Here is a 57023-nt window from a genome sequence, read left to right as displayed (position 1 = left end):
TTCCGGTCGAGGCCGAGCGTCTCCAGCTGGTGGTGCGTGACCCGGCCCGGGACCCGGCGGTGCAGGTGCTGAACGATTCGCTCTGGGCGGCGCCGCTGGGCGACCAGATCCGCGCCGCTTTGGCGGATGGACTCGGCCGCCGGCTGGGGGCCGTGGACCCGCGGCGGCTGTCAGAGGCGCAGGCACGGTCCGTGCGGCGTATCGAAGTGCGGATCGACCGTTTCGACCTGGTCTGGGGGCGTTTTGTGGCGCTGGACGCGGACTGGACGGATCGCGCGCCCGGGGCGGACCGGTCCCGTGTGTGCCGGGCTTCGGTGCGTCTGCCTGCTGCTGCAAGTGTGGCGGCGTTGGTCGAGGCCCAGCGCCAGGCGCTGGATCGCCTGGCCGCGCTGATCGCCGCCGGCACCTCGGGCGCCCCGGCTGATTTACAAGGCGGTTCAACCCTGTCAAAATCAGGTTGTACCTAGTCATTTTCGGGTTAACCATAATGGCAAAAAAAGGTACAACTTTCTAGCATGTCGCCAGATGCAGGCAGGGCTCCCCAGCCGGCGCGACCAACGTGGAATAACCCCGAACATGGCTACTGTTACCTTGGGTGTAAAGGTCGATGAGGCGCTGCGCGAGCGCCTGAGGACCTTAGCGGAATCATTGGGCTGCACGCCGCACTGGCTGCACAAGCAGGCTTTGCTCAGCTATATCGAGGCCATCGAGCGTGGCCAGGTGCCCGCCGAGATCGACCGGCGCACGGATGCCGATTCCGCGGACGCCTCGGTGGAATCCGAACTCTTGGCGCCGTTTCACGAATTCGCCCAGGAGGTCCTGCCGCAGTCCGTGCTGCGTGCCGCGATCACCGCAGCCTACCGCCGTCCGGAAACAGAATGCGTGGCCATGCTGGTGGATCAGGCGGAATCGACGCAGCCCGATCAGGTCGATGCCCTGGCGCGCCGTCTGGTGCAGACCCTGCGCGACAAGCGCACCGGTGGCGGGGTCGAGGGCCTGATCCAGGAATTTTCGCTTTCCAGCCAGGAAGGCGTGGCCTTGATGTGCCTGGCCGAGGCGTTGCTGCGCATTCCCGACCAGGCCACGCGCGATGCCCTGATCCGCGACAAGATCAGCCATGGCGACTGGCGCGCGCATGTGGGCGAATCCCGCTCGCTGTTCGTCAACGCGGCCACCTGGGGCCTGCTGGTCACCGGCAAGCTGGTCAGCGTCAACAGCGAACAGAATCTGTCCCAGGCGCTGACGCGCCTGATCGCCAAGGGCGGCGAGCCGCTGATCCGGCGCGGCGTGAACATGGCCATGCGCCTGATGGGCGAGCAGTTCGTCACCGGCCAGACGATTTCTTCGGCCCTGGCCAACAGCCGCAAGTTCGAGGACATCGGCTTCCGCTATTCCTATGACATGCTGGGCGAGGCCGCCACCACGGCGCAGGACGCGGATCGCTACTATCAGTCCTACGAGCAGGCCATCCACGCCATCGGCAAGGCCTCCCAGGGGCGCGGCATCTACGAAGGCCCCGGCATTTCCATCAAGCTCTCGGCGCTGCACCCGCGCTATTCGCGCGCCCAGCGCGACCGTGTCATGGACGAGCTGCTGCCGCGCATGGTCGAACTGGCCGCGCTGGCGCGCCGCTACGACATCGGCCTGAACATCGACGCCGAGGAAGCCGACCGCCTGGAGCTGTCCCTGGACCTGCTGGAAGCCCTGTGCTTCGATGAACGTCTGCGCGGCTGGAACGGGATCGGCTTCGTCATTCAGGCCTACCAGAAGCGCGCACCCTTTGTGATCGATTTCGTGATCGATCTGGCGCGCCGCAGCAAGCATCGCCTGATGGTCCGCCTGGTCAAGGGCGCCTACTGGGATTCCGAGATCAAGCGCGCCCAGGTCGACGGCCTGGAAGGCTATCCGGTCTACACGCGCAAGATTCACACCGACGTGTCCTACCTGGCCTGCGCGCGCAAGCTGCTGTCCGCCCCGGAAGCCGTCTTTCCCCAGTTTGCCACCCACAACGCCCAGACGCTGGCTTCCATCTACCACATGGCGGGCGAGAACTACTATCCCGGGCAATATGAATTCCAGTGCCTGCACGGCATGGGCGAACCGCTGTACGAAGAAGTCGTCGGTCCGGTGTCCAAGGGCCGCCTGAACCGGCCCTGCCGTGTCTACGCCCCCGTGGGCACGCACGAAACCCTGCTGGCCTATCTGGTGCGCCGTCTGCTGGAAAACGGTGCCAACACGTCCTTCGTCAATCAGATCGGCGACCGCGACCTGCCGATCGAGACCTTGATCGCAGACCCGGTCCGCAAGGCCCGCGCCCTCCAGCCCCTGGGCGCGCCGCACGACCGCATCCCGCTGCCGCGGGACCTGTACCGGGCGCACGAAGACCGCGCCAATTCGGCCGGCCTGGACCTCAGCAATGAGCATCGCCTGGGCTCGCTGGCGGCTGCGCTGCTGGGCGGCGCGACTCAAACCTGGCGCGCTGCGCCGGCCGGTCTCGAATGGCAGGATGAGCGCGCATACGCCGTCCTCAATCCGGCGGACCGCCGCGACGTGGTCGGCCAGGTGATCGAGGCTGATGCGACCGACGTCCAGGCCGCCCTGGGGCGGGCCGAATACGCCGCACCGATCTGGCAAGCGACGCCGGCCGCCGAACGGGCGCAGTGCCTGCGGCACGCCGCGCAGTTGATGGAAGACGAAATGCAGTCGGCCATCGGCCTGATCGTGCGCGAGGCGGGCAAGTCCTTCCCCAACGCCATCGCCGAAGTCCGCGAAGCCGTCGATTTCCTGCGCTACTACGCCGTGCGCATCGAGGAATCCTTCTCCAACGACAGCCACCGACCGCTGGGCCCGGTGCTGTGCATCAGCCCCTGGAACTTCCCCCTGGCCATCTTCACCGGTCAGGTGGCCGCCGCGCTGGCCGCCGGCAACGTCGTGCTGGCCAAGCCGGCCGAACAGACCAATCTGATCGCCGCCTACGGCGTGTCGGTGCTGCATCGCGCCGGCGTGCCGGCCGATGCGGTCCAGTTGCTGCCGGGCCGGGGCGAGACGGTGGGCTCGGCCCTGGTCGCCAGCCCGGCGGTGCGCGGCGTCATGTTCACCGGCTCGACCGAGGTCGCCCGCTTGATCGCCGCCACCCTGGCGGACCGCCTGGACGGCAACGGCCACCCCGTGCCGCTGATCGCCGAGACGGGCGGGCAGAACGCCCTGATCGTGGATTCCTCCGCGCTGACCGAACAGGTCGTCTTCGACGTGCTGAACTCGGCCTTCGACTCGGCGGGCCAGCGTTGTTCCGCGCTGCGCGTGCTGTGCGTCCAGGAGGACTGCGCCGACCGCACCCTGACGATGCTGCGCGGCGCCATGAATGAATTGCGCGTCGGACGTCCCGAACTGCTCTCCACGGACATCGGTCCGGTGATCGACGCCGAGGCCCGGGCCGTGATCGAGCGCCACGTCCAGGCGATGCGGGCCGCCGGCCACACCGTCGATCGGCACCCGATGGACGAGGAACAGACGCGCCAGGGCACCTTCGTGGCGCCGACCTTGATCGAAATCTCCGACATCGCCGAACTGGAACGCGAGGTCTTCGGCCCCGTCCTGCACGTGCTGCGCTACCGCCGCGAAGACCTCGATGCGGTGATCGATGCCATCAACGGCCGGGGCTACGGCCTGACCTTCGGCGTCCATACCCGCCTGGACGAGACCGTGCGTCACGTCACCGAGCGTATCCAGGCGGGCAATATCTACGTCAATCGCAACATTGTCGGCGCCACCGTGGGCGTGCAGCCCTTCGGCGGCGAGGGCCTGTCGGGCACCGGCCCGAAGGCCGGCGGCCCCTTGTACCTGCAGCGCCTGCTGTCGGCTGCGCCCGGTTACCTGCCGGTTGAAGGCATCGTGGGCAAGGGCGCCCGGCCGCTGACGCTGCCCGGCCCCACCGGCGAGACCAATCAGTACCACCTGAAACCGCGCGGCACGGTGCTGTGCCATGCCGCCAGCGCAGCCGGCGCGCAGGCGCAACTGGACGCCTGCCAGCGCACGGGCAACGAGATGCTGTGGGTGGATCATCCGGAAGTGCGCGCGTTCCACGCCGCGCATCCCTCGAGTGCCGCCGTGCGCTGGGTGGCCGCGGACGCCGCCGTCCCGGCCGACTTCCAGGCAGTGCTTTACGAGGGCGACAGCGACGGCCTGCAGGCCTTGACCCGCGCGATCGTCGGCCGTCCCGGCCCGATCGTCCCGGTGCTGGCCCGCCGCGCCGATGAACTGTCCGCCGGCCGCGCCTATCCGCTGGAAATGCTGGTCCGCGAGGTCTCGGTATGCGTGAATACCGCTGCTGCCGGGGGCAACGCCAGCTTGATGATGGTAGGGTAAAAAAAACATAAGGGTGCTTGCCGGCACCCTTATGTCACCTGCTGAGCACGGATCAATCCTGCCGATCGGTCACTTCCACCAGGTGGTAGCCGAACTGGGTGCGGACCGGTCCCTGGACCACGCCCACCGGCGCGCTGAATACGACTTCGTCGAATTCGCGTACCATCTGGCCGCGGCCGAAAGTGCCCAGATTGCCGCCGTCGCGGCTGGACGGGCAACTGGAGTGTTCACGGGCGACCTGGGCGAAGTCGGCGCCGCCTTCGATGTCGGCCTTCAGCTTCAGGCACTGTTCTTCGCTGTCGACCAGGATGTGGCGGGCGGAGGCTTGGGTCATGAGATTTTCCTGTGTATGAAAGAAAGGGTGATGCTTGAGAAGACGGTACTTGAAAAGCAATCCCTATAGCTTAACCCGAAGCTTGACTCGAACGTCCGGCCGTCCGGCGCCGGCCGGTGGATTGCGGCGGACGCACAGCAAGAGGACTGCGTTGTGACGAACCCCTCCGTAACGGCATACCGCCTCGATCGCCGCGACGTGTGGCTGGGCTTCAGGCAGTTGCTGCCCATTTCCCTGTTCGTCGTGATTTTTGGCCTGGCGTTCGGACTGGCCGCCGTGCAGTCCACGATGGACGGCGCCTCGGTCGTGCTCATGAGCGCCCTGGCCTTTACCGGTGCGGCGCAGTTCGCCGTGCTGGACCTCTGGGGCGCCAAGGTGCCCCTGATTCCGCTGGTCGTCACGGTTTTCGCCGTCAACGCCCGCCATCTGCTGATGGGGGCCACGCTCTATCCGTGGCTGCGTCATCTGCCGCCCGGGCAACGCTACGGCGTGATGCTCGTCGCCTCTGATGCCAACTGGGCCATGTCCATGCAAGCCTTTGAGCGGGGCGAGTCGGGCCTGGGCCTGCTGCTGGGCGGCGGTCTTGCCCTCTGGTCCTCCTGGGTCCTGGGCTCCTGGCTGGGCCTTTATTTCGGCAGCGCCATCCACGATCCCGTGAGTTGGGGCCTGGACATGGTGATGGGCTGCTTTCTGCTGGCGATGGTGGTGAGCGGGCAGAAGAATGCGCGGATGTTCGTCATCTGGGTCGTCGCGGCCGGCGCTTCATTGCTGGCGTACTGGTACCTGCCGGAAAACAGCCATGTCGTCGTGGGCGCCCTGGCGGGCGGGGGCCTGGGCGCGTGCTGGACAGAGGACAAGTCATGAGCATCGAAACCTCCGCGCTCGGCACCTTGCTCATCATCCTGATCATGGCGGTGGTGACGCTGGCCACTCGCTGGGGCGGGATTTTCGTCATGTCCTTCGTGCCCATCGGGCGCGGAGTGCGCCGCTTCATCAGCGCCATGTCCGGCTCGGTGCTGGTGGCCTTGCTGGCGCCGCTGGCGGTCAACGGCGATCATGGCGCGCGGCTGGCGCTGCTGAGCACGGCGGTCATCATGCTGCTGCTGAGAAAACCGCTGCCGGCGATCGCCGCCGGCATCGCGGCGGCGGCGCTGTACCGGCATTTTTTCTAGATCAGTGCCCCAGATAGGCCGCCTGGATTTCCGGCGAAGACAGCAGCTCGCGTGAGGAGCCTTCGTGCGAGAGCTTGCCGACTTCCAGCACATAGCCGCGGTCGGCCAGTTTCAGCGCCATGCGGGCGTTCTGTTCCACGATCAGAATGGTGACGCCCGTGTCACGCACGTCGCGCAGCACCTGGAAGATGTTGCGCACGATGATCGGCGCCAGGCCCAGGCTGGGTTCGTCCAGCAGCAGCAGGCGCGGCTTGGTCACCAGGGCGCGGCCGATCGCCAGCATCTGCTGTTCGCCGCCCGACAGCGTGCCGGCCAACTGGGCGCGGCGCTCGTACAGGCGCGGGAAAATCTTGTAGACGTGTTCGCAGCTTTCCGTGATTTCCGCCGGAGGGCGGGTGAAGCCGCCCATGCGCAGGTTTTCCGCCACGGACAGCGTGCCGAAGACGCGCCGGCCTTCGGGGGATTGACCGATGCCCAGGCGCACGATGCGGTCAGCGCCCATGCGGGTGGTGTCCTGGCCGGCAAAGGTGATCTTGCCGGAATGCGGAGTCAGCAAGCCGCTGAGCGTGCGCATCAGCGTGGTCTTGCCCGCGCCGTTGGCCCCCAGGATGGCGACGACTTCCTTTTCCTGGACTTGCAGCGAGATGCCCTTCAGGGCCTGGATGTGCCCGTAGTTGACGCGCAGGTCTTCGATTTCAAGCAGAGAAGTCATGACTGGGCCTGTTCTTCGTGGATGGCGTTCATCAGGGGATCGTCCTCGTCGTCATCGTCCTGGCCCAGGTAGGCCTCGATCACCAGCGGGTTGGTGCGGATGTCTTCGGGCTTGCCTTCGGCGATCTTCTTGCCGAAATTGATGACGACGATGTTGTCGGTGACGTTCATCACCACGCTCATGTCGTGTTCGACCAGGATGACGGTGATGCCCTGGTCCCGGATGGCGCGAATGGTGTCATTCAGACCGGCGGATTCCTGTTCATTCAGGCCGGCGGCCGGTTCGTCCAGGATGATGAGTTCGGGCTGCGCCACCAGGGTGCGCGCCATTTCGACGCGGCGCTGGGCGCCGTAGGGCAGGGACGTGGCGATTTCCTGAGCGACGTCGGCCAGGTCGAGCTGTTCCAGCACGGCCATGGCCCGTTCGACCAGAACGTGTTCCTCGCGGCGCTGGGCCGGCGTGCGCAGCAGGCCTTGCCACCAGGACTGCTTCATCTGCAGATGCTGGCCGGCGATGACGTTTTCCAGCACCGTCATGTCGGTGAACAGGCGGATGGTCTGAAAGGTGCGGCGGATGCCGGCCTGGGCGACCTGGTGGGGCGGCAGTCCGGTCATGTCGCGGCCGTGCCAGCGGATCTGGCCGTCCGTGGGCCGGTAGACGCCGGTGATCATATTGAAGACCGTCGTCTTGCCGGCGCCGTTGGGGCCGATCAGGCCGACGATCTCGCCGCGCCGGACCTGGAAGCTGAGGTCGTCGACCGCCCGCAGGCCGCCAAAGCTGATGCCGATCCGGTCCAGTTCGAGCAGGACGTCGGACGACGGGGTAGGGGACAGGGGCGAATTCATAGGGCTCCCTTGCGTGCGGGCCAGATGCCCTGCGGACGCAGAATCATGACCAGGATCATGGCGATGCCAAAGACCAGATAGCGGTATTGAGCGAATTCCGTGAAGATCTGCGGGACCACGAACATCATGGCCGTGCCCAGCAGCACCCCGGGCACCGAGGCCTGGCCGCCCACCAGCACGATGGCGAACAGCACCACCGAGTCCGTGAACTGGAAGGAACCGGGGCTGACGGCCGAGAGCTGCATGGCGAACAGGGTGCCCGCCAGGCCTGCGATGCCGGCCGACAGGGCAAAGGCGGCGACCTTGTAGTTGCGGGCGTTGACCCCCAGCGTGGTGGCGGCCAGCTCATCGTATTTGATGTAGCGGAAAGTGCGTCCCAGCGATGAGCGGTCGAGATTGCGCATCAGCCACAGCACGATGGCCAGGACCACCCAGTTCAGGTAGAACAGATCGCTTTGCGTGCCGAACATATGGCCGAAGAGCGAGGGGCCGCTGACGCCGAATAGGCCGTCGGCCCCGCCGGTCAGGCCGAACAGATTGTTCTTCATGGCCAGCACGAAGATCGCGTTGAAGCCGATGGTGACCACCAGCAGGTAGTCGCCGCGCAGCTTGACGATGGGGGCCGACAGGATCGCCCCCAGCGCCGCCGACAGCACGATGGCCACGGGGATGGTCCAGAGGATCGGCCAGTTGAAGGACAGGGACAGGATGGCGCTGGTGTAGGCGCCGATGCCGAAGAACACGGCGTGTCCCATGTCGTACATGCCGGCGCGCCCCAGCACGATGTCCTGCGACAGCGCGACGATGGCATAGATGGCGAAGATGCCGCCGATCGTGATCCAGGCGGGTGACATGATGGACGGGATGGCCAGGCCGATGATCCACAGGACGGGCCCCAGCACGCGCAGGAAGCGGGTGCTTGCGCTGGCGGGCGGGGCGACGCCGGCGGGGGTGGCAACGGACATTTCAGCGGAAACTTGCTTGGATTGAGTCATGGCTTAGACCTTTTCGGCAACGCGTTCGCCCAGCAGGCCCGAGGGGCGCACCAGCAGAATGCCGATCAGCAGCGCGAAGGTGATGGCGTCCTGCCAGGAACTGGAGATGTAGCCCGCCGCAAAGGCGTTGAACAGGCCCAGCACCAGGCCGCCCAGCATCGCGCCGGGGATGTTGCCGATCCCGCCGATGATGGCGGCGATGAAGGCATTCAGGCCGTAGGACCAGCCCATGGTGAAGAAGGTCTGGCGATAGTACAGGCCGATGAACAGGCCGCCGATGGCGCCCAGCACCGGACCGATGACGAAGACCATGGCGATGATGCGGTTGACGTTGATGCCCATCAGGCGGGCGGCGTCCTGGTCGATGGCCGTGGCGCGGATGGCGGTGCCCAGGCGCGTGTGGTTCACGAAGAAATACAGGCAGGCCATCAGCAGGAAGGCGCAGAGGATGATCAGCAACTGGACGAAGCTGAGGTACGCGCCGCCGATCTGCCAGGTGATGTTGGGCAGCAGGTTGTTGGGAAAGACCTGCACGTTGGGGGACCAGATCAGCATGATGCCGTTCTCGATCAGCATCGAGGCGCCCAGGGCCGAGACCACGGCCGACAGGCGGTGCGCCTTGCGCAGGGGCTTATAGGCGAACTGGTCCAGCAGCGTGCCCGCGACCGCCACGATGACCATGGCAATCAGGAACGCCATGACCAGCAGCACCGGGGTGGACAGGCCGCCGAAGACGCCCGAGGTCAGGGTGGTCAGGCCGATGAAGGCCCCCAGGATGCACAAGTCGCCGTGGGCGAAGTTGATCATCTTCAGCACCCCGTAGACCATCGTGTAGCCCAGGGCGATCAGGGCATAGATGCCCCCGACCGTAACCCCGTTGATGAATTGCTGGAGGATAAAGTCCATCGATCGGTTTCCGGAGAAAGCCGCGGTGCGGCAGATGCATCGCCCGTGACCGGGCGCGGTGGAAAGAGCGGCGCCCGGCCCCGAAGGGGAGCGGGCGCCGTCAGACGACGGATTTAGTTCGTCGGGTAGAGCGTCTTGTAGCCGCCGTTGGCCTGGACTTCGAAGGCCGACATCGGGCTGCCGATGCGTTCGCCCTTGTCATCCCAGGTGAAGGGGCCGGTCAAGCCGTTGAAGGGCTGCTTCATGTCGTGCAGCCAGGGAATGAGCTTGGCGGTGTCCGTGCTCTTGGTGGCTTCGATGGCGGCGAAGACCGCGCGCAGGCCGTCCGCGTTGGTGAAGGTGTAGATGCTGGGGGGCGGTGCGCCGAAGGCCTTGGTGTAGTCGGTCAGGAATTGCTTGGCTTCCGGATAGGGAAGGTTTTCCGGCGCCGGCACGTTGACGATCACAGCGCCCGCGGCGGCATTGCCGGCGATCTTGGCGAAGTTCTCGTTCTGGTTGGCGTCGCCGCCCACGAATACGGTTTCCATGCCCAGTTGCTTCATCTGGGCGCGGATCAGGCCGCCGTCGGTGTAGTAGCCGGAGAAGAACAGGACGTCGGGGTTCTTGGCCTTCAGTTTGGTCAGCACGGCGCTGTAGTCCTGGGTGCCGGCGTTGATGAAGTCCTCGCCCACGAGGTTGCCGCCCGCTTTCTTGATCGCTTCGGTCGTGGCCTTGGCCAGGCCGGTGGCGTAGCTGGAGTGGTCGCTCAGCACGGCGATGCGCTGGTACTGCTTGACCTTGACGAAGTAGTTGGCGACGAATTCGGCTTCGTCGCTGTTGGGCGGCGCGTTGCGGAAGAAGGTCTTCCAGCCGCGCTGGGTCAGTTCGTCGCTGGTGCCGTCGGAGGTCTGGATGACGTTGGCAGCGGAATAGATCGGGGCGGCGGCCAGGGCGGCGCCGCTGGTGTAGGTGCCGATCACCGCGGTCACGCCGTCGTTCACCAGCTTGCGGCCGCAAATGGCGGCTTGCGAAGCTTTGCCTTCGTCGTCGCACACGATGACCTGGATCTGGCGGCCCAGCAGGCCGCCGGCGGCGTTCTGCTGCTTGACCAGCAGTTGCACGCCGTTTTCGATGCCCTGGCCCTCGGCGGCGTATTCGCCGGTGATGGGGGCCTGCACACCGATCTTGATCGGACCGTCGGCGGCCATTGCCGTCCCGGCGCCGGTCGCCATCAGGATCGCTGCGGTGAGGGTGGAAAGTTTGGTCAGGCTGCTCATGTCTGGATTCTCCTTTGTGACGGATCCAATCGCGTGGTGGTTCGGTAGAGCGCGTGCGATGCAATCGGCCTCTTTCCGGGGGATTCCCTTGTCTCGGAGGAAAGAGGGCCGGGGCCTCTCGGGCCATGCCGCCGTAAGGACGGCAGGACCGTGCGAGGAGTTTGGTTAACCCTGTCGATCAGGTAGAACCTTTGCATGCCGCAAAAGGAACAACCCAAAAGATGGGCGAAGTATAACTACCTGAAATCTGCGAGTGCAACCAGGGAAATCGCTTAGATGAATCTCCTTGGAATCCTTCCGGAATCCTTGATTCATGCAGTTTCATTCGGTCATTCTGGACCGGGTTAATAATATATTTATAATATTTTTATAAAAACTGGGATAAACCCTGCTCAATGCCGGCCGGTGCTGCCGAAGCCGCCTTCACCGCGCTCGGTGACCGTGTCGAAGGTCTCGACCACGTGCAGGCCGACCTGCACGACCGGCTGGAACAGCAGTTGCGCGATGCGCTCGCCGGGCTGGATGTCGTAGGGGACGTCGCTGTCGTTGGTCAGCAGGACCTTGATTTCACCGTGGTAGTCGGCATCGATGACGCCGATGCCCTGGGCGACGCGGATGCCGTGTTTCAACGACAGGCCCGAGCGCGAGGCCACGATGGCCACCAGGCCGGGGTCCATCATGTTCAAGGCCAGGCCGGTCGGCACGGGCAGGCGCGCGCCGGGAGCCAGGGTCTGGGGCGCTTCCAGGCAGGCGCGCAGATCCAGCGCGGCGGAGCCGCCGGTGGCGTAGTCGGGCAGGGGCAGCGTGTCGGTGCCCAGCAGGGGGTTGACGATGCGGGCCTGGATGAGGCGTCGTTGCATGGCGAGGTTTTCCGTTCAGGGGTTCAGCCGGGCAGGCGTCCGGCAATCCAGGTGATCAACTGGCGCGCGGCCTGCAGCTTGGGCTGCCGGGCCAGGGGGTGGGCCCCTGCGTCATCGAAGATCACCAGTTCGGTGTCTTCGGCGTCCATGGCGTCCTGGGCCAGATTGCCGACGATGGCGGGGATGCCCTTGCGCGCGCGCTTGGCCTGGGCGTGTTCGGCCAGGTGGTCGGTCTCGGCGGCGAAACCCACGCACCAGGGGCCGTCGGGGAGCGCGGCGACTTCGGCCAGGATGTCGGGGTTCTGGACGAAGTCCAATTGCGGCGGCCGGCCGCCGGGCTGTTTTTTGAGTTTGAGGGCCGAGGGGTTGGCGATGCCCCAGTCGGCCACGGCCGCCACGGCGATGAACAGGTCGGCCTCGCCGGCGCGCGCCATCACGGCGGCATGCATGTCGGCGGCGCTGCGCACGGCGATGCGCTCGACGCCGTCCGGGCAGGGCAGCGCGACGGGGCCGGACACCAGGGTGACGTCGGCGCCGGCCTCGGCCGCTGCCCGGGCCAGGGCATAGCCCATGCGGCCGGACGAGCGGTTCGTCAGCACGCGCACCGGGTCGATGGTTTCGCTGGTGGGACCGGCGGTGAGCAGCACGCGGCGGCCCGCCAGCGATTTGGGCTGGAAGAAAGCGATCAGGGAGCGCAGGATCTGATCGGGTTCCATCATGCGGCCCGAACCGGTCTCGCCGCAGGCCTGCGGACCCGCGTCCGGGCCGATCAGCGTCACGCCGTCGGCGCGCAACTGCGCGGCGTTGCGCTGAGTGGCCGGGTGTGTCCACATTTCGTGGTTCATGGCGGGGGCGACCAGCAGCGGCACGGCGCCGCGCGCCACGCACAGCGTGGTCAGCAGGTCGTCGGCCAGGCCGTGGGCGGTGCGGGCCAGGAAATCGGTGCTGGCCGGCGCCACCAGCACCGCGTCGGCGCCGCGCGTCAGATTGATGTGCGCCATGCGGTTGTCCATGCGCTCGTCCCAGGCGTCCACCCAGACGGGGCGGCCGGACAGGGCCTGCATGGTGGCCGGCGTGATGAAGCGGGTGGCGGCCTCGGTCATCACCACATCGATCGTGGCGCCCTGGTCTTGCATGCGGCGCAGCAGTTCGGCCGATTTGTAGCAGGCGATGCCGCCTGTCAGCCCCAGGATGATGCGTTTGCCCGACAGGTCCATGGGGGCCTCCTTCAGGATGAGCGCGCGCGGCGGGCGCGCAGGATTTCGTCCAGGATCAAGAGCACGGCCCCGCAGGTGATGGCCACGTCGGCCAGGTTGAAGGCCGGGAAATACCAGTCACGCCAGTAGAACAGCAGGAAGTCCACGACGTGGCCGTGCTGCAGGCGGTCGATGGCGTTGCCCAGGGCGCCGCCCAGAATGCTGGCCAGGGCTGCGCACAGCAGGCGATCCGTGGTGTGGGTGTAGAGCCAGCGCAGGATCAGGACGGCCGCCGCCGCGGCGATGCCGGTGAACAGCCAGCGCTGGGCGCCGCCGCCATCGGCCAGGAAACTGAAGGCCGCGCCGGTGTTGTACAGCAGGGTCAGGTCAAAGACGGGCAGCACGGGGATGCGCTGCGCATAGCCCAGCGCGCCCGACACCCAGATCTTGGTCACCTGGTCCAGCAGCACCAGGATCAGCGCCCAGGCCAGCCAGGTCGCCATCGGCCGCACGCGGGACGCGTGCGGCACGGCCTGCGTGTCCGCCGGGCCTGCGTCCGGCCGGCGGGTCTTCTGGTCCGGCACCGGATCAGGCATGGGCGCGGGCTTCGCCATCGCCGTACAGGTTGTCCACGCAGCGGCCGCACAGTTCCGGATGCGCCGGGTCCCGGCCGACGTCGGCGCGGTGGTGCCAGCAGCGGCCGCACTTGTCGTGCGCCGTGGCCTGCACCGTGGTGTGCAGATCGCCGTCGCCCGCCACGGCCTGGGCCGCCGAGGTGATGAAGACGAACTTCAGGTCGTCACCCAGCGACTGCAGCAGGGCCAGGTCTTCGGGCTGGGCCGCCACGGTCACTTCGGCCTGCAGCGAGGCGCCGATCTTGCCTTCGGCACGCACGGTCTCGATGTCCTTGTTGACCTGGTCGCGGATCTCGCGGATGCGCGTCCATTTGGCCAGCAAGGCCTCGTCACCCTCGGGCAGGGTGGTGAAAGTTTCCAGGAAGATGCTGTCGCTGCTGCCGATCAGCTTCCAGGCCTCTTCGGCCGTGAACGACAGGAACGGGGCCATCCAGCGCAGCAGCGCATGGGTGATCTGGTGCAGCGCGGTCTGGGCGCTGCGGCGCGCCAGGCTCTTGGGGGCCGTGGTGTAGAGGCGGTCCTTGAGCACGTCCAGGTAGAAGCCGCCCAGATCCTCGGAGCAGAACAACTGCAGCTTGGCGGCTACGGGGTGGAATTCATAGACCTGATAGTGGCCGAGGATGTCCTGTTGCAACTGGGCCGCGCGCGCCAGGGCGTAGCGGTCGATCTCCAGCAGATCCTCGTAGGCCACGGCGTCCGTCGCCGCGTCGAAATCGCTGGTGTTGGCCAGCAGGAAGCGCAGCGTGTTGCGGATGCGGCGGTAGCCGTCCACCACGCGCGCCAGGATCTTGTCGTCGATGCCCAGGTCGCCCGAATAGTCGGTCGAGGCCACCCACAAGCGGATGATCTCGGCGCCCATCTTGCCGCTGACTTCTTGCGGCGCCACGGTATTGCCGAGCGACTTGCTCATCTTCTTGCCCTGGCCGTCCACGGTGAAGCCGTGGGTCAGCAGCCCGCGATAGGGCGCGCGGCCGAAGATGGCCGAGGCCAGCAGCAGCGAGCTGTGGAACCAGCCGCGATGCTGGTCGTGGCCTTCGAGGTACAGATCGGCCTCGGGGCCGTTGTCGTGGTGCATGGCCGGATGCGAGCCGCGCATCACGTGCCAGAAGGTCGAGCCGGAGTCGAACCAGACCTCCAGGATGTCGGTGCTCTTGGTGTAGTGCCTGGCGTCTTCGGCGCCCAGGATGTCCTCGGCCGTGACGCGGCTCCAGGCTTCAACGCCGCCTTGTTCGACCATGTCGGCCGCCTGGTCGAGGATTTCCATCGTGCGCGGGTGCAGTTCGCCCGTATCCACGTGCAGGAAGAACGGGATGGGCACGCCCCAGCTGCGCTGGCGCGAGATGCACCAGTCGGGCCGTCCCGCGATCATGTCGCGCAGGCGGATCTTGCCGTTTTCGGGGTAGAAGTGGGTCTGCTCGATGGCTTCGAGCGCGATCTGGCGCAGCGTCTTGGCGGGTTTCTGGGCCGGGTCGGTGAACACGCCTTCGCCCTCGTCCATGCGGACGAACCACTGCGCGGCGGCGCGGTAGATCACCGGCGTCTTGTGGCGCCAGCAGTGCGGGTAGCTGTGGCTGAGGGTGGTGGTGTCCACCAGACGGTCGGCGTCCTTCAGGGCGTCGAGAATGGCGGGCACCGCCTTCCAGATGTGCTGGCCGCCGAACAAGGGCAGATCGTCCGCGTAGACGCCCTGGCCTTGCACGGGGTTGAGGATGTCTTCGTACGCCAGGCCGTTGGCCAGGCAGGAATTGAAGTCGTCCAGACCGTAGGCGGGCGACGAGTGCACGATCCCCGTGCCGTCCTCGGCCGTGGCGTAGTCAGCCAGATACACGGGCGAGATGCGGTCATAGCCCGGGTGCACGTGCGCCAGCGGATGCTTGAAGGGCATGTGATCCAGCTTTTCACCCAGGGCCGTGGCGATGACGCGGCCTTGCAGTTTCCAGCGTTCGAGGCACTTCTCGACCAGCGCCGAGGCGACGATGAGCAGGCCGCGCTCGGTGTCGACCAGGCTGTATTCGAGGGCCGGGTTGACGTTGAGCGCCTGATTGGCGGGAATGGTCCAGGCCGTGGTCGTCCAGATGACGATGAAGGCCTGCTTGTCGAGCGCATCCAGGCCGAAGGCGGCCGCCAGCCTGGCAGGCTCGGCGGCAGGGAACATCACGTCCAGCGTCTGGCTTTTCTTGTCGGCGTATTCGATTTCGAATTCGGCCAGCGATGAAGCGCAGTCGAAGCACCAGTACACGGGCTTGAGGCCGCGATAGACGAAGCCGCGTTGCATCACCTTTTTCAAGGCGCGCAGCTCCAGCGCTTCGTTGGCGTGGTTCATGGTCTTGTAAGGGTGATCCCAGTCGCCCAGCACGCCCAGGCGCTTGAAGTCCACCATTTGCTGCGCGATCTGCTCGGTGGCGAAGGCGCGGCTCCTGGCCTGCATCTCGTCGCGCGGCAGGTTGCGGCCGTGCAGCTTCTCGATGGCGTTTTCGATCGGCAGGCCGTGGCAGTCCCAGCCCGGCACGTACAGCGCGTCGAAGCCTTCGAGCTGGCGGCTCTTGACGATCATGTCCTTGAGGATCTTGTTGACCGCGTGACCGATGTGGATCTTGCCGTTGGCATAAGGCGGGCCGTCATGCAGGATGAACAGCGGCGCGCCTTCGCGGGCGTCGCGCAGCCGCTTGTAGATGCCTTTTTCCTCCCATTCCTTGATCCAGCCCGGCTCGCGCTTGGGCAGGTCGCCGCGCATGGGGAAGGGGGATTCGGGCAGGTTCAGGGTGTCTCTATAGTCCATGGGAGGCAAAATAGTCACGAGCGCCTTGCGCATCCTGGCGGATGGCGGCGGTCAGGGTGGTCAGGTCGGGAAAGGATTCCTCGTCGCGCAGGAATTCGAGGAATTCGACGCACACCAGTTTACCGTAGGCGTCCACCCGCCGATCGAGGATGTGCGTCTCCAGCAACAGCGCGCCGTCGCGGGTGACCGTGGGGCGCACGCCCAGACTGGCGACGCCCGGCAGCGGCTGCGCGTCCAGCCCGTGCACGCGCACCACATAGATGCCGGAGCGGGCCGCACAGGGGTCGGGCACGCGCAGGTTCAGGGTCGGAAACCCCAGGTCGCGGCCCAGCTTGCGGCCGTGGATGACGTGCCCGCCGATGCAGTAGGGCGCGCCCAGCAGTTCGCTGCTGCGTGCCAGATTGCCCACCGCCAGGACGGTGCGCAGCGCGGAACTGGAAATGCGCTGGCCCTGGTCATCGGCGACGTCGGCCAGGGTCTGCACCTGGTAGCCGTGTTCGCGCCCCATGCGGCGCAGCAGGTCGATGTCGCCGCTGCGCTTGTGGCCGTAGCGGAAGTCTTCGCCGACCAGCAGCCAGCGGGTGTTCAGGCCCCGGACCAGCAAGCGGCGGATGAAGTCCCCGGCGTCCATGTCGGCCAGGTGCTGGTCGAAGCGCTGGATCACGATCTGCCGCATGCCGTGTTCGGCCAGCCGGGCGGCCTTGTCGCGCAGGCTGCTGATCTGCGTGGGCACCAGTTCCGGGCGCTGCCCCTTGTGGGCGAAGAAGGCGCGAGGGTGGGGCGCGAAGGTCATCACGGTGGGCACGAGCCCGAGCGCGTCGGCCTGTTCCCGGACCTGGGCGAGAATGGCCTGATGGCCCCGGTGCACGCCATCGAAATTGCCGATGGTCACGGCGCTGGGGGCCGTGGAATCGTGCCGGGGCAGGTGGCGGTAGAGGCGAAGTTCGGTATTCACAGGCGAGAGTTTACAATTTTACGTTTATGCCCAAAGCGTTCGCTGGGCGGACGATGTGCTTTTAATACGTTGGAGACCCTGCGCATGCCGCATTCCCCCGACCGGCCGATCCGGGTGGCCATCCTGATTTCGGGCCGTGGCTCGAACATGCAGGCGTTGGCCGAGACTGTGGCCGCCGAAGGCCTGCCCGTCGAGATTTGCACCGTGCTGTCCAATCGCGCCGATGCGGCGGGGCTGGACTGGGCGCGCGCGCGCGGCCTGCCCGCCGAGGCCTTGGCGCACCGCGATTTCGCCAGCCGCGAGGCTTTTGACGCCGCCTTGCAGGCGCGGTTGGATGCGCTGGCGCCCGACTACATTCTGCTGGCCGGCTTCATGCGGGTGCTGGGCGCCGATTTCGTGCGCCATTTCGACGGCCGCATCGTCAATATCCACCCTTCGCTGCTGCCGGCCTTTCCCGGCCTGCATACCCACCAACAGGCCCTGGCCCAGGGCGTGCAATGGCACGGCTGCACCGTCCATTTCGTCACGCCGGTGCTGGATCATGGACCGATCATCGCCCAGGGCGCCATTCCGGTGCAGGCCGACGACACGCCCGACACCCTGGCGGCGCGGCTGCTGCCGGTCGAGCATCAGGTCTACACCCAGACCTTGCGCTGGTTGGCGCAGCGCCGCGTGCGGCTGGGAGCCGACGGCCGGGTCGCGGTTGCGGACATCCCGCACCGCGCCTGGGCCGGCACGACGCTTTTCCACAAGGATCATCATGAGCAGGAATGACACACGGGACGGGTCCCGTTCCCAACCGCGCGGACGCGCGGCCGACAGTGCCGACCGGGGCCGCCGTGCCGAACCGGCGGACCGCCCCCGCGCCGGGCGCGGCGACTCGCCCGCGCGCGGACCGCAGAGCCGGCGGGACGAGCAGGCGCCCCGAGGCCGGGAGGGCCGGGACGGCGGACGCGGCGGCAGGCAGGCCGGCCAGCCCGCGCGGCCCTACGTCATGGCGGCGGCGCGCATCGAGCAGGTGCGCCAGGTGCTGGGCGAAGTCCTGCAATGGAAGTACCCGGCCGACGCCGTGTTGTCGCACTGGTTCCGCGCCCATACCAATGCCGGGCTGCGCGACCGGGGCGAAATCGCCGAAGCCGTGTTCGACGTGCTGCGCCATCTGCGGCGCTATCGCCAGTTTGCCGAGATCGGCGCGGGCTCGGGCACACGGCGCCTGGCGGTGCTGGGCCTGGCGTCGGTCTGGCCGCGCGAGACCCTGGACACCGGGCTGGACGAGCCCGAGCGCGCCTGGCTGGATCACGTCCTGTCCCTGTCCGCCGCCGGTTTGCCCCGGGCGGTGCGCCACAGCGTGCCGGATTGGCTGGACGAGCGCCTGGCGGACCTGCCGGACGCCGAATCCCTGTTGCAGGCCTTGAATGCGCCCGCGCCCCTGGATCTGCGGGTCAATCCGCTCAAGGCCGAGCGCGAGGCCATGCTGGCCGCCTGGGCGGCCGGCCCCGAGGCCCGCTGGGCGGCGCAGCCGACGCCGTATTCCCCCTGGGGCATCCGCATCCAGGGACGCCCGCCGGTCAACCGCTGGAAGGCCTTTGAGCGCGGCGAGATCGAAGTCCAGGACGAGGGCAGCCAGTTGCTGGCGGCACTGGTCGGGCCCAAGCGCGGCGAGATGGTCATCGACTACTGCGCCGGGGCGGGGGGCAAGACCCTGCTGCTGGGCGCGCTGATGCGTTCCACGGGCCGGCTGTACGCTTTTGACGTGTCGGCCGCCCGCCTGGCCCGGGCCAAGCCGCGATTTGCCCGCAGCGGCCTGTCCAACATCGTGCCGGTGGCCATTGCCGAGCGCAACGACCAGCGCGTCAAGCGCTTGCGCGGCAAGGCGCATCGTGTGCTGGTGGACGCGCCTTGCAGCGGCCTGGGCACGCTGCGCCGCAATCCCGACCTGAAATGGCGCCAACACCCCGAGTCGCTGGAGCAGTTGCGCGAGACCCAGGCGGCGATCCTGCGCGACGCCGCCGCCTGCGTGATGCCGGGCGGGCGGCTGGTGTACGCCAGTTGCAGCGTCCTGCCCGAGGAAAACGAGCGGCAGGTCGAAGCCTTTCTGGCCGGGCATCCGGAATTTTCCCTGCTGGACGCCAGCACCGTGCTGGCCGACCGGAACATTGAATTGGCCCTGGAGGGACCGTTCCTGAAGCTGCGGCCCGACGTGCACGGCACCGACGGCTTCTTCGCCGCCGTGATGCAGCGCGCCAAGGCCGAGCGGCCGGCGACGGACAAGGCTGCGGAACAGGCGGATCAGGACGCCGATACCCCGGCCGAGACCGGCGATCCCGCCTGAGCGTCGCCCGGCGGTGCGTCCGTGTCGGGGTTGTCCCCCTGACGCGGGCAAACCGCGTGGGCTACACTGAGAATATCTTCAGTATTGCGCGGGCCCGGCCCGGACACGATGAATACCTGGCTTTCCTTTTTGCAGGGCGGCATGCTGGATCTGGGCCCCTGGGCCCTGGTCGGCGTGACCCTGGCGCTGACCCACATCACCATCGCGGCGGTGACCCTGTACCTGCACCGCAGTCAGGCCCACCGGGGGGTGGACCTGCATCCCGTCGTGGCGCATTTCTTCCGCTTCTGGTTGTGGCTGACCACCGGCATGGTGACCCGCGAATGGGTCGCCATCCATCGCAAGCACCACGCCAAATGCGAGCGGGACGGCGATCCGCATTCGCCCGCCGTGTTCGGCCTGGCCCAGGTTTTCTTCCGGGGCGCTGAGCTTTACCGTGACGAGGCGCGCAACGCCGAAACCCTGGCGCGCTACGGCCATGGCGCGCCCGACGACTGGATCGAACGCAAGCTGTACAGCCGCAATCTGCTGGGCATCAGCCTGATGCTGATCGTGGATCTGGCCCTGTTCGGCGTCATCGGCCTGACCGTCTGGGCGGTGCAGATGGCCTGGATTCCGTTCTGGGCCGCCGGGGTGGTCAACGGCCTGGGCCACGCCTGGGGCTACCGCAATTTTGCCTGCCCGGACGACAGCACCAATGTCGTGCCCTGGGGCCTGCTGATCGGCGGGGAAGAACTGCACAACAATCATCACGCCTATGGAACCTCGGCGAAATTTTCGTCACGCTGGTACGAATTCGATCTGGGTTGGGCCTATATCCGCGTCCTGCAGACCCTGGGCCTGGCCAAGGTGCGTCGGGTCGCGCCCCGCCTGCGCCTGCGCGCGCCGGCCGCTGCCGACACGCTGGGGCCGGATCAGCTCCAGGGCATCATCGCCCACCGCTACGAAGTCCTGGCCCGCTATTCCGGGGTGATCAAGACCGCCGTGGGGCACGAACTCAAGGCCTTGAAACTGCGCCAGCGGCGCGGTGAACGCCTGTTGCTGCGGCGCTGCCGCAAATGGCTGGTGCGCGATGCCGCCGCACTGGCGCCCCAGGAACAGGCCCAGGTGGATCACGCGCTGTCGCTGGCGCCCGCGCTCTCGACGCTGGTGCAGATGCGCCGCGAACTGACGGCCTTGTGGGAATCCTCCAGCGCCAGCAGCGAACAATTGCTGGCTGACCTGCGCGCCTGGTGCCGGCGCGCTCAGGCCAGCGGCATCGAAGGACTCGAGGAATTCGCTTTGCGCCTGGGACGTTACGCAGCATGATGGATGGGATGTTGGAAGGCCTGAACCCGGAACAGCGGGCGGCCGTCACTTTGCCGGCTGAACACGCACTGGTACTGGCCGGTGCGGGCAGCGGCAAGACCCGCGTCCTGACCACCCGCATGGCCTGGTTGATCCAGACCGGGCAGGTCGGCCCCCACGGCCTGCTGGCCGTCACTTTCACCAACAAGGCCGCGCGCGAAATGCTGACGCGGCTGTCGGCGCTGCTGCCCATCAATACCCGGGGCATGTGGGTCGGAACGTTTCACGGTCTGTGCAACCGCCTGTTGCGCGCGCATTACCGCGAGGCCGGGCTGCCGCAGGCCTTTCAGATCCTGGACAGCGCCGACCAGCTCTCGGCCATCAAGCGCATGCTGAAGGCCGCCGGCATCGACGATGAACGCTTTCCGCCGCGCGACGTGCAGCGCATGATCGGCAGCGCCAAGGAAGACGGCCTGCGGCCCCATGACCTGGACGCGCGCGATCCGCACGCCCGGCGGCTGGCGGATCTGTACCAGCGCTACCAGGACCAATGCGAACGCGAGGGCGTGGTCGATTTCGGCGAACTGCTGCTGCGCGCCTACGAGCTGCTGCAGCGTGAGGCGCCGATCCGCGAACACTATCAGCGCCGTTTCCAGCAGATCCTGGTCGACGAATTCCAGGACACCAACGTCCTGCAATACCGCTGGCTGATGCTGTTGGCGGGCACGCATACGCCGGTGTTTGCGGTGGGGGACGATGACCAGTCCATCTACGCCTTTCGCGGCGCCAACGTGGGCAATATGGCCGACTTTGAACAGCGCCATGCCCACGGGCGTGTCATCCGTCTGGAACAGAACTACCGCTCGCACGGCCATATTCTGGACTCGGCCAACGCCCTGATCACGCACAACACCCGCCGCCTGGGCAAGAATCTGTGGACCGACGCGGGCGAGGGCGAGCCTCTGCGCGTGGTCGAGCAGGCCTCCGACGCGCTGGAGGCGCAGTGGCTGGTGGACGAGATCCGCGCCCAGATCCGCGAAGGCCGTCCGGCCCACGAAATCGCCATCCTGTACCGCAGCAACGCCCAGTCGCGCCCGATCGAGCACGCCCTGTTTTCCGCCCGGGTGCCGTACCGGGTCTATGGCGGCCAGCGCTTCTTCGAGCGCCAGGAGGTCAAGCACGTCCTGGCCTATCTGCGCCTGATCGACAATCCCAACGACGACACCTCCTGGATGCGGGTGGTGAACTTTCCCACGCGCGGGATCGGCGCGCGCACGTTGGAACAGCAGGCCGACATGGCGGCGCAACAGGGCACCAGTCTGGCCGGGGCGGTCGCCTTCGTGCCCGGCAAGGCGGGCGCCAGCCTGGCCCGTTTCGCCACCCTGATCCGCGAACTGGCCGAGGAGGCCCGCACGCTGGACCTGCCTGAACTGATCGGCCACGTGGTGCACCACAGCGGCCTCGAGGCCCATTACCGGGCCGACCGCGAAGGCCAGGACCGCCTGGAAAACCTGCAGGAACTGGTCAACGCGGCGGCCGCCTTCGTGGCCGAGGAAGGCTTCCAGGGATTGGCCGCCGGCCGCATCCCCGAGGGTGCAGCCATCGCACCTTCGCCGGCCTCGGATCCCGATCTGACGTTTGGCGACGGCGTGGAGCCGCCACCCGTCGTCATGTCGCCCTTGGGCGCCTTCCTGAGTCACGCCTCGCTGGAGGCCGGCGACAACCAGGCGCAGGCCGGCGAGGACGCCGTGCAGCTCATGACCGTGCATGCGGCCAAGGGCCTGGAGTTCGACGCCGTGTTCATCACCGGGCTGGAAGAAGGCCTGTTCCCCCACGAGAACAGCCTGCTGGACCCGGGCGGCCTGGAAGAAGAACGCCGCCTGATGTACGTGGCCATCACGCGGGCGCGCGAGCGCCTGACGCTGACCCTGGCGCAAAGCCGCATGCTGCATGGCCAGACGCGCTACGGCCTGCGTTCGCGCTTCCTGGACGAGATTCCGGAAGAGCATCTGAAATGGATCACGCCGCGCCAGCGTCCCGCCGTTGATCCAGCGCCCTGGAGCGGCGCCTTCCGGCGCGGCCTGGGCGGTTTGCGCGATGAGAGCAGCAGTTTCGCGCCGCGTTCGCCCCGCACCCAGGCGGCCGGCGTCACCGTGGGCGAACAGTCCTTCCGGATCGGCACCGGGGTGCGCCATGGGCGCTTCGGCGAAGGCACCGTGGTGGCCTTGAGCGGCAGCGGCGCCGAGGCCCAGGCGCGGATCGAGTTCCGCGATGCCGGCACCAAGACCCTGGCCTTGGGCGTGGCGAAGCTGGAAGTCCTGGACTAAATACTAGGGAAATCCCCAGGGCGAGGACTATACTGATCCCAGAGATTCGACTGCGGATTCGTCATGGGGGCTTTCAAGTTCGAGCAGCGTCCGGCCATGTATTTTGCGGATTTCGTGCTGTATCCGCTGGTGATCGTGGGCGGGATGGCTGTGCTGATCGAATACGCGCACGGCTCGGTCGGGGCCTTGCTTGCGGCGGCAGTCCTGGGGTTTCTGTCCTGGAGCCTGGTCGAATATGCGCTGCACCGCTTCGTGCTTCATGGCTTGCCGCCGTTCAAGCACTGGCACGAAACGCACCACGAGCGCCCCTTCGCCCTGATCGGTTCGTCCACGCCTGTCAGCATGACGGCGTTTGCTGCATTGGTGTTCTGGCCCCTGTCGGCCGTCACCGGACCCTGGATCGCCTTGGCAGCCACCCTGGGCATGACGCTCGGCTATCTGCTGTACGTGACCGTTCATCACGCCACCCACCACTGGCGGGCGCGGCCGGGTTCCTGGATGCAGGCCCGCAAGCGCGACCACGCCCGGCATCATCGGCCGGGCGCCGAAGGCTGGTACGGTGTGACGACGCCGTTCTGGGATCGTGTGTTCGGGACGGATGGGTCTGCCGGCGAATCCTCGGGCAAACCGTAATCGCATCATCAGGGCGCAATCAGCGCCCCCGTCCCCAGCGCCGATGCAGCCGCTGCGCCGTCGCGTCCAGCAGAAAGCCCAAAGCGCCGATCAGCACGATCACGGCCATCAGTTCGGAATAGGCCAGGCGGTCGCGGGTGTCCAGGATGAAATAACCCAGGCCGGAACTCACGCCCAGCATTTCGCAGGGCACCAGGATGATCCAGACGATGCCGATGGCCAGGCGCAGCCCGGTCAGCATGTGGCCCAGCGAGCCGGGGATCACGATCTTCCAGAGGATTTCCCGGCGCGTGGCGCTCAGGCTGCGCGCCAGCATCAGCCAGCGCGGGTCCAGTTGCCGCACGCCCGCGCTGGTGTTCAGGATGATGGGCCAGACGGCGGCGAAGCTGAGCAGAAAGTAGATGGGCGCGTCGCCGATGCCGAACAGCATCACGGCGACCGGCATCCAGGACAGGGGCGAGACCATGCGCAGAAACTGAAAGGCGCCGCTGGTGGCGAGTTCCAGCTTTTGCGAAGCGCCGATGGCCAGCCCCAGGGGGATGCCGAAGACCAGCGCCCAGAACAGGCCCACGGCCACGCGCTGCAGACTGACCAGGGTGTGCACCGTCAACTGATTGTCCAGGACCAGGTGGGCCAGGCTGGGCAGGGCCTTCAGCGGCGAGAACAGGCCGGCCATGGCGGTGTCCTCGCCCATCAGGCCGATGCCGGCGGCCCAGAGCAGCAGCAGGACCAGCAGGCCGCCCAGGCTCAGGGCCAGGCGGCTGGGGGCGGTCAAGGGAGACGTGCGCATTTTCATGGTCGGGGGTTCTCGTGCGGCGGGTCCGGCAGGGCCTGGGCGGGGTCTGGGCGCTCAGGCGACCGAGAAGGTTTCCGTGCGCGTGTAGCCCTCGATGCCAAAGGCAGACGGGCCGCCCTGGGCTTCGATGGCCTTGCGGACATAGCGCTCGTCCACCAGATCGCGGGCGACCTCGGCGGGGTCCAGGTCCTTCAGGAAAGCGTTCTCGCCCAGCACATAGGTGGTCTTCAGCAGCTCCACCAGCTTTTCCGTGTAGCTGGGGAAGGGGTAGGGCTGGAAGTCGATGCGCTGCTCTTTCCAGTCGGCGTGGCGGATGGCGCCGCTGCGGGCGTATTCCGCATCGCGCTCGGGCGAGGCCAGCAGCACGCGCGCCAGGGTCGAGTGGTCGTGCGGAGTGTAGTCGGCGGGGTTGCCGCGCTCCAGGATCTGCACGGTTTCTTCGCGGTGGCCGCGCGTCCAGGCCTGGGCCTCGACGATGGCGTCCACGACCTTCTGGGACCATTCGGGGCGCTCCTGCAGGTCGCGCTCGTGCATCGTGACCACGCAGCAGGCGTGATTGCGCCAGACGTCGCCCGTGAAGCGCCAGACCTTGCCCACGCCCAGCTCTTCGGCCTTGGCGTTGAACGGTTCGGCCACGATGTAGCCGGAAATCCGTTTCGTCCCCAGGGCGGGTAGCATGTCGCCGGGCGACATGACCACCAGCTTGACCTGTTGTTTGGTCGGCTCGCCGTCGCTGATGAATTCCAGTCCGGCTTCGCGCAGCATGGCCTGCAGGACGATGTTGTGCACCGAATACCAGAAGGGGATGGCGACCGTGGTGCCGCCCAGATCGGCCAGGCTGTGGATGTCGGGCCGCACGGTCAGGCAGGAGCCTTCCATGTGGTTCCAGGCGACCACCTTGGCGGGGGACTTGCTGCCGTAGCGCGACCAGATGGTCATGGGCATGAGCAGGTGGACCACGTTCACCTGGCCGCTCAGGAAGGCTTCGACGATCTGCGACCAGCTGCGGAAGCGCCGGGGCTTTTCGACCTGCAGCCCGCGCTTTTTGAACAGGTCGTTGTGGTGGGCGACCAGCAGCGGCGTGGCGTCGGTGATCGGCAGATAGCCGATGCGCACCGGCGCGTCGGTCTCGGCGGCGCGTGCGGCCTGTCCGGCTTGCAGCAGCGGCAGGGCGCCCGCCATGGTGAACAGCGAGGACAGTTTCAGGAACTGGCGGCGGCCGGCCAGGGCACCGGCGGCGGCGCCGCAGCAGGGATCGATGAGTTTCAGGGTCATGATGCGGGGTTCTGTTTCGGGGGACGGGCTGCGCGCAGGGCTTGCAGGATTTCGACGCGCAGCGCCGTCAGGTGGGGGTCGGTCTCGTCGCGGGGGTGGGCGCGGTCGGGCCGCCATTGGCCGATCAGGCGGCCAGGCTGGCCGCCCAGCAGCAGGATGCGGTCGGCCAGCAGCAGGGCCTCATCGATGTCGTGGGTCACCAGGATCGCGGCGGCGTGGTGGCGCGCGCTGACTTCCAGCAACAGCGTCTGCATTTCGCTGCGGGTGACTTCGTCCAGGGCGCTGAACGGTTCGTCCAGCAGCAGGATCTCGGGCGCGCGCGCCAGGCTGCGGGCCAGCGCGGTCCGCTGGGCCATGCCGCCCGACAGCTCATCCGGATAGCGCGTCCTGGCGTGCGTCAGGCCGACTTCGGCAATGGCCTGCTGTACGCGTTGGTGGCGCAGCGCATCGTTCAACCGGGGCTGGTGGCGGAAATCCAGGCCGAAGGCGACGTTCTCCTCCAGGGTCAGCCAGGGCAGCAGGCAGGGGTCCTGGAAGACGAAGCCGACGTCGGGCGCGGGACCGGCCAGATGCCGGCCGTGCAGGCGGACCTGGCCGGCCAGCGGCCGTTGCAGGCCCGCCAGCACTTGCAGCAGCGAGGACTTGCCGACGCCGCTGGGGCCCAGCAGCGCGACGATTTCGCCGGCTTGCAGCTCCAGGGAAAAGTCCTGCAGGATGCAGTGGGTGCCGGCGCCGGGCCGTGCATAGCCCAGGGCCACGCCCGTCGCGCTGAGCACGCCGGGGGCGGTTGCGGATTCGATCGCTGGATCGGGAAGCGCCATGGCAAGTCCCACGATTCAGGCCGCCTGTTGCTCGAGCGCGTGGATTTCCTTGCGCAGGTGCTTCAGGGCCGGCGTCACGATGGCGACGAACAGGGCTTCGCGCAGGCGGCGCTGGGCGGGATGACTCATCAGATAGCCGGCGGCGCCCGCGTGCAGCGCGGCGGATTGCGTGGCCCGCAGGCTGAGTTCGGATGCCCGGGCGCGGGCGCGCAGGATGTCCAGCGGCAGCGCGTCGAGCCCCAGGCGGGCCAGGCGCACGGTTTCCGACTGCAGCGCCTGCAGGTCGCGTTCCAGCGTCTCGTCCTGGTCGTCCAGGAAGGCGTTGACGTGGCTCAGGCGTTGATTGGTCGTGCGGATGGTTTCCAGGCTGGCTTGCGTCAGGCCCAGGCCCATGCCGATCTGCATCAGCAGGAAACCGGGCTTGATGCGGCCGATGTAGGCCTCGAAGGCCGTGGGTTCGGCCAGTACGTCTTCCGCAGGAATCCAGGCGTTCTTCAGGTGCACGCCGTAGGTGCCGGTGCCTTCCATGCCGGCGAAGGCCGGGCAGGGGCGCAGCGTCAGCGCGTCCGCACCCGGCGGCACGGCGAACATGATGTAGCCGCCTTCTTCCACGGCTGCGGCGGCAATCAGCAGATGGCCGGCGCCCAGGTTCGAGACCCAGGGCAGGGCGCCGTTGACACGGTAGCCGTCACCTTCGCGCCGCGCCCGCAGATTGATGCGTTCGATGCCGGCCAGATGCTTGACGCAGTTGGACATGCCGGTGCCGGCCAGGATTTCTCCCCGGGCGATGGGCGCCAGGTAGCGTGCGCGCGCAGCGGCGTTGTCCGTCTGCTGGAAATACCAGGCGCAGGCCGACTGGCACCAGGCCAGGAAGGCGGTGGAACCGCAGACGCGCCCGACCCGGGCGATGACCTCGATCTGGGCCGCGAGGTCCAGGCCCAGGCCGCCCGATCCGGCGGGCAGGGCGGCGCCGAAGCCGCTCAGGCGGCCCAGTGCGCGCATGAAGTCGCCCGGATACTGGCCCTGGTCGACGGCGTTCGCCAGGGGCGCCAGCGTGTCATGGATCAGGGCGTCGATGCCATCGCCGTGAACGGCGGGCAGCAGGTCGGTGGACATGCGGATCTCCAGGATCAGGCGTAGGCCTGCAGTTCCGGGTTGATGGGGGTGCGGGCCAGGTTGTTGGCGTAGTTGCACAGCGTGGCCAGGCTGACGCCCAGCACCACGTCCAGCGCCTGGGCGTCGCTGTAGCCTGCCGCGCGCAGGCCGGCCAGGGCCTCGTCGGGCACCTGGCCGCGATGTTCCAGGACCTGCAGGGTGAACTGCGCCAGGGCGTTCAGTTTGGGATCGGCCAGGGCCTGGGTGCCGCGCAGGGCCTCGACGAGTTCCTGGGGCAGTTGCAGCTTCTTGTAGGCGAGCTTGGTGTGGCCGGCGACGCAGAAGCCGCAACCGTTGTAGGTGGCGGCAGTGATCTGGACGACTTCGCGTTCGGTGGGCGTGAGGCTGTTGCGGCCGTTGATGGCGCCGACGACCTGGTAGGTTTCCAGGGCGGTGGGGGCATTGGCGAGGACGCCCAGCAGGTTGGGCAGGAAGCCGTTGGCCTGAGCGGCGGCGCGCAGGCGGTCCTGGGCTTCGGCGGGGGCGGATTCGACGGATTGGATGGGGAGGCGGCTCATGGCGCAGATCTTCTGAACGGGAAGTTATAAGACTTGCCCATTCTAAGGATCGCCATCCTCATACCGAACGAATATAAGAGTATTAAATTATTCAGCTATGGAATATGAAAGCTTGCGTAGCAAGAATTTCAGTGGTCGGGCGTCTGTCATGACCTCGGCCGATGCGCGCCCCGTTTCGGAACAGGCTTCGAACAGTCCCGAAACGGGGCGCACACCGTCCTGCCGAGAGGCGGGGCGCTGCCTCATGTGCCGCTGACCGAGGCCTGCCGTCCGTGAGCAATCAGGACGCCTCCAGCGCCTCGATCTCCGTCTGGATCTCCAGCCAGTCTTCCTCGTGGTTTTGAAGCGCCTTGCTCAGTTCACCGTGCTCGGCCATCAGGCCGGGGCGGGTGTCCTTGTGGCTGTCGGTGTAGAAGTCCGGGTCGGCCATCAGCGTGTCCAGTTCCGCCAGGCGGGCCTGGGCCTTGGCCATGGCGTCTTCGACTTTTTTCAGGCGCGTTTCAAGCGGTTTGCGGCGGGCGGCCAGTTCCTGGCGGGCCTGGGCTTGTTCGCGTCGCTGGGTCTTGCGGTCCTGGACGGGGGCGGGACCGGCTGCCGCGCGTGCGGTCTGGTTGCGCTGCGTCTGGCGCTGCTGCAGCCAGTCGCGGTAGTCCTCCAGGTCGCCGTCGAAGGGCTGGACCCGGCCGTCGGCGACGATCCAGAAATTGTCCACGGTGGTGCGCAGCAGGTGCCGGTCGTGGGAGACCAGCAGCACGCTGCCGGGGAATTCCGCCAGTGCGCGCGCCAGGGCTTCGCGGGTGTCCACGTCCAGGTGGTTGCTGGGCTCGTCGAGCAGCAGCAGATTGGGTTTGCGCCAGACGATCAGGGCCAGGGCCAGGCGGGCTTTTTCGCCGCCGGAAAAGGGCGCCACCGGCTGGCTGACCATGTCGCCGCCAAAGCCGAAGCCGCCCAGCATATTGCGCAGTTCCTGCTCGCGCGTGTCGGGGGCGATGCGCACGAAGTGCTGCAGCGGGCTGAGTTCCGGGTCCAGCACGTCCAGTTGCTGCTGGGCGAAATAGCCGATCTCCAGGCCCTTGGCCGGCCGGTAGCCGCCCGCCAGGGGTTCCAGTTCGCGGGCCAGGGTCTTGACCAGGGTGCTCTTGCCGGCGCCGTTGACGCCCAGGATGCCGATGCGGCTGCCGCCGCGCACCATCAGGCCGACGTCTTGCAGAATGGTGCGCGCGGCGCCGTTGCTGCCCGCCGGATAGCCCAGGGCGGCGTCTTCCAGGGTCAGCAGCACGTCGGGCGTCTGCACCGGTTCGGGCAGGCGGATGTCGATGCCCGATTCCACGGCCAGCGGCGCCAGGGTCTGCATGCGCGCCAGGGCCTTGACCCGGCTTTGCGCCTGCTTGGCCTTGCTGGCTTTGGCCTTGAAGCGGTCGATGAAGGACTGCAGGTGGGCCGCTTCGCGCGACTGGCGCTCGATGGTCAGGCGGTTCTGGCGCAGGCGCTCGGCGCGCTGTTCCAGAAAGGATTCATAGCCGCCCTTGTAGCGCACCAGCGACTGCTGCTCGAAATGCAGGATGACGCGCGCGACCGCATCCAGGAATTCGGTGTCGTGGGAAATCAGCAGCACCGTGCCCGGATAGCCGGCCAGCCAGCGCTCCAGCCACAGCATGGCGTCCAGGTCCAGGTGGTTGGTGGGCTCGTCCAGCAGCAGCAGATCGGACGGCGCCATCAGCGCGCGCGCCAGGGCGATCCGCATCTGCCAGCCGCCGGAAAAACTGGCGACCGGGCGAGCCCATTCGTCGGGAGCGAAACCCAGGCCGGCCAACAGCTGTTCGGCGCGCGAAGGCGCGCTCCAGGCTTCGGCATCGACCAGGGCGGATTCCAGTTCGGCGATCGCCTGACCCTGGTCCGGGTCCAGCGCGGCGCGGCGCGCCTGCAGTTCACGCAGGTGATGGTCGCCGTCGATGACGAACTCGCGCGCCGGGCGGTCGGTGTCGTGCAGAATCTGCTCGACGCTGGCCAGCCGCCAGGACGCGGGCATGTCCAGCGTGCCGGCGTCGGGGTCGATCTGCCCCTGCAATAAAGAGAACAGCGAGGACTTGCCCGCGCCGTTCTTGCCGACGAAGCCGACGCGCTCGCCGGGGTGGACGACGAATTCGGCGTTGTCCAGCAGGACCTTGACGCCGCGCCGCAGGGTCAGGCCGCTGGCGCGGATCACGAGGCGAGCTGCGCGCGGCGCAGCAGCAGGATCTGGTCGGTGGTGGCCTCGGTGTCCAGCCAGATGGGTTCCAGGCCGGGGAAGGCGGCCTCGAAGTGCGCCCGCTCGTGGCCGATTTCCAGCACCAGCAGGCCCTCGGGCGCCATGAGATCAGGCGCACCGGCCAGGATGCGGCGCACCAGGTCCATGCCGTCGTCGCCGCCGGCCAGCGCCAGCCGGGGTTCGTGCTTGTATTCGGGCGGCAGCGCCTTCATCGACTGTTCATTGACGTACGGGGGGTTGCAGACGATCAGGTCGTAGCGGCGGTCTGGCGGCACCTGGGACAGCAGATCGCTGCGCAGCGCCTGGACGCGATCCTGCAGGCCGTGCAGTTCGATGTTCGACTGCGCGACGGCCAGGGCGTCGGCGGACACGTCCACCGCGTCCACGGCGGCGTTGCCGAAGGCATGGGCCGCCAGGATCGCCAGGCAGCCCGAACCGGTGCACAGGTCCAGCACCTGTTCGACGGCGTCCGGATCGTCGATCCAGGGCGCCAGGCCTTCGGCCAGCAGTTCCGAAATCGGCGAGCGCGGCACGATCACGCGCTCGTCCACCAGAAAGCGTTCGCCCTGCAGCCAGGCTTCGCCCGTCAGGTAGGCGGCGGGCTTGCGCGTATTGATGCGTTCGTGGATCAGGTCGACGCAGCGTTGCCGCTCGCGTTCCAGCAGGCGCGCGTCCAGAAAGGGTTCGAGCGTGTCGGGCGGCAGATGCAGGCCGTGCAGCAGCAGGTAGACCGCCTCGTCCCAGGCATTGTCGCTGCCGTGGCCGAAGACCAGTTCGGCGGCGTGGAAGCGGCTGATGGACCAGCGCAGCAGGTCACGCAGGGTCAGGAGTTCAGTGTGGGGAGAGGGCATGGTGTGCAAAAGGAGTGTGGCCCGTCCGGCGGACGGGCGCAGTGCTCAGGCCAGCAGCTTTTCCAGCGTGCGGCGGTAAATGTTTTTCAGCGGCGCCAGGCTGTCCAGGGGAATGTGTTCGCCTGTCTGGTGAATCGTCTGATTCAGCGGGCCGAATTCGACGACCTGCGGGCAGATCCGGGCGATGAAACGCCCGTCCGAGGTGCCGCCGGTCGTGGACAGTTCCGCCTGGACGCCGGTTTCCTCGGCGATGGCGGTCTGCAAAGCCGCGCACAGTGTACCCCGGGGGGTCAGGAAGGGCAGGCCGCTGATCGTCCAGGCGATGTCGTAATCCAGGCCGTGGCGGTCCAGCAGCGCCGTCACGCGGGCCTGCAGCCCGTCCGGCGTGCTGGCGGTCGAGAAGCGGAAATTGCAGTCGATCGTCGCCGTGCCGGGGATGACGTTGCCCGCGCCGGTGCCCGCGTGCAGGTTCGAGACCTGGAACGTGGTGGGCGGAAAGTATTCATTGCCTTCGTCCCAGCGGACTGCGGCCAGTTCGGCCAGGGCGGGCGCCAGTTCGTGGATCGGGTTGCGGGCCAGGTGCGGGTAGGCCACGTGGCCCTGGACGCCGCGCACCGTGATCCGGGCCGACATCGAGCCGCGACGGCCGTTCTTGATCGTGTCGCCCAGCGCTTTCACCGAGGTCGGCTCGCCGACGATGCAGTAATCGGGCCGTTCATTGCGCGCTTCCAGGACGCTGCAGACGTGGACCGTGCCGTCGGTGGCCGGGCCTTCCTCGTCGGAAGTGATCAGCAGGGCGATCGAGCCCGGATGGCCGGGATGGGCGGCGATGAATTCCTCGGCCGCGACCACGAAGGCGGCGATCGAGGTCTTCATGTCGGCGGCGCCCCGGCCCACCAGCATGCCGCCGGCTTCCGTGGGAACGAAGGGCGGGCTGGGCCATTCGGCCTCCGGCCCGGTGGGGACGACGTCCGTGTGGCCTGCGAACACCAGCAAGGGGGCCGTCGTGCCGCGTCGCGCCCAGAGGTTGCTGACCGGGCCGCTGGGCAGCGATTCGCAGACGAAATCCAGCGGCTGCAGGCGTTCAGTGATCAGATCCTGGCAGCCCGCGTCGTCCGGCGTGACGGAAGGGCGGGCGATCAGTGCGCGGGCCAGTGTGCGGACGTCGGCGTCTGCCATGATGCGCGGCTCCTTGGAAGCGGTGAGCGGGTCTCAGGCCCGGAGCAGGTCGTTGATGCTGGTCTTGGCGCGGGTCTTGGCGTCCACCCGCTTGACGATCACCGCGCAGGCCAGGCTGTGGCTGCCGTCGGCGGCGGGCAGGGCGCCCGGCACCACGACGGACCCGGCCGGCACGCGGCCATAGTGGATCTCGCCGGTGGCGCGGTCATAGATGCGCGTGCTTTGGGAAATGAAGACCCCCATGGCCAGCACGGAATTTTCTTCGACGATGACGCCCTCGACGACTTCAGAGCGCGCGCCGATGAAGCAGTTGTCCTCGATGATGGTGGGGCCGGCCTGCAGCGGTTCCAGCACCCCGCCGATGCCCACGCCGCCCGACAGGTGGACGTGGCGGCCGATCTGCGCGCACGAACCCACCGTCGCCCAGGTGTCCACCATCGTGTCTTCGCCCACGCGCGCGCCGATATTGACGTAGGAGGGCATCAGCACCGCGCCGGGCGCGATGTAGGCGCCGCGCCGCACCGTGGCGGTCGGCACCACGCGAAAGCCGCCGCGCTGGAAATCGTCCGGGCCGTAGTCCTGGAATTTCAGCGGCACCTTGTCGTAATACAGTTGGGGCGCCTGGCCCACGATGCGGTTGTCCGCCAGGCGAAAGGACAGCAGCACGGCTTTTTTGATCCATTGGCGGACCTGCCACTGGCCGTCGATTTTTTCTGCGACGCGCAGCGTGCCGTCGTCCAGGCCGGCGATGACTTGGTCGACGGCCTGGCGCAGGGCGTCCGGCGCCTGGGCGGGATTCAGGGCCGCGCGGTCTTCCCAGGCGGTGTCGATGAGGCTCTCGAGGGCGGAATGCATGATGGCAGTGGGATTCTGAATTTGATGGAGAAAAGCCGAACCCTGAATTTTATCAGCGCAGTCCCGGCATGTCGGGAGCGTATTCAATCGGCTGTCAGGTGCGGTCCTGCCCGCTGGTCAGGCGGGGTGCCGGCGCTGCGGCGGGCAGGGGGCGCGACAGTGTTGTTGCATGGCATCAACCCGGCGCCGGAGGCCGTGCGGCGGCAGTACACTGTGATCCATTCCGAGCCGGCCTGCACGTCCTGTGCGGCCGGCTCGTTGCGGATACCTGCGGCCCCATCGGGGGCAGGCCCGGATTCAAAGGCCCTCCACCATGACATCGGCGACCCTTTCGCTTTTCCTGCTGACCTTTTTCCTGGTGTCGCTGACGCCGGGCATGTGCATGATGCTGTCGCTCAGCCTGGGGATGAGCGTCGGCGTGCGCCGCACCGCCTGGATGTGGGCGGGGGAACTGCTCGGCGTCGGCGTGGTCGCGGCGGCGTCCGTGCTGGGCGTCGCCACGGTGTTGCTGCAATATCCGCCGCTGTTCACCGCGTTCAAATGGGGCGGCGGCGCCTATCTGGTGTGGCTGGGCATCGAGATGTGGCGCTCCAGGGGATCTCTGGCGATCCCGGAAACGGCAGAGGGCGCCCAGGCGCCGCGCCGCCTGCAACTGGCCATGCAAGGGCTGGTGACGGCCATTGCCAATCCCAAGGGCTGGGCCTTTTTCATCGCCCTGCTGCCGCCTTTCCTGAATTTCGACCAGCCGATGGCCCCGCAACTGAGCCTGCTGCTGGCCATCATCCTGAGCATGGAACTGTGCTGCCTGATCCTGTATGCCATGGGCGGTTCGGTCGCCCGCAGGCTGCTGGCCAGCCGCTCCAATGTGCGGCTGATGAATCGCGTCTCCGGCGCCCTGATCGCCGGCATCGGCATCTGGCTGATGCTGGACTGATCTCAAGCGCCTGAACGATCACCCCCGGCTATCCTCCCAGCCGCCGCCGATCGCGCGGATGAGCTGCACCGCCGCATGCGCGCGCAGGCCGTCCAGTTGCACGACGGCGCGCCGATGCCGCAGCACTTCGCGGTCGGCGTCGATGACGTCCAGATAGCTCACGGACCCGGCCTCGTATTGCGTCTTGGACAGCTCGGCCGCGCGGGCTGCCGCGGCCACGGCGGTGTCCTGCACCTCGGTCTGCTCGCCCAGCAGGCGCAGCGAGGACAGGCCGTCCTCGACTTCTCCGAAGGCTTTGAGCACGCTCTGCCGGTACAAGGCCACGTCTTCCTCATAGCGGGCGCGGGCGCGGTCCACGCCGGCCTGGCGTCGGCCGCCGTCGAAGATCGGCATGCTCAGGGCCGTGCCGATCAGCGGGCCGAGCAGAAAGCTGCGGCTCGACCAGCGCAGCAGTTCGTCCAGTTCGGAGGACTCGAAGCCGAAGGAGCCGGTCAGGGCCAGTTGCGGGAACAGGGCGGCCCGGGCGGCGCCGACCCGGGCATTGGCGGCCGCCAGCGCTCTTTCGGCGGCGGCGATGTCTGGACGCCGTTCGAGCAGGGATGAGGGCAGCCCGGCCGGAATGCTCACCGCGATCCGGGCCAGCGGCTGATGCGACAGGGAGAAATCGGCGGGCGGGCGTCCCAGCAACACCGCCAGGCCGTGTTCGGCGGCGGCGCGTTGCCGCTCGACGCCCAGCGCCTCGGCGCGTGCCGCCGCCAGTTCGGAGCGGGCCCGCGCGACGTCGAGTTCGCTGATGTCGCCTTCCCGGAAACGGGTTTCGACCAGATCCAGGCTCAGGCGGCGCAGGGCGATCGTGTGCTCGTACAGCAGGGCTTCGCCGTCCAGTTGCCGGATCAGGAAGTAGGACTGCGCGACGTCGGCCTGCAGCGCCAGCAGCACGGAGTGGTACAGGGCCTGGGCGCGCTGGGTGTCGGCGCCGGCCGCATCGACTTCCGAGGCCACGCGGCCGAACAGATCGACCTCGTAGGACAGGCCGGCCTGCGCGCGCCAGAGCGTGGCCGTGCCGCCTGCGCTGGCGGGGTCTCCGGCCGCTTCGGAGGTCCGCTGGCGGTTGGCGCCCAGGCCGGCCGTCAACTCAGGAAAGCGGTCGGCGCGCGCGTTTTTCTGCAGGGCGCGCGCCTGCTTCACGCGCGCGGCGGCGGCCTGCAGGTCCTGGTTCGCCTGCATGGCGTGTTCCTGCAGGGCGTCCAGTGCCGGGTCCTTGAAAATGGCCCACCAGCGGCCCCGCGCCAGGTCGTCGGCCGGCTGGGCCGCCTTCCAGCGCTGCTGCTCGGCGGCGCTCAGGCGGGCCTCCTTGAAGGCGCCGGGCATTTCGACGGCGGGCCGCTCGTATGTGGGGGCGACGGAGCATCCGGCGAGCAGGGCGGTCAGCAGGCCCGACGCGGCGGCGTGGGAGAAGCGTGTGATCATGAGTGGAATTCCACGTGGGGGTTCGCGGCGGGAACGAGGGGGGGCGGGGCGTCCGGCTCGGCGGGGCGGGCCGGGGCGGATCGGCCGGCGAGCCGGCGCAACAGCACGTAGAACACCGGGGTCAGGTACAGGCCGAACAGCGTGACGCCCAGCATGCCGAAGAAGACGGCGATGCCCATCGCGTGGCGCATTTCCGCGCCGGCGCCCGTGGACAGCACCAGGGGCACGATCCCCATGATGAAGGCGATGGAGGTCATCAGGATGGGGCGCAGGCGCAAGCGGCTGGCTTCCCGCGCGGCTTGCGCCGCGGACAGGCCCTGCGCTTCCAGTTCGCGGGCGAACTCGACGATCAGGATGGCGTTCTTGCAGGCCAGGCCGACCAGCACCATGAGTCCGATCTGGGTAAAGATATTGTTGTCGCCGCGGGTCAGCCAGACGCCGGCCAGGGCGGCGAGCGCGCTCATGGGCACGATCAGGATCACGGCCAGGGGCAGGGTCAGGCTTTCATAGAGTGCGGCCAGGACCAGCAAGACCAGCAGGACGCTGATGGGGAACACCCAGATGCCTGCGTTGCCGGCCAGGATCTGCTGGTAGGTCAGATCCGTCCATTCGAACTTGATGCCTTTGGGCAAGGTCTCCGCCGCGATGCGTTCGGCCGCCGCCTGGGCTTCGCCGGACGAATAGCCGGGCGCGGGGCCGCTGTTGATGTCGGCGGCCGTGTAGCCGTTGTAGCGCACCACCATTTCCGGCCCGTAGGTCGGTGTCAGCGACACCAGAGAACCCAGCGGCACCATCGCGCCCGACGCGCTGCGCGTCTTCAGCCGCAGGATGTCCTCGGGGCTGGAGCGGAAGGGCGCGTCGGCCTGAGCCTTGACCTGGTAGACGCGGCCGAAGCGGTTGAAGTCGTTGATGTAGAGCGAGCCCAGGTAGATCTGCATGGTGTCGAACACGTTCGTGACCGGCACGCCCAATTGCTTGGCCTTGACCCGGTCGAGATCCACGTCGAGCTGCGGCACGTTGATCTGGTAGCTGGAAAAAGCGGGCCCCAATTCAGGCGTGTGCGCGGCTTTGTTCATAAAGGCCTGGGCCGCGTCGTTCAGGCGGTCGTAGCCCAGGCCGGCCGTGTCCTCGATCTGCAGCTTGAAGCCGCCGACCGTGCCCAGGCCCATCACGGGCGGCGGCGGGAATACTGCGATGAAGGCTTCCTGGATGCCGGAGAATTGCCGGCTCAGCGCGGCGGTGATGGCCTGCGCGGACGTCGACGCGTCCCGGCGCCGGTCGAACTCGTCGAGCGCGATGAAGACGACGGCCGCGCTCGCGCTGTTGGTGAAGCCGTTGATCGACAGGCCCGGGAAGGCGACGACGTTCTTGACGCCCGGCTGGGCCAGCGCGATGTCGCCCATGCGCCGGACCACGGCGTCCGTGCGTTCCAGCGAGGCGCCGCTGGGCAGTTGCGCGAAGCTGACCAGGTATTGCTTGTCCTGTCCGGGCACGAAACCGCTGGGGACGATATACGCGACTCCCGCCGTCAGCGCGAGCAGCACCAGATAGACCCCCAGAGTCGCGCCCTTGCGGCGCACGACGGCGCCCACGCCGCGCGCGTAGCCGTCGGAGGCCCGTCCGAACGTGCGGTTGAACGCGCGGAAAAAGCCGCCCAGGACGCGGTCCATGCCCCGGGTCAGCGCATCCGGCCTGGCGTCATGGGGTTTCAGCAGCAGGGCCGCGAGCGCCGGCGACAGCGTCAGGGAATTGAATGCCGAGATGACCGTCGAGAGGGCGATCGTCATGGCGAACTGTTTGAAGAACTGCCCGCTCAGCCCCGTCATGAACGCGAGCGGCACGAACACAGCGACCAGCGTCAGCGCGATGGCGATGATCGGGCCGCTGACTTCGCGCATGGCGCGATAGGTGGCGTCGCGGGGACTGTGGCCGGCCTCGATGTTGCGTTCGACGTTTTCGACCACCACGATGGCGTCGTCCACGACGATGCCGATCGCCAGCACGAGGCCGAACAGGGACAAGGCGTTGATGGTGTAGCCGAACGCCAGCATCAGGGAAAAGGTGCCGATGATCGAGACGGGCACCGCCAGCAGGGGGATGATGGAGGCGCGCCAGGTCTGCAGAAAGACGATGACCACGAGCACGACCAGGGCGATGGCTTCGAGCAGGGTCGACACGACCGCCTTGATGCTGGAGCGGACGAATTGCGTGGGGTCGTAGACGATGCGGCTTTCCAGCGAATCAGGGAAGTCGGCCGACAGTGCCTGCATGGTCTGGCGCACGGCGTCGGAAATGGCCAGGGCGTTGGCGCCCGGGGCCTCCATGATCGCCATGGCCACGGCCGGTTTGTTGTCCAGCAGGGACCGCAGGGCGTAGTCCGAGGCGGCGAGTTCGATGCGCGCCACGTCGCGCAGCCGGGTGACGCCGCCGTCGGCAGAGGATTTCAGGACGATGTCGCCGAATTCCTCCTCCGTGTGCAGGCGGCCCTGCGCGTTGACCGAGAATTGCATGGCGACGTCGGGGCTGCTGGGGGCCGCGCCGATGACCCCTGCGGCGACCTGCACGTTCTGTTCCCGGATGGCGGCGACGACATCGCTGGCCGTCAGGCCCCGCTCGGCGATTTTTTCCGGGTTCAGCCAGACGCGCATCGCGTAGTTGCCCGCGCCCCAGAGCTGCACTTCGCCCACGCCCGGGATCCGCGCCAGTTTGTCCTTGACGTTCAGGACGGCGTAGTTGCGCAGATAGGTCAGGTCATAGCGCTGGTCGGGCGAGACCAGATGCACGACCATCGTCAGGGTGGGGGTGGCCTTGACCGTCGTCACGCCCAGGCGCTGGACGTCCTCGGGCAGGCGCGGCAGGGCCTGCGCGACCCGGTTCTGCACCAGCTGCTGGGCCTTGTCGGGGTCCATGCCCAGGTGGAAATTGACCGTCACCGCCAGATTGCCGTCGCTGTTGGCCTGCGACTGCATGTACAGCATGTTCTCGACCCCGTTGATGGCTTCCTCCAGGGGCGCCGCCACCGTTTCGGCGATCACCTTGGGGTTGGCGCCGGGAAACTGCGCGCGCACGACGACCGAGGGCGGCACGACCTCCGGATATTCGGAAATCGGCAGACGGAAGACGGCGAGCAGGCCGGCCAGCAGGATCAGGACGGAGAGGACCGCGGCGAAGATCGGCCGGTCGATGAAGAATTTGGAAATGTTCATGTGGGGCTGCTCAGGATCGGTGCTGTGCATCCGGCGCCGGGCCGGGCAGGGGGGCGGCGTCGCCCGCCGCGAGTGCGCTGCCGTCGGCGCGGACCAGGGTCGGCTGCACGGTGTCGCCCGGCCGGATGCGCTGCAGGCCGTTCACGACGACCTGGTCGCCGGCCGCCAGGCCGCTCTGGACGACGCGCCAGCCTTCCCGGCTGGCGCCCAGGGTCACCTCCCGGTAGCTGACGGTATTGGCGGCGTCCACCAGCATGACGAAGCGCTTGGCCTGGTCGGTGCCGATGGCCTGTTCTCGCAGCAGGACAGCCTCGTGAGGCGCGCCCGCGCCCAGGCGGACCCTGGCGTAGAGGCCGGGCCGCAGCCGGCCGTCCGGGTTGTCGAACAGCGCCCGCACGCGGATCGTTCCCGTCTGGGGGTCGAGGCTGTTGTCCAGAAACGCCAGCCGGCCCTGACGGGGGTATCCCTGCTCATTGGCCAGTCCCATGGACACGGGGACGGTCGCCCCGGCGCCCGTGGCCGCCGCGCCGTTCATGCCCAGAAAAGCCTGTTCGTCCATCTCGAACGAGGCGTAGAGCTGCGAGACGGAGACCATGGTGGTCAGCGGCCGCGCGTTGCCGCGATCGACGACGTTGCCTTCGGTCGCTTCGGCCTTCGAGACGCGTCCGCTGATGGGGGCGACGATGCGGGTGTGCTCCAGATCGAGCCGCGCCGACTGCAGTGCGGCCTGCGCGGCCTGCACGCGGGCCGAGGCCTCGCGGGCGGCGTTGCGTTTTTCCTCGAAGTCCCGCCGGGCGATGGCGTTGCCGGCGAGCAGGCGCTGGGCCCGGGCCAGGTCCGCGCCGGTATAGGCGGCTTGCGCGGTGGCTGCCGTCAACTGCGCCTGCGCTTCATCGACGGCGGCCTGATAGGGACGCGGGTCGATGGTGAAGAGCGGGTCGCCGCGCCGGACCAGCGCGCCGTCCTGGAAATGGACCTGGGTCAGGGTGCCGGACACCAGGGGGCGGATTTCGACCCGGTCCACGGCTTCCAGGCGGCCGGAATATTCGTGCCAGTCCGTGATGGCCTGGTACCGGACCGTGGCGACGTCCACCTGGATTGCGGGCGCCGGGGGCGGCTTGCCGCCGCCGGCGGGTGTGCCGACGCTTTCGCGCATCAGCAGCACACCGCCGGCGAGCAGCAGTCCGGCCAGCGCAAGGGCGACGTGTCGTGCTTGGAAAGAAGGCATGGCGGGATTCCTTTTGAAGAGTGCGCTATTATTTGTTATTCGCAAATTTGGATAAATATCCAATTTTTGTTATCACTGTTCAAATACAGCAAACAATGGCACGCAGCCCGCCTGGCCGCGCGCCCGGAGCACCGAGATGGATCATCTGCAAGCCATGCGCGTCTTCACGCGGGTCGTCGATGCCAACAGCTTCACCCTGGCCGCTGACAGCCTGGGCATGCCCAGGGCCACCGTGAGCACGATCATCCGCAAGCTTGAAAAACACCTGGGGGCGCAACTGCTGAACCGCAGCACCCGCCGTCTGAGCCTGACGCCGGACGGTGCGTCCTACTATGAGCGCTGCACCGGCATCCTGGCCGACGTCGATGATGCGGAATCGTCTTTCCGTGACCGTGCGCGCGGCCCGCGCGGCCGCCTGCGCATCGATGCGCCGCCCTACCTGGGCCGGTTGGTGCTGATGCCCAGGCTGTGCGAATTCCACCATCGCTATCCGGAGATCGAACTGGTGGTCGGCATGAGCGATCGGGTGGTCGATATGGTGCAGGAGGCCGTCGACTGCGTGCTGCGGATCGGAGAATTGCGGGATTCCACGCTGATCGCCAAGCGCATCGGCGTTTTCAGGACGCTGACGTGCGCGGCGCCGTCCTATCTCGAGCGCTTCGGGACACCGGAGCGTATCGAGGACCTGAGCCGTCACCAAGCCGTCAATTATTTTTTGGCGCGGACTGGGCGCACAGTGGACTGGAGCTTCCAGGTGGAAGGTGAAATCGTGAATGTCCCGATGAAAAGCACCCTGTCCGTCAACGATGCCGAGGCCTGCGTCAGCGCCGGGCTGGCCGGGTTCGGCATGATCCAGCCGCCGCGTTACATGGTCCAGCCGCATCTGGATTCAGGCGAGCTGATCGAGGTCCTGGAGCCTTGGGCGCCGCCGCCGATGCCGATCTCCGTCGTCTATCAGCAGAGCCGGCACCTGTCTTCCAAGGTCCACGTGTTCGTCGACTGGATCACCGAGGTTTTCCAGGGGTGCGTGCTGATGGAAAAATGCCGGGGCAACTATCCGCTGGATCAGAACTGCCGGTTTGCGTGCGAGGGGGCGACGTCCAACGGGCTGCAGGAAATCATGGAGCGGCAGAACCTGCTGGAAAGCGCGTACTAGGCCGGGCGTTTCGGTGGCTGGAAGCAGGGGGGCGCGAAGCCTGGAGGGGAGATGGAAGCCGCGTGGTGCGAACGGAGAGACTTGAACTCTCATGCCTTGCGGCGCCAGAACCTAAATCTGGTGCGTCTACCAATTCCGCCACGTTCGCCAGACAAGCCAATCATTATAACGTGATTCGGCGGGCGTTTCGGGACGCCTACGAGGCTTTCCACTTTCCGCTAAAATACCCCGTTTATTGTTCATCTTTCAATAGGTTCCGAATGCAGCCCGTGGTTGAAAAATTGTCCGGCCTGGAGCGCCGCGTTGATCTGACCGTCTCGGTCGCCGACATCGAAAAAGAAGTCCAGGCGCAGCTCAAGCGCGTCGCCAAGACGGCGAAGGTGCAGGGCTTCCGTCCCGGCAAGGCGCCCCTGTCGGTCATCGAACGCAGCCATGGCCCGTCGGTCCGCTATGACGTGATCAACAGCCAGATCGGCAAATCCCTGGATAAGGTGATCGAGGACGCCAAGCTGCGCGTGGCCGGCACCCCCAACCTGGAACCCAAGGTCGACGAGACCGAAGAAGGCGTGATGTCGTTTTCCGCCACCTTCGAGGTCTATCCCGAGATCACGCTGCCGGACCTGGCTGCCCTGAAGGTCACCCGCAATACCGTGCAGGTGGGCGATGCCGAAGTGCAGCAGACCATCGACATCCTGCGCCGCCAGCGCACGGTCTTCAAGCCGGCTGCCGACCGCGCCGCCCAGAGCGGTGATCGCGTCACCCTGGACTTCGCCGGCACCATCGACGGCGTGGCCTTCGAAGGCGGCACCGCCCAGGACTTCCCCTTCGTGCTGGGCCAGGGCCGCATGCTGCCCGAATTCGAAGCCGCCGCGACCGGCCTGAAGGCCGGCGAGACCAAGGTCTTCCCGCTGGCCTTCCCGGAAGACTACGGCAGCCCCGCCGTGGCCGGCAAGACGGCTGAATTCACGATTACCGTGAAGGAAGTCGCCGAGCCCGAACTGCCCGAGATCGACGCCGACTTCGCCCGCGCCCTGGGCCAGGCCGAAGGCGATGTGGACGCCCTGCTGGCCGATGTGCGCACCAATGTCGAACGCGAAGCCCAGGCCCGTGCGAAAAACCGCACCAAGGCCAGCGTCATGGACGCCCTGGCGGCCGCCTGCGATTTCGATCTGCCCAAGGCCCTGGTGGACGGCGAAGTCGCCAACCGCACCGCCGCCGCGCGCGAGGAACTGAAGCAGCGCGGGCTGCCCAACGCCGACAGCATCCCCATCCCGGAAGACACCTTCCGTCCGGAAGCCGAGCGCCGCGTGCGCCTGGGCCTGCTGGTCAGCGAACTCGTCCAGTCCGCCGACCTCAAGGCCAAGCCGGAACAAGTCCGCGCCCGCATCGAAGAGTTCGCCAAGAGCTACGAGCAGCCCGCCCAGGTCGTGGCCTACTACCTGTCCGACCGCCAGCGTCGTGCCGAGATCGAATCGCTGGTCCTGGAAGACAATCTGGTCGACCACGTGCTGGCGGCCGCTCAGGTGGCTGACGAGGCCGTTGATTTTGATACTTTGATGGGTGCCCGCTGAGATGAACCGGTTCACCGATTTCTACGCGTCGATGTACGGCGGGGACTCGGTCGTCCCCACCGGCCTGGGCTACGTGCCCATCGTCATTGAGCAGTCCGGTCGCGGCGAGCGGTCCTACGACATCTATTCGCGCCTGCTGCGCGAACGGGTGATTTTCTTCGTGGGTCCGGTCAACGACCAGTCGGCCAATCTGGTCGTGGCGCAGTTGCTGTTCCTGGAATCGGAGAACCCTGACAAGGACATCTCGCTGTACATCAATTCCCCGGGCGGCTCGGTCTACGCCGGCATGGCGATCTTCGACACCATGCAGTTCGTCAAGCCCGAGGTCTCCACCCTGTGCACCGGCCTGGCCGCCAGCATGGGCGCGTTCCTGCTGGCTGCGGGCGCCAAGGGCAAGCGCTACGCGCTGCCGAATTCGCGCATCATGATCCACCAGCCCTCGGGCGGCGCCCAGGGCCAGGCCTCGGACATCCAGATCCAGGCCAAGGAAATCCTCAGCCTGCGCGAACGCCTGAACGGCATTCTGGCCGAACGCACCGGCCAGGACATCGAGCGCATCGGTGTGGACACCGAACGCGACAATTTCATGTCCGCCGACGAAGCGCGGGAATACGGACTGATCGACAAGGTATTGGTTTCGCGCACTGACGAAATCAAGTGATTGGATAGCCATGACCGAAAAAAAAGGTTCCAGCGAGGACAAGGCGCTGCATTGCTCCTTCTGCAACAAAAGCCAGCACGAAGTCCATAAGCTGATCGCCGGGCCTTCCGTCTTCATCTGCGATGAATGCATCAGCCTGTGCAACGACATCATCCGCGAAGAGTCCCAGGACGCGGCACGGGCCGCCGTGCGCAAAGAACTGCCCACGCCGCAGGAAATCAAGTCCTTTCTGGACGGCTACGTCATCGGCCAGGAAACGCCCAAGCGCAATCTGGCGGTGGCGGTCTACAACCACTACAAGCGCATCCGCTACCAGGACGCCAAGGACGGCGACGTCGAACTGTCCAAGAGCAACATCCTGCTGATCGGGCCGACCGGTTCGGGCAAGACCCTGCTGGCGCAGACGCTGGCGCGCATGCTGGACGTGCCTTTCGTGATGGCCGACGCCACCACCCTGACGGAAGCCGGCTACGTCGGCGAGGACGTCGAGAACATCATCCAGAAGCTGCTGCAGAACTGCAACTACGAGGTTGAAAAGGCCCAGCGCGCCATCATCTACATCGATGAAATCGACAAGATTTCGCGCAAGTCCGACAACCCCTCCATCACCCGCGACGTGTCGGGCGAGGGCGTGCAGCAGGCGCTGCTGAAGCTCATCGAAGGCACGGTCGCCTCGGTGCCGCCGCAGGGCGGGCGCAAGCACCCCAACCAGGACTTCGTCCAGGTCGACACCACCAACATCCTGTTCATCGTCGGCGGCGCCTTCGATGGTCTGGAAAAGATCATCCGTGATCGCAGCGAACGCTCCGGCATCGGCTTTGCCGCCACGGTGCGCGCGCGTTCCGAGCGCGGTGTGGGCGAACTGTTCGCCGAGGTCGAGCCCGAAGACCTGATCAAGTTCGGCCTGATCCCGGAACTGGTCGGCCGCCTGCCGGTGGTCGCCACCCTGGAAGAACTGACCGAGGATACGCTGGTGCGCATCCTGACCGAGCCGCGCAACGCGGTGGTCAAGCAGTTCCAGAAGCTGTTCGAGATGGAAGACGTCGAACTCGACGTGACTCCCGAGGCCCTGACGGCGATCGCCCGCCGGGCCATCAAGCGTCGCACCGGCGCCCGCGGCCTGCGTTCCATCATGGAACAATCGCTGCTCAGCACGATGTACGAACTGCCTTCGCGTCAGGACATCAACCGCGTGGTCCTGGAAAAGGACGCGGTCGAAGGGCAGGACACGCCGACGCTGGTCAAGGGGCCCCGGCCCGAGCGCCAGGTCGAAGAAAAGCCGCTGCGCTCGGCCGCCGCCTGATCTTGCATCCGGTCGCTGTTCCCGTCCTCCGGACGGGGCAGCCCGGAGCCGGTTCCCGTATACTGGCCGTGTGCCCCGGCTCTTGAAAAGCGTCCGTCCGGCACCATATTCATCAGCAGGCACTATACGAAAAAGGAAGCCCGCGCTTCCTTTTTCTTTCAGATTCAATCGTTTGAGGAATCCACCATGTCTGCTAGCCAGATTCTGACTCAGGAACCTGTGGAACTGCCGTTGCTGCCTTTGCGCGACGTCGTGGTCTTTCCCCACATGGTCATCCCGCTGTTCGTGGGACGGCCGCGTTCCATCAAGGCGCTCGAACTGGCCATGGAGGCCGGCAGCAGCGTCATGCTGGTGGCCCAGAAATCCGCCGGCAAGGACGAACCCACGCCTGACGATCTGTACGAGATCGGCTGCGCGGCCAACATCCTGCAGATGCTGAAACTGCCCGACGGCACCGTCAAGGTGCTGGTCGAAGGCTTGCAGCGCGCCCGCATCCACGAAGTCACCGACGCCGAAACCCATTTCGCGGCGAGCGTCTCCGGCATCGCCGAAGACCAGTCCGGCCAGGCCGAGGCTGAAGCCCTGCGCCGCGCCGTCGTGGCCCAGTTTGAACAGTACGTCAAACTGAACAAGAAGATCCCCCAGGAAATCCTGACTTCGCTGTCGGGGATCGAGGACGCCGGCCGTCTGGCCGACACCATCGCCGCCCATCTGCCCCTGAAGATCGAGCAGAAACAGTCCCTGCTCGACATGCCCGGTGCTGCACAGCGCCTGGAGGCGCTGCTGGCCCAACTGGAATCGGAAATCGAGATCCTGCAGGTCGAAAAGCGCATCCGCGGCCGTGTCAAGAAGCAGATGGAAAAGAGCCAGCGCGACTACTATCTGAACGAGCAGGTCAAGGCCATCCAGAAGGAATTGGGCGAAGGCGAAGAAGGCGCCGACATCGAGGAGCTCGAACGTCGCATCGCCTCGGCGCATCTGCCCAAGGAAGCTCGCAAGAAGGCCGACGCCGAACTGAAGAAGCTCAAGCTGATGTCGCCCATGTCGGCCGAGGCCACCGTGGTGCGCAACTACATCGACACGCTGGTGGGCTTGCCGTGGCGTAAAAAGAGCCGCGTCAACAATGCCCTGCGTAATGCCGAGGAAGTCCTCGACGCCGATCACTACGGCCTGGAAAAGGTCAAGGAACGCATCGTCGAATACCTGGCGGTGCAGCAGCGCGTGGACAAGCTCAAGGCGCCGATCCTGTGCCTGGTCGGCCCCCCGGGCGTGGGCAAGACCTCGCTGGGCCAGTCCGTGGCCCGTGCGACCAATCGCAAGTTCGTGCGCATGGCGCTGGGCGGCGTGCGTGACGAGGCCGAAATCCGCGGCCATCGGCGCACCTACATCGGTTCCATGCCGGGCAAGATCCTGCAGAACATGACCAAGGTCGGCGTGCGCAATCCGCTGTTCCTGCTCGACGAGATCGACAAGCTGGGCGCGGATTTCCGCGGCGACCCGTCCTCGGCCCTGCTGGAAGTGCTCGATCCGGAACAGAATCACACCTTCCAGGATCACTACATCGAGGTCGATTTCGACCTGTCGGATGTGATGTTCGTGGCGACCAGCAATACGCTGAACATTCCGCCGGCCCTGCTGGACCGGATGGAAGTCATCCGCCTGTCGGGCTACACCGAAGACGAGAAGGTCCACATCGCCTTCGACCACCTGCTGCCCAAGCTGATGAAGAACAACGGCGTGAAGGACGGCGAACTGAGCATTTCCGAGGACGCCATCCGCGACATCGTGCGTTATTACACGCGTGAAGCCGGGGTGCGCGCGCTGGAACGCGAAGTCTCCAAGATCTGCCGCAAGGCCGTCAAGCGTCTGCTCAGCAATCCTGCCGAGTCGGCCCGCAAGACCAACGACCAGGCCGCCATCGTGGTCAACGCCGCCAATCTGAACGATTTCCTGGGGGTGCGCCGCTACAATTTCGGCGTGGCCGAAAAGGAAGACAAGGTCGGCCAGGTCACCGGTCTGGCCTGGACGGAAGTCGGCGGCGACCTGCTGACCATCGAGGCGGCCGACATGCCGGGCAAGGGCGCGGTCCTGCGCACGGGCTCGCTGGGCGACGTGATGAAGGAATCGGTCGAGGCCGCCCGCACTGTGGTGCGCGCCCGCGCCCGTAAGTGGGGCATTGCGGATCAGGCCTTCGAAAAGCGCGATCTGCACATCCACTTTCCGGAAGGCGCCACGCCCAAGGACGGTCCTTCGGCCGGGGCCGCGATCACCACGGCCATGGTGTCGGCGCTGACCGGCATTCCGGTGCGGGCCGACGTCGCCATGACGGGGGAAATCACCCTGCGCGGCGAGGTGCTGGAGATCGGCGGCCTGAAGGAAAAGCTGCTGGCGGCGCATCGCGGCGGCATCAAGACCGTGATGATCCCCGAGGAAAACGTCAAGGATCTGGCTGAAATCCCGGACAACGTGAAAAACCACCTGGAAATCATCCCGGTGCGCTGGATCGACCGGGTGCTGGAAGTCGCCTTGCAGCGCATGCCCGTGCCTTTGTCAGACGAAGAAGTCGCTCGTCTGGCGGCCGAGGCGGTGGCTGCCGCCAAGCCGGTTGAATCCGGCAGCGGCGGGGTGATGAAGCACTGATTTCTTTCGGCGCTTCCCAGCAAAAAGGCCTGTGTTTGTTGAAAACACAGGCCTTTGTTTTGATTGAATCAATGCAGCGCGGTCGTGCGGATCAGGCCGACGGCGATGCCTTCGATGGCGAAGTCGTCGCCGGGTCCGACGTCGATCGGCTGGAAGTCCGGGTTTTCGGGCAGCAGGCGGATGCGGCGGCCCTGGTGGTCCAGGCGCTTGACGGTCACGTCGTCGCCCAGGCGGGCGACCACGATCTGGCCGTGGCGGGCCTGGGGCGTGCTGCGCACGGCCAGCAGGTCGCCGTCCAGGATGCCGGCATCGCGCATGCTGCTGCCGCGCACGCGCAGCAGATAATCGGGGGCCGCCTCGAACAGGTGGGGGGCCAGGGGGATTTCGCGTTCGACGTGTTCGGCCGCCAGGACGGGGCTGCCGGCGGCGACGCGGCCCACCAGCGGCACCAGGCGGTTGTCGGCCGGTTCGATCCAGGTCGGGGCGCCGGGCAGGGGGCCGGGCGTGCGGCCTGGCGCCGGACGGGATGTGCGCCCGACCGCATCGGTGGTCCCGGTGGCGTCGGCCGCATGGATATCGTCGGCCGTGGAGGCGGACTGGGCCTGTCCGGTGAGCTGGATGCCGCGCGAGGTGCCGGCCGACAGCAGGACGTACCCCTTGCGTTCCAGCGCGCGCAAATGGTCTTCAGCGGCGTTGGCCGAGCGAAAGCCCAGTTCACGGGCGATTTCGGCCCGGGTCGGGGGGCGGCCCGTCTGTTGCATGGATTGCCGGATGAGATCCAGGATCTGGGACTGTCGGGCGGTGAGTTTCAGGGCCATGTCGAGGTACTGGATGGAAACACAGCCTGTATTGTGACGGAAGGCCGAGTGCGGCGCAAGCGGGAGGCCGCTGCAGCGCCGGAAACGACGACGGGACCCTCGCAAGGGTCCCGCCGGGCGACTGCGCATCAAACGCGCCGGCCCGCAAGCCGACGCGCGAGAACGATCAGTTCTTGATCACCTGGGCCACGGCCTGGGCGACGTAGTCGATGTTGCCGCTGTTCAGGGCGGCCACGCAGATGCGGCCGCTGCCCACGGCATAGATGCCGAATTCTTCGCGCAGGCGGTCCACCTGGGCCTTGGTCAGGCCGGAGAACGAGAACATGCCGCGCTGGGCCTTGACGAAGCTGAAGTCCTGGTCCACGCCCTGGGCCTGGATCTTTTCGACCAGTTGGTGGCGCATGGTGCGGATGCGATCGCGCATGCCGGCCAGTTCTTCGGACCACTGGGCGTACAGTTCGGGCGTGTTCAGCACGGTCGAGACCATGGCGCCGCCGTGGGTGGGCGGGTTGGAGTAGTTGGTGCGGATGACGCGCTTGAGCTGGCTGAGCACGCGGGCGCTTTCCTCGTCGCCGCCGGTCACCAGGGTCAGGGCGCCGACGCGCTCGCCGTACAGCGAGAAGGACTTGGAGAACGAGGAACTGATGAACATGGTCATGCCCAGGTCCGCGAACAGGCGCACCACGGCGGCGTCTTCTTCGATGCCGGCGCCGAAGCCCTGGTAGGCGATGTCCAGGAAGGGCACCAGTTGACCGGCCTGCAGCGTGCGGGCGATTTCCTGCCACTGGTCCAGGGTAGGATCGACGCCGGTGGGGTTGTGGCAGCAGGCGTGCAGCACGACGACGGTGCCGGCGGGCAAGGCGCGCAGCGAGGCCAGCATGCCGTCGAAGTTCAGGCCGTGCGTGGCGGCGTCGTAGTAGTCATAGTGGACGATGGGGAAGCCGGCGGCGCTGAACAGGGCCTGGTGGTTGTCCCAGCTGGGGTTGCTGATGGCGACCTGGGCCTGGGGCAGAATCCGCTTCAGGAAGTCGGCGCCGATCTTCAGCGCGCCGGTGCCGCCCAGGGTCTGGACCGTCAGCGAGCGGTGTTCGGCGATCAGCGGCGAACCGGCGCCCAGCAGCAGGGTGCGGGCGCCCGTGTTGTAACCGGGGATGCCGTCGATCGGCAGGTAGTTGCGCGGTGCGGCCTGTTCGAACAGGCGGGCTTCGGCCTGGCGGACGGCTTTCAGCAGGGGGATGTGGCCCGCGTCGTCATAGTAGACGCCGACGCCGAGATTGACCTTGGTGGACCGGGTGTCGGCCTTGAATTGTTCGTTCAGGCCCAGGATGGGGTCGCGCGGAGCGAGTTCGACAGATGCGAAGATGGAGGACATGGTTACCGGGAGGACAAAGGAGAGGAGTCTTGGGAACCTCTGAACGCTCGACTTATGCAGAGGTTCCTTTGGTCACGTGGGCCAACAGTGTGATAATAAGGGGTTTACCCGAACAGTGTCTAGTTGAGCCCATGTCCCATCAGGTCGAAATCCAACAGGGCCAGTCCCCGGATGCCCCCGAGGCTGTGCCGGGGTTCGTCCAGTATCCGGACAGCCCGTTCCAGTTGTTCCAGCCCTATCCGCCGGCCGGCGACCAGCCGGCCGCGATCGACGCGCTGGAAGAGGGCGTGCGCGATGGGCTCATGTGCCAGACCCTGCTGGGGGTGACGGGTTCGGGCAAGACCTACACCATGGCCAATCTGATCGCCCGCACCGGACGCCCGGCCATCGTGCTGGCGCCCAACAAGACCCTGGCCGCTCAGTTGTACGCCGAAATGCGTGAATTCTTCCCCCGCAATGCGGTGGAATATTTCGTGTCTTACTACGATTACTACCAGCCTGAGGCCTATGTGCCTTCGCGCGACCTGTTCATCGAGAAAGACTCGTCCATCAACGAGCACATCGAGCAGATGCGTCTGTCGGCCACCAAAAGCCTGCTGGAACGCCCCGACACCATCATCGTGGGCACCGTGTCCTGCATTTACGGGATCGGCAATCCGGGCGACTACCACGCGATGGTGCTGACGCTGCGCACCGGCGACCGGGTCGGCCGCCAGGAAGTCCTGGCGCGGCTGGTGTCCATGCAGTACGAACGCAACGATATGGAGTTTTCCCGGGGGACTTTCCGGGCGCGCGGCGAGGTCATCGATGTTTTTCCGGCCGAACACGCCGAACAGGCCCTGCGTATCACGCTGTTCGACGACGAGATCGAGTCCCTGGACCTGTTCGACCCTCTGACGGGCAAGCCGGTCCAGAGTCTGGTGCGGTTCACGATCTTCCCCAGCTCGCACTACGTGACGCCGCGCGAGACCGTGCTGCGCGCCATCGAGACCATCAAGGTAGAACTGCGCGACCGGCTGGCCGAGCTGACCGAGGCCGGCAAGCTGGTCGAAGTCCAGCGGCTGGAACAACGCACCCGCTTCGACCTGGAAATGCTGCAGGAACTGGGCTTTTGCAAGGGCATCGAAAACTATTCGCGGCATCTGTCGGGGGCCTTGCCGGGTGAACCGCCGCCGACCTTGATCGACTATCTGCCCGCCAACGCCCTGATGTTCATCGACGAGAGCCACGTCACGATCGGCCAGTTGGGCGGCATGTACCGGGGCGACCGGTCGCGCAAGGACACGCTGGTGCAGTTCGGCTTCCGGCTGCCTTCGGCGCTGGATAACCGGCCTTTGCGCCTGGAGGAATTCGAGGCGCGCATGCCGCAATGCGTGTTCGTGTCCGCCACGCCCGGCCCCTACGAAGCCGAGCATGCGGACCAGGTGGTCGAGCAGGTCGTGCGTCCGACCGGCCTGGTGGACCCGGAGGTCGATCTGCGTCCGGCCGTCACCCAGGTCGACGACCTGCTGGGCGAGGCCAAGCTGCGCATCGCGCGCCACGAACGGGTGCTGGTCACCACGCTGACCAAGCGCATGGCCGAGGACTTGACGGAATATCTGGGGGAAAGCGGCCTCAAGGTCCGCTACCTGCATTCCGACATCGACACGGTGGAACGGGTCGAGATCATCCGTGACCTGCGCCTGGGGACTTTTGACGTGCTGGTCGGGATCAACCTGCTGCGCGAAGGCCTGGACATCCCGGAGGTCTCCCTGGTGGCGATCCTGGATGCTGACAAGGAAGGCTTTCTGCGTTCGGAGCGCAGCCTGATCCAGACCATCGGCCGGGCGGCGCGCAATCTGAACGGGCGCGCCATCCTGTACGCCGACCGGGTGACCGACTCCATGCGCCGCGCCATGGATGAGACGGCCCGCCGCCGGGAAAAGCAGCAGGCCTTCAACCTCGAACACGGCATCACCGCCAGGGGCGTCAGCAAGGCGGTGCGCGACCTGATCGACGGGGTGGCTGTGACTGCGGCGGCGACGCCTGCCGGCGCCGGGTACGACGAGTCGGCCCTGCATGACGAGAAATCCCTGGCGCGGGAAATCCGCCGCCTGGAACAGCGCATGAACGAGCATGCCCGCAACCTGGAATTCGAGCAGGCGGCTGCGGTGCGCGACACCCTGCGCACCTTGAAGGCCCGCGCCTTGATGGAGTGAGGGGCCGACCGAGGGGCTGTTTCGGAAGTGCTTCAAGTATCAGGTTTTTTTGTGGTTTTCCCCAGAAAATGCTTGCCAAATTCCGGGTTTTCCCGCACACTTTCACCTATCATGCATAAGGTACTTTTTGTCTGTACGGGCAATATCTGCCGTTCTCCCACTGCCCAGGGCGTCTTCCAGCACATCGTCGATGAGGCCGGTCTGTCCGACGCGATTGCCGTCGATTCCGCCGCGACTCACCACTTCCATGTGGGTGAGGCGCCGGACGCGCGCGCCCAGACTGCCGCGCGCAAGCGTGGCTATGATCTGTCGTCGCTGGTGGCTCGCCAGATCCGCGCCGAAGACTTCCGCGATGCCGACCTGATTCTGGCCATGGACTGGGAAAACCTGTCCGCGCTGCAGCAGCAGTGCCCCAAGGTCTACCAGCACAAGCTCATGCTGTTGATGCGCTTCTCGAACGAATTCGAGGAAGCCACCGTGCCCGATCCTTACTATGGCGGTCCCGAAGGCTTCAACAAGGTCCTGGACTACATCGAAGACTCCTGCCAGGGCGTCCTCGAACTGGTGCGCAAGCGCGCGCTGCAGTATCAGGCTGCCTGATCGATTCCTCCTTTCTCGTGCAAAAAGGGCGCCTGAGGCGCCCTTTGCATATCCGGGGATGCCGTGTCGGGCGGGCGAGCGAACCCTTGCCTGCAATATGGTCAAAATTGACAAGCATCAAGTTTTGTTAATTTACATCGCTTAAAACCGAGTGTTTTAGTCGGGTAAAAGGGTACACTTGACTTGAACAGTCGGGTATTCGCCACATCCGGGAATGCTTCGCACCCACAGAGGACTTCACCATGCGTTTGACGACCAAAGGGCGTTTTGCCGTGACGGCCATGATCGATCTGGCTTTGCGCCATCACAGTGGACCGGTGACGCTGGCCGCCATCAGCGCGCGCCAGAACATTTCCCTGTCTTATCTGGAGCAGTTGTTCGGCAAGCTGCGCCGGCACGAACTGGTCGACAGCGTGCGCGGCCCGGGAGGCGGCTACACGCTGGCCCGGCATGCGCGTGACATTTCCGTGGCGGACATCATCTTTGCCGTCGACGAGCCCCTGGATGCCACGAGCTGCGGCGGCAAGGAAAACTGCGACATCGGCCGCAACGGGCAGAGCGGCAAGTGCATGACCCACGACCTGTGGGCGACTTTGAGTCGTAAAATGCTGGAATACCTGGACTCGGTTTCGCTGCAGGATCTGGTTGATCAGCAGCGCTTGCGCGAATGGCAGGAATCCGGCCACATGCGTCACGGCCGCACGACCATCCCGATTACGCCGATGGCGGCTGATTCCCAGGCCCAGGAGCCCGTATCGGCCTGATTTCCCGGAGTTTCAATGCCTCATCTGCCCCCGGATCGCCCGCTTTATCTGGACTATTCCGCCACCACGCCCGTCGACGAACGCGTCCTCCAGGCCATGTTGCCCTGGCTGAGCGAACGCTTCGGCAATCCGGCGTCGAACAGTCACGCCTGGGGCTGGGATGCGGAAGAGGCCGTCGAACGGGCCCGGGCTCAGGTCGCGGGTTTGATCCATGCCGATCCGCGCGAGATCGTCTGGACTTCCGGCGCCACCGAGTCCGACAATCTGGCGATCAAAGGCGCGGCGCATTTCCATTCCGGCCGGGGCAAACACATCGTCACGGTCCGCACCGAGCACAAGGCGGTGCTGGATCCCTGCCTGGAACTCGAACGCCAGGGCTTTGACGTGACCTGGCTGGACGTGGATGCCCACGGACTGGTCAGTCCCGGTGCGCTGGCCGCCGTGCTGCGCCCCGATACGATTCTGGTCTCGGTGATGCTGGTCAACAACGAAATCGGCGTCATCCAGGACGTTGCCGCGCTGGCGGCGCTGTGCCGTGCGCGCGGCATCCTGTTTCACACCGACGCCGCCCAGGCCACCGGCAAGCTGGCGGTGGACGTCGAGGCGCTGGGCGTGGACCTGATGTCCCTGTCGGCGCACAAGACCTACGGTCCCAAGGGCGTCGGCGCGCTGTATGTGCGCCGCAAGCCGCGCGTGCGCCTGGAGGCCCAGATTCACGGCGGCGGCCACGAGCGCGGTCTGCGCTCGGGCACATTGCCCACCCACCAGATCGTCGGCATGGGCGCGGCCTATGCGTTGGCGGGTGAACTGATGGATGATGAAATCCCGCGCATCCGCGCACTGCGTGACCGCCTGTGGGACGGTCTGCGCGATCTGCCGGACGTGTATCTCAACGGCGACCCGGAACGGCGCGTGGCGCACACGCTGAATGTCAGCGTGGCCCACATCGAGGGCGAGGCCCTGCTGATGTCGGTGCCGGAACTGGCCGTGTCCTCGGGTTCGGCCTGCACCTCGGCCAGTCTCGAGCCGTCCCATGTGTTGCGCGCCCTGGGGCGCAGCGACACCCTGGCGCACAGCTCGTTGCGCCTGACCCTGGGGCGCTACACCACGCAGGATGAAGTGGACCGCGCCGTGCGGCTGTTGCGCGCCCAGATCGGGCGGCTGCGCGATCTGTCGCCGTTGTGGGAAATGCGCCAGCAGGGCACCCTGGGCGCCTGGGCGGAGCATTGCTGATGGCCGGTCCGTCGTACGGGCCGCAGGTCCTGGAACACTACCTGCATCCGCGCAACGTCGGCTCTTTCGATGCGCACGATCCCCGGGTGGGCACTGCGCTGGTGGGTTCGCCGGAGCTGGGTCAGATCCTGAAACTGCAGATCCGCGTGGATGGCGCTACCATAGAATCTGCCTGCTTCCGGGCGTTCGGCAGCGGCGAGGCCATCGCGGCCGGCTCCCTGGCGACAGAATGGTTGCGGGGACGTGATTTGAGCCTGGCGCTGGTCATCAGCAGCCAGGACATCGTCCAGGCGCTGGATCTGCCTGCCGAAAAACTGCACTGCGCGCTGCTGGCCCAGGATGCCATCCGCGCGGTCGTGGCCGATTACACTGATAAACATCCTGTTCCTGAGGCACATCATGGGAATCACGCTGACACAACGCGCTGCTGAGCACATTCAGCGCCATCTGGAAAAACGCGGCAAGGGCCTGGGCCTGCGCCTGGGGGTCAAGCCCTCGGGCTGCTCGGGCATGTCCTATCAACTGGAATACGTGGACGATCCCGTCGCCGACGATCAGATCTTCGAGCAGTTCGGCGCCCGTTTGTATGTGCCGTCCGACAGCCTGCCGTATCTGCAGGGTACGGAACTGGACTATGCCCGCGAAGGCCTGAACGAAGGCTTCCGCTTCAACAACCCCAACGAAAAAGCCGCCTGCGGCTGCGGGGAATCGTTCACGGTCTGAGACGTCCGTCTCATGGACCGCGTGGGGGCGCGGCTTCGCGTCCCCGCCGGGTTTCATGCCATTGAATAGAACGAACGGTCGTGCTATTCTTTGGGCATGACTTCTGTATCCGCTCCCGGCAAGCGCGTCGCCACGCGCGAACTCATCCTCGACAACGCCTATGCCCTGGCCTGTGAAGGCGGGCTGGAAGCCTTGTCCATCGGCATCCTGGCGGCCAGCGTCGGCATGTCCAAGAGCGGGGTGTTCGCTCATTTCGGGTCCCGCGAGGATCTCCAGCTTGCCGTGCTGAATACCGGCAAGGAACGGCTGCTCGCCAGCGTGCTGCTGCCCGCGCTGAAGCAGCCGCGCGGCTTGCCGCGCCTGCGCGCCATCGTGGCGAACTGGTTCGACTGGGCCCATCGCTACCAAAGCGGCTGCGTGCTGCTGTCTGCGGCCAGTGAATACGACGGCCGCGAAGGCGCGCTGCGCGATGCCGTGTTGGCGCAGCAGACAGGCTGGCGCGACGAACTGCGAAAAGCCGTCATGCAGGCGGTGGAGGCGGGGCATCTGCGCGCCGACACCGACGCATCCCAAGTGGCTTTCGAGATCTACGCGCTGATGCTGGCCCTGCACCATGACGGCGGCCTGTTCGGCTACGACGAGGCCCTGCACCATGCCATGGCGGCGTTCGAACGCCTCTGGCGTAGCTGGCAGCCCTGAATCCGACCCTGACCCAGAGGCGATCCCATGTCCTCCTTCTCCGTCCCCGCCCCCTTGCAGTTGGGGGCCTTGCGCGCCGGCCTGATGCTGAGCGCCTGGCTGGCGCCCCGGCATGCGGCCGGCTGGGCCGCACGGCTGTTCGCCACTCCGTCCCCTCGGGCGCGGCGGGTGCCCGAGGGCGGCGGTGCGCAGCAGGGGCGGCTGGAGGTCCTGGGCGAAACCGTCGCCACCTATGTCTGGGGCGATCCCGGCACCCAGCCCTACGTCTTGCTGGCGCATGGCTGGTCCAGCCACGGCCTGTGTTTCCGCCCGTGGGTGGACGGCCTGCGTGCGCAGGGCTACGCCGTGGTGGCGTTTGACCAGCCCGGCCATGGCCGCAGCACGGGCGCGCACTGTTCGCTGCCGGAATTCGTCGCGACGATCCGCGCCGTGGGCGCCGTCTACGGACCGGCGGCGCTGGCGATCGGGCATTCCCTGGGCGGTGCGGCGCTGACCCTGGCCCAGGATGAAACCTGGCAGGCTCAGCGCCTGATTCTGGTCGCGCCCCCCGCCGACCTGTCCGAAGTGGTCGGCCGGCATCTGCGCCGGCTGTGGCTCAGAGAATCGCTGCGCCCGGCCTGCACCGATTGGCTGCTGCGCCGCACCGGCGTGGGAATCGAGACCCTGGATATCCACCGTCGCCTGCCCGCATTGGGGCAGCCCGCATTGATCGTGCATGATCTGGACGACAGGCAGGTGCCCTGGAGCGAGGGGGAATACTATGCGCATCGCTTGCCTGGTGCGCGTCTGCTGAGCACGCAGGGCCTGGGGCATCGCCGCCTGCTGGACGACCCGGACACGATTGCCGCCGCCCTGGCGTTTGCGCGGGGCGAGGCCGTCGGCAGCCGGGTGATCGGGTCGCCCGAGCTGTCGCTGGGATTTGTTTGAGGTATCCCGGCCAGATCCAATGAAAAAAGCCGGTCGCCCGGCTTTTTTCATCGTCGGGCCGCCCCAAGATGAAAAGCGCCCCCTTGGGGGCAGCGAGCCCGGAGGGCGTAGCGTGGGGGCCTTTTTTCATCGTCGGGCCGCCCCAAGATGAAAAGCGCCCCCTTGTGAACTGACCCCCAGAAGTTGGACGGTCACAGATTAGGCGGTCAAGGCCTGAGTTCGGTATTGCACCG

General features: G+C 66.8%; 48 protein-coding genes and 1 tRNA gene (1 of these 49 running past the window's edge). 23 read left to right on the top strand and 26 right to left on the bottom strand.

The features are described from left to right. Positions 1–467: the 3' portion of a PqiC family protein gene (locus tag ACFO0J_RS07330; RefSeq protein WP_376812415.1), read on the top strand. Its footprint begins 175 nt before the window's first position; the window shows 467 of its 642 coding nt (coding positions 176–642); the start codon falls outside the window, past its left edge; it ends in the stop codon at positions 465–467. Between the two features lie 109 nt (positions 468–576). Beyond that, on the top strand, positions 577–4365 hold the full coding sequence (gene putA, locus ACFO0J_RS07325; protein ID WP_376812414.1) for a trifunctional transcriptional regulator/proline dehydrogenase/L-glutamate gamma-semialdehyde dehydrogenase: 3789 nt from the start codon (positions 577–579) through the stop codon (positions 4363–4365). Between the two features lie 52 nt (positions 4366–4417). Here the strand turns inward: putA and ACFO0J_RS07320 are convergent, their stop codons facing one another. Beyond that, the gene (locus tag ACFO0J_RS07320; RefSeq protein WP_376812413.1) at positions 4418–4699 is read right to left on the bottom strand and encodes a peptidylprolyl isomerase; all 282 of its coding nucleotides are present in this window, start codon (positions 4697–4699) and stop codon (positions 4418–4420) included. A gap of 153 nt (positions 4700–4852) precedes the next feature. On the opposite strand from ACFO0J_RS07320, the gene ACFO0J_RS07315 reads away from it, so the two are divergent. Further along, positions 4853–5563 (top strand): AzlC family ABC transporter permease, encoded by a 711-nt coding sequence (locus tag ACFO0J_RS07315; protein ID WP_376812412.1) that lies wholly within the window; start codon positions 4853–4855, stop codon positions 5561–5563. Beyond that, the gene (locus tag ACFO0J_RS07310; protein WP_376812411.1) at positions 5560–5871 is read left to right on the top strand and encodes an AzlD family protein; all 312 of its coding nucleotides are present in this window, start codon (positions 5560–5562) and stop codon (positions 5869–5871) included. The genes ACFO0J_RS07315 and ACFO0J_RS07310 overlap by 4 nt, the downstream gene beginning before the upstream one ends. A 1-nt stretch (position 5872) precedes the next feature. Here ACFO0J_RS07310 and ACFO0J_RS07305 read toward each other — a convergent pair whose 3' ends face one another. The 10 genes from ACFO0J_RS07305 to ACFO0J_RS07260 all read right to left on the bottom strand — a co-directional run bounded on the left by ACFO0J_RS07305 (position 5873) and on the right by ACFO0J_RS07260 (position 17010). Continuing rightward, complete coding sequence (locus tag ACFO0J_RS07305) at positions 5873–6574, bottom strand: ABC transporter ATP-binding protein (protein ID WP_465251283.1); 702 nt, start codon at positions 6572–6574, stop codon at positions 5873–5875. Positions 6575–6579: 5 nt separating this feature from the next. Further along, complete coding sequence (locus tag ACFO0J_RS07300; RefSeq protein ID WP_376812409.1) at positions 6580–7428, bottom strand: ABC transporter ATP-binding protein; 849 nt, start codon at positions 7426–7428, stop codon at positions 6580–6582. Then, positions 7425–8423, bottom strand: a complete 999-nt coding sequence (locus ACFO0J_RS07295) for a branched-chain amino acid ABC transporter permease (protein WP_376812408.1) — start codon at positions 8421–8423, stop codon at positions 7425–7427. Before ACFO0J_RS07295 ends, ACFO0J_RS07300 begins: the two co-directional genes overlap by 4 nt. A 3-nt stretch (positions 8424–8426) precedes the next feature. Next, positions 8427–9329 carry a branched-chain amino acid ABC transporter permease gene (locus tag ACFO0J_RS07290; protein WP_376812407.1) on the bottom strand — a complete coding sequence of 301 codons (903 nt, stop codon included), beginning with the start codon at positions 9327–9329 and terminating at the stop codon, positions 8427–8429. Between the two features lie 113 nt (positions 9330–9442). Further along, positions 9443–10585, bottom strand: a complete 1143-nt coding sequence (locus ACFO0J_RS07285; protein WP_376812406.1) for a branched-chain amino acid ABC transporter substrate-binding protein — start codon at positions 10583–10585, stop codon at positions 9443–9445. A 392-nt stretch (positions 10586–10977) separates the two neighbouring features. Further along, positions 10978–11445: a dUTP diphosphatase gene (gene dut / locus ACFO0J_RS07280; protein ID WP_376812405.1), complete on the bottom strand. Its 468-nt coding sequence runs from the start codon at positions 11443–11445 to the stop codon at positions 10978–10980. A gap of 23 nt (positions 11446–11468) precedes the next feature. Then, positions 11469–12662: a bifunctional phosphopantothenoylcysteine decarboxylase/phosphopantothenate--cysteine ligase CoaBC gene (gene coaBC, locus ACFO0J_RS07275; protein WP_376812404.1), complete on the bottom strand. Its 1194-nt coding sequence runs from the start codon at positions 12660–12662 to the stop codon at positions 11469–11471. Between the two features lie 11 nt (positions 12663–12673). Continuing rightward, a complete protein-coding gene (lspA, locus tag ACFO0J_RS07270; protein WP_376812403.1) occupies positions 12674–13237 on the bottom strand; it encodes a signal peptidase II in 564 nt (187 codons plus the stop codon). Next, a complete protein-coding gene (gene ileS, locus ACFO0J_RS07265; RefSeq protein ID WP_376812402.1) occupies positions 13230–16088 on the bottom strand; it encodes an isoleucine--tRNA ligase in 2859 nt (952 codons plus the stop codon). Before ileS ends, lspA begins: the two co-directional genes overlap by 8 nt. Further along, positions 16045–17010, bottom strand: coding sequence for a bifunctional riboflavin kinase/FAD synthetase (locus ACFO0J_RS07260; protein ID WP_376812401.1), 966 nt, complete (start codon positions 17008–17010; stop codon positions 16045–16047). The genes ileS and ACFO0J_RS07260 overlap by 44 nt, the downstream gene beginning before the upstream one ends. An 84-nt stretch (positions 17011–17094) precedes the next feature. Between ACFO0J_RS07260 and purN the strand changes: the two genes are divergently transcribed. The 5 genes from purN (at position 17095) to ACFO0J_RS07235 (ending at position 23589) form a co-directional block, all read left to right on the top strand. After that, complete coding sequence (gene purN, locus ACFO0J_RS07255; protein WP_376812400.1) at positions 17095–17784, top strand: phosphoribosylglycinamide formyltransferase; 690 nt, start codon at positions 17095–17097, stop codon at positions 17782–17784. 253 nt (positions 17785–18037) lie between these two features. Further along, a complete protein-coding gene (locus ACFO0J_RS07250) occupies positions 18038–19342 on the top strand; it encodes an RsmB/NOP family class I SAM-dependent RNA methyltransferase (protein ID WP_376812585.1) in 1305 nt (434 codons plus the stop codon). A gap of 108 nt (positions 19343–19450) precedes the next feature. Beyond that, complete coding sequence (locus tag ACFO0J_RS07245) at positions 19451–20650, top strand: DesA family fatty acid desaturase (protein WP_376812399.1); 1200 nt, start codon at positions 19451–19453, stop codon at positions 20648–20650. Positions 20651–20658: 8 nt separating this feature from the next. Beyond that, positions 20659–22956 (top strand): UvrD-helicase domain-containing protein, encoded by a 2298-nt coding sequence (locus tag ACFO0J_RS07240; RefSeq protein ID WP_376812398.1) that lies wholly within the window; start codon positions 20659–20661, stop codon positions 22954–22956. 63 nt (positions 22957–23019) lie between these two features. After that, on the top strand, positions 23020–23589 hold the full coding sequence (locus ACFO0J_RS07235; RefSeq protein WP_376812397.1) for a sterol desaturase family protein: 570 nt from the start codon (positions 23020–23022) through the stop codon (positions 23587–23589). Between the two features lie 19 nt (positions 23590–23608). Here ACFO0J_RS07235 and ACFO0J_RS07230 read toward each other — a convergent pair whose 3' ends face one another. From ACFO0J_RS07230 to dapD, 9 genes are all read right to left on the bottom strand, one after another. Then, positions 23609–24385, bottom strand: a complete 777-nt coding sequence (locus ACFO0J_RS07230; protein ID WP_376812396.1) for an ABC transporter permease — start codon at positions 24383–24385, stop codon at positions 23609–23611. A 54-nt stretch (positions 24386–24439) separates the two neighbouring features. Continuing rightward, a complete protein-coding gene (locus ACFO0J_RS07225) occupies positions 24440–25660 on the bottom strand; it encodes an ABC transporter substrate-binding protein (RefSeq protein WP_376812395.1) in 1221 nt (406 codons plus the stop codon). Then, the gene (locus ACFO0J_RS07220) at positions 25657–26481 is read right to left on the bottom strand and encodes an ABC transporter ATP-binding protein (protein WP_376812394.1); all 825 of its coding nucleotides are present in this window, start codon (positions 26479–26481) and stop codon (positions 25657–25659) included. The genes ACFO0J_RS07225 and ACFO0J_RS07220 overlap by 4 nt, the downstream gene beginning before the upstream one ends. 15 nt (positions 26482–26496) lie before the next feature. Next, positions 26497–27597: an acyl-CoA dehydrogenase family protein gene (locus tag ACFO0J_RS07215; RefSeq protein ID WP_376812393.1), complete on the bottom strand. Its 1101-nt coding sequence runs from the start codon at positions 27595–27597 to the stop codon at positions 26497–26499. A 14-nt stretch (positions 27598–27611) separates the two neighbouring features. Continuing rightward, positions 27612–28154, bottom strand: coding sequence for a carboxymuconolactone decarboxylase family protein (locus tag ACFO0J_RS07210; RefSeq protein ID WP_376812392.1), 543 nt, complete (start codon positions 28152–28154; stop codon positions 27612–27614). A 280-nt stretch (positions 28155–28434) separates the two neighbouring features. Continuing rightward, complete coding sequence (locus tag ACFO0J_RS07205) at positions 28435–30360, bottom strand: ABC-F family ATP-binding cassette domain-containing protein (protein WP_376812391.1); 1926 nt, start codon at positions 30358–30360, stop codon at positions 28435–28437. After that, the gene (gene prmB, locus ACFO0J_RS07200) at positions 30357–31253 is read right to left on the bottom strand and encodes a 50S ribosomal protein L3 N(5)-glutamine methyltransferase (RefSeq protein WP_376812390.1); all 897 of its coding nucleotides are present in this window, start codon (positions 31251–31253) and stop codon (positions 30357–30359) included. Before prmB ends, ACFO0J_RS07205 begins: the two co-directional genes overlap by 4 nt. Before the next feature lie 45 nt (positions 31254–31298). Further along, complete coding sequence (gene dapE, locus ACFO0J_RS07195) at positions 31299–32432, bottom strand: succinyl-diaminopimelate desuccinylase (protein WP_376812389.1); 1134 nt, start codon at positions 32430–32432, stop codon at positions 31299–31301. A 33-nt stretch (positions 32433–32465) separates the two neighbouring features. Next, on the bottom strand, positions 32466–33287 hold the full coding sequence (gene dapD / locus ACFO0J_RS07190) for a 2,3,4,5-tetrahydropyridine-2,6-dicarboxylate N-succinyltransferase (RefSeq protein WP_376812388.1): 822 nt from the start codon (positions 33285–33287) through the stop codon (positions 32466–32468). A gap of 313 nt (positions 33288–33600) precedes the next feature. Here dapD and ACFO0J_RS07185 point away from each other — a divergent pair, with 313 nt between their 5' ends. Continuing rightward, the gene (locus ACFO0J_RS07185; protein ID WP_376812387.1) at positions 33601–34221 is read left to right on the top strand and encodes a LysE family translocator; all 621 of its coding nucleotides are present in this window, start codon (positions 33601–33603) and stop codon (positions 34219–34221) included. Positions 34222–34239: 18 nt separating this feature from the next. Here ACFO0J_RS07185 and ACFO0J_RS07180 read toward each other — a convergent pair whose 3' ends face one another. Genes ACFO0J_RS07180 through ACFO0J_RS07170 form a run of 3 tightly spaced genes read right to left on the bottom strand, consistent with a single transcriptional unit; the run spans position 34240 to position 40125 of the window. Continuing rightward, positions 34240–35691 (bottom strand): efflux transporter outer membrane subunit, encoded by a 1452-nt coding sequence (locus tag ACFO0J_RS07180; protein ID WP_376812386.1) that lies wholly within the window; start codon positions 35689–35691, stop codon positions 34240–34242. After that, positions 35688–38897 carry an efflux RND transporter permease subunit gene (locus ACFO0J_RS07175; protein ID WP_376812385.1) on the bottom strand — a complete coding sequence of 1070 codons (3210 nt, stop codon included), beginning with the start codon at positions 38895–38897 and terminating at the stop codon, positions 35688–35690. The genes ACFO0J_RS07180 and ACFO0J_RS07175 overlap by 4 nt, the downstream gene beginning before the upstream one ends. Positions 38898–38907: 10 nt before the next feature. Beyond that, a complete protein-coding gene (locus ACFO0J_RS07170) occupies positions 38908–40125 on the bottom strand; it encodes an efflux RND transporter periplasmic adaptor subunit (protein WP_376812384.1) in 1218 nt (405 codons plus the stop codon). A gap of 136 nt (positions 40126–40261) precedes the next feature. On the opposite strand from ACFO0J_RS07170, the gene ACFO0J_RS07165 reads away from it, so the two are divergent. Further along, positions 40262–41281, top strand: coding sequence for a LysR family transcriptional regulator (locus tag ACFO0J_RS07165; RefSeq protein WP_376812383.1), 1020 nt, complete (start codon positions 40262–40264; stop codon positions 41279–41281). A gap of 63 nt (positions 41282–41344) precedes the next feature. Here ACFO0J_RS07165 and ACFO0J_RS07160 read toward each other — a convergent pair. Beyond that, positions 41345–41429, bottom strand: a tRNA-Leu gene (locus ACFO0J_RS07160). 112 nt (positions 41430–41541) lie between these two features. Between ACFO0J_RS07160 and tig the strand changes: the two genes are divergently transcribed. The 4 genes from tig to lon all read left to right on the top strand — a co-directional run bounded on the left by tig (position 41542) and on the right by lon (position 47456). After that, positions 41542–42852 carry a trigger factor gene (gene tig / locus ACFO0J_RS07155; protein WP_376812382.1) on the top strand — a complete coding sequence of 437 codons (1311 nt, stop codon included), beginning with the start codon at positions 41542–41544 and terminating at the stop codon, positions 42850–42852. Between the two features lies 1 nt (position 42853). Next, entirely contained in the window at positions 42854–43513 is a 660-nt protein-coding gene (gene clpP / locus ACFO0J_RS07150; RefSeq protein ID WP_376812381.1) for an ATP-dependent Clp endopeptidase proteolytic subunit ClpP, read from the top strand. A gap of 10 nt (positions 43514–43523) precedes the next feature. Continuing rightward, entirely contained in the window at positions 43524–44816 is a 1293-nt protein-coding gene (gene clpX / locus ACFO0J_RS07145; RefSeq protein WP_376812380.1) for an ATP-dependent Clp protease ATP-binding subunit ClpX, read from the top strand. A gap of 186 nt (positions 44817–45002) precedes the next feature. Next, the gene (lon, locus tag ACFO0J_RS07140; protein ID WP_376812379.1) at positions 45003–47456 is read left to right on the top strand and encodes an endopeptidase La; all 2454 of its coding nucleotides are present in this window, start codon (positions 45003–45005) and stop codon (positions 47454–47456) included. Between the two features lie 68 nt (positions 47457–47524). Here the strand turns inward: lon and lexA are convergent, their stop codons facing one another. Further along, complete coding sequence (gene lexA, locus ACFO0J_RS07135; RefSeq protein WP_376812378.1) at positions 47525–48274, bottom strand: transcriptional repressor LexA; 750 nt, start codon at positions 48272–48274, stop codon at positions 47525–47527. A 166-nt stretch (positions 48275–48440) separates the two neighbouring features. Next, a complete protein-coding gene (locus ACFO0J_RS07130; RefSeq protein WP_376812377.1) occupies positions 48441–49646 on the bottom strand; it encodes an amino acid aminotransferase in 1206 nt (401 codons plus the stop codon). A 131-nt stretch (positions 49647–49777) separates the two neighbouring features. On the opposite strand from ACFO0J_RS07130, the gene uvrB reads away from it, so the two are divergent. From uvrB to ACFO0J_RS07090, 8 genes are all read left to right on the top strand, one after another. Next, the gene (uvrB, locus tag ACFO0J_RS07125; protein ID WP_376812376.1) at positions 49778–51844 is read left to right on the top strand and encodes an excinuclease ABC subunit UvrB; all 2067 of its coding nucleotides are present in this window, start codon (positions 49778–49780) and stop codon (positions 51842–51844) included. Between the two features lie 108 nt (positions 51845–51952). Beyond that, the gene (locus ACFO0J_RS07120; RefSeq protein WP_376812584.1) at positions 51953–52444 is read left to right on the top strand and encodes a low molecular weight protein-tyrosine-phosphatase; all 492 of its coding nucleotides are present in this window, start codon (positions 51953–51955) and stop codon (positions 52442–52444) included. A 242-nt stretch (positions 52445–52686) separates the two neighbouring features. Next, positions 52687–53208: a Fe-S cluster assembly transcriptional regulator IscR gene (gene iscR / locus ACFO0J_RS07115; RefSeq protein WP_376812375.1), complete on the top strand. Its 522-nt coding sequence runs from the start codon at positions 52687–52689 to the stop codon at positions 53206–53208. A gap of 15 nt (positions 53209–53223) precedes the next feature. Further along, positions 53224–54441: an IscS subfamily cysteine desulfurase gene (locus ACFO0J_RS07110; protein ID WP_376812374.1), complete on the top strand. Its 1218-nt coding sequence runs from the start codon at positions 53224–53226 to the stop codon at positions 54439–54441. Next, positions 54441–54872, top strand: a complete 432-nt coding sequence (locus tag ACFO0J_RS07105) for an iron-sulfur cluster assembly scaffold protein (RefSeq protein WP_376812373.1) — start codon at positions 54441–54443, stop codon at positions 54870–54872. Before ACFO0J_RS07110 ends, ACFO0J_RS07105 begins: the two co-directional genes overlap by 1 nt. Next, on the top strand, positions 54841–55164 hold the full coding sequence (gene iscA, locus ACFO0J_RS07100; protein ID WP_376812372.1) for an iron-sulfur cluster assembly protein IscA: 324 nt from the start codon (positions 54841–54843) through the stop codon (positions 55162–55164). Before ACFO0J_RS07105 ends, iscA begins: the two co-directional genes overlap by 32 nt. Before the next feature lie 96 nt (positions 55165–55260). After that, positions 55261–55863 carry a TetR/AcrR family transcriptional regulator gene (locus ACFO0J_RS07095; protein ID WP_376812371.1) on the top strand — a complete coding sequence of 201 codons (603 nt, stop codon included), beginning with the start codon at positions 55261–55263 and terminating at the stop codon, positions 55861–55863. 27 nt (positions 55864–55890) lie between these two features. Further along, a complete protein-coding gene (locus ACFO0J_RS07090) occupies positions 55891–56790 on the top strand; it encodes an alpha/beta fold hydrolase (RefSeq protein WP_376812370.1) in 900 nt (299 codons plus the stop codon). The last annotated feature ends 233 nt before the right edge of the window (positions 56791–57023 follow it).

It is taken from the genome of Castellaniella hirudinis (genome assembly GCF_042651965.1).
In the GTDB taxonomy this organism is placed as follows: domain Bacteria; phylum Pseudomonadota; class Gammaproteobacteria; order Burkholderiales; family Burkholderiaceae_B; genus Castellaniella; species Castellaniella hirudinis.
The sequence above is the reverse complement of the archived record's forward strand: the minus strand, read 5'-3'. Positions and strand labels throughout refer to the sequence as shown.

Bases quoted from the DNA above. Each gene is read 5' to 3' on its own strand.
- ACFO0J_RS07225 (WP_376812395.1), bottom strand. From the start codon at position 25,660: ATGACCCTGAAACTCATCGATCCCTGCTGCGGCGCCGCCGCCGGTGCC.
- dapD (WP_376812388.1), bottom strand. From the start codon at position 33,287: ATGCATTCCGCCCTCGAGAGCCTCATCGACACCGCCTGGGAAGACCGC.
- ACFO0J_RS07170 (WP_376812384.1), bottom strand. From the start codon at position 40,125: ATGCCTTCTTTCCAAGCACGACACGTCGCCCTTGCGCTGGCCGGACTG.
- putA (WP_376812414.1), top strand. From the start codon at position 577: ATGGCTACTGTTACCTTGGGTGTAAAGGTCGATGAGGCGCTGCGCGAG.
- ACFO0J_RS07095 (WP_376812371.1), top strand. From the start codon at position 55,261: ATGACTTCTGTATCCGCTCCCGGCAAGCGCGTCGCCACGCGCGAACTC.
- iscR (WP_376812375.1), top strand. From the start codon at position 52,687: ATGCGTTTGACGACCAAAGGGCGTTTTGCCGTGACGGCCATGATCGAT.
- ACFO0J_RS07235 (WP_376812397.1), top strand. From the start codon at position 23,020: ATGGGGGCTTTCAAGTTCGAGCAGCGTCCGGCCATGTATTTTGCGGAT.
- uvrB (WP_376812376.1), top strand. From the start codon at position 49,778: ATGTCCCATCAGGTCGAAATCCAACAGGGCCAGTCCCCGGATGCCCCC.
- ACFO0J_RS07240 (WP_376812398.1), top strand. From the start codon at position 20,659: ATGTTGGAAGGCCTGAACCCGGAACAGCGGGCGGCCGTCACTTTGCCG.
- tig (WP_376812382.1), top strand. From the start codon at position 41,542: ATGCAGCCCGTGGTTGAAAAATTGTCCGGCCTGGAGCGCCGCGTTGAT.
- iscA (WP_376812372.1), top strand. From the start codon at position 54,841: ATGGGAATCACGCTGACACAACGCGCTGCTGAGCACATTCAGCGCCAT.
- dapE (WP_376812389.1), bottom strand. From the start codon at position 32,432: ATGGCAGACGCCGACGTCCGCACACTGGCCCGCGCACTGATCGCCCGC.
- purN (WP_376812400.1), top strand. From the start codon at position 17,095: ATGCCGCATTCCCCCGACCGGCCGATCCGGGTGGCCATCCTGATTTCG.
- dut (WP_376812405.1), bottom strand. From the start codon at position 11,445: ATGCAACGACGCCTCATCCAGGCCCGCATCGTCAACCCCCTGCTGGGC.
- ACFO0J_RS07230 (WP_376812396.1), bottom strand. From the start codon at position 24,385: ATGAAAATGCGCACGTCTCCCTTGACCGCCCCCAGCCGCCTGGCCCTG.
- ACFO0J_RS07165 (WP_376812383.1), top strand. From the start codon at position 40,262: ATGGATCATCTGCAAGCCATGCGCGTCTTCACGCGGGTCGTCGATGCC.
- ACFO0J_RS07310 (WP_376812411.1), top strand. From the start codon at position 5,560: ATGAGCATCGAAACCTCCGCGCTCGGCACCTTGCTCATCATCCTGATC.
- coaBC (WP_376812404.1), bottom strand. From the start codon at position 12,662: ATGGACCTGTCGGGCAAACGCATCATCCTGGGGCTGACAGGCGGCATC.
- lexA (WP_376812378.1), bottom strand. From the start codon at position 48,274: ATGGCCCTGAAACTCACCGCCCGACAGTCCCAGATCCTGGATCTCATC.
- ACFO0J_RS07320 (WP_376812413.1), bottom strand. From the start codon at position 4,699: ATGACCCAAGCCTCCGCCCGCCACATCCTGGTCGACAGCGAAGAACAG.
- ACFO0J_RS07210 (WP_376812392.1), bottom strand. From the start codon at position 28,154: ATGAGCCGCCTCCCCATCCAATCCGTCGAATCCGCCCCCGCCGAAGCC.
- ACFO0J_RS07105 (WP_376812373.1), top strand. From the start codon at position 54,441: ATGGCCGGTCCGTCGTACGGGCCGCAGGTCCTGGAACACTACCTGCAT.
- prmB (WP_376812390.1), bottom strand. From the start codon at position 31,253: ATGCCCTCTCCCCACACTGAACTCCTGACCCTGCGTGACCTGCTGCGC.
- ACFO0J_RS07220 (WP_376812394.1), bottom strand. From the start codon at position 26,481: ATGGCGCTTCCCGATCCAGCGATCGAATCCGCAACCGCCCCCGGCGTG.
- ACFO0J_RS07130 (WP_376812377.1), bottom strand. From the start codon at position 49,646: ATGTCCTCCATCTTCGCATCTGTCGAACTCGCTCCGCGCGACCCCATC.
- ACFO0J_RS07180 (WP_376812386.1), bottom strand. From the start codon at position 35,691: ATGATCACACGCTTCTCCCACGCCGCCGCGTCGGGCCTGCTGACCGCC.
- lon (WP_376812379.1), top strand. From the start codon at position 45,003: ATGTCTGCTAGCCAGATTCTGACTCAGGAACCTGTGGAACTGCCGTTG.
- ACFO0J_RS07215 (WP_376812393.1), bottom strand. From the start codon at position 27,597: ATGTCCACCGACCTGCTGCCCGCCGTTCACGGCGATGGCATCGACGCC.
- ileS (WP_376812402.1), bottom strand. From the start codon at position 16,088: ATGCGCAAGGCGCTCGTGACTATTTTGCCTCCCATGGACTATAGAGAC.
- clpX (WP_376812380.1), top strand. From the start codon at position 43,524: ATGACCGAAAAAAAAGGTTCCAGCGAGGACAAGGCGCTGCATTGCTCC.
- ACFO0J_RS07295 (WP_376812408.1), bottom strand. From the start codon at position 8,423: ATGACTCAATCCAAGCAAGTTTCCGCTGAAATGTCCGTTGCCACCCCC.
- clpP (WP_376812381.1), top strand. From the start codon at position 42,854: ATGAACCGGTTCACCGATTTCTACGCGTCGATGTACGGCGGGGACTCG.
- ACFO0J_RS07290 (WP_376812407.1), bottom strand. From the start codon at position 9,329: ATGGACTTTATCCTCCAGCAATTCATCAACGGGGTTACGGTCGGGGGC.
- ACFO0J_RS07285 (WP_376812406.1), bottom strand. From the start codon at position 10,585: ATGAGCAGCCTGACCAAACTTTCCACCCTCACCGCAGCGATCCTGATG.
- ACFO0J_RS07300 (WP_376812409.1), bottom strand. From the start codon at position 7,428: ATGAATTCGCCCCTGTCCCCTACCCCGTCGTCCGACGTCCTGCTCGAA.
- ACFO0J_RS07185 (WP_376812387.1), top strand. From the start codon at position 33,601: ATGACATCGGCGACCCTTTCGCTTTTCCTGCTGACCTTTTTCCTGGTG.
- ACFO0J_RS07090 (WP_376812370.1), top strand. From the start codon at position 55,891: ATGTCCTCCTTCTCCGTCCCCGCCCCCTTGCAGTTGGGGGCCTTGCGC.
- ACFO0J_RS07110 (WP_376812374.1), top strand. From the start codon at position 53,224: ATGCCTCATCTGCCCCCGGATCGCCCGCTTTATCTGGACTATTCCGCC.
- ACFO0J_RS07175 (WP_376812385.1), bottom strand. From the start codon at position 38,897: ATGAACATTTCCAAATTCTTCATCGACCGGCCGATCTTCGCCGCGGTC.
- ACFO0J_RS07245 (WP_376812399.1), top strand. From the start codon at position 19,451: ATGAATACCTGGCTTTCCTTTTTGCAGGGCGGCATGCTGGATCTGGGC.
- lspA (WP_376812403.1), bottom strand. From the start codon at position 13,237: ATGCCTGATCCGGTGCCGGACCAGAAGACCCGCCGGCCGGACGCAGGC.